Raw genomic sequence first — 57671 nt, 5'->3', positions numbered from 1 at the left:
AAACTCTTTCGGAGCCGTAAGATTGAAACATCTCCCGCCCGACCGCCGTGCTGGTAATCGTGCCTCCCATTGCGACAATCGTTACGTTCGGCACGGAACTCTCGGCGGAGCCGGATGCCGACTCTGAAAATGTGCTTGGAACGCTCGTAAAGAACAACACCCCGACAAGCAAACACAACGTAAACCACCTTTTAATTTTCATAGCTGCCTCCCTATCATTGTGTTAAATAAATTAACATAATAGTACAGTGTAAAATGAAAAATAGCAATATTTATGTCATATATTATTTCATGAGGATCTAAATTTAATATATCTTTCTGAAAAAAAGAAATTTATATAGTTATTTATGCTATATTATATAACATAAAATGTAACATTAAAGTGTTGCCCTGAATTGTCCGCCTTTAATCCGTCCTTTATCAATGCACAGTTGGACTTACCATAATACAAGTTACGAATCACCGAAGCAGCTCTTACCTCCTTAGCAAATTACCATCCGCCCATCGCTCCTGTCGCTTAACAAGTTGTTGTCTGCTGGAGAAATCCAATTATTGATGAATCCGGCTTCAGGGCATCGGGGCGATATTGGAAGACACTTTCCGAATTCTATTGGATAATTTCAACGAGAGTCCAAATTTGTAGCTGGCAAAACGCGGAAAATGCTCTAAACTATGAGCAGTGGCAGTAGACAAGCCATAGTTGCCGCTGAATCAGCGCGAGCTCTGAAAAAAGGTCGACATTGGCCCCGTATCTCTCTTTGAGAAATCCCCTGTTTGAATCTACCGCATGTTCGGAAGAGAATGAACGCGTTGGAGACCCGCGCGCATCCGCGAATCTTGGGAAATGCCACGATATCCGTAGAAATGCGCATACCTTGCGGGTTTTCAAGCTTGCTATAGTTAAATGGGTCGTTCAAAAAGCCGGCTTTTTGGAACTCGTACTTAAAGTGACCGGAGGTGCATGACAGATGAATTCGGGATTCAAGAATCCGTTGACGCAGATCGGTTTGAAGCAGCAGTTAATCCTGGTCTTTCTGGTACTGGTCGTCCCTCTGTTTATTTTGAATTCGTACGGAAATTATCGGGCGGATCAAATTTTGAAACGGAATGTCACCAACGCCTACATCGAGCTGAACAATCAGAATTTCCGGCTGATCAGCCGGGATATCGAATCGATCAACAAGGTGGCGTCGACGGTGTTTCAGCATCCGCTGGTTCAGCAGTTAAATCCGGCCGAGAACATTGCGGTGCCGGAGCGGGTGAAAAACTACGAGAAGCTGGAAAATCTGCTGAACAGTTATTCCGATGAGACCGGCCAGCATGAGCCGCTTTATTATTCGCTGTTCGTGTACGACCCGTCGAACTCGTATTCTTTTGCGCCATATTATCCGGAGTCCAAGAAAGCCGGGGTTTATTTTTTTCTTGAACGGGAGAAGCCGGAATGGTTTGATGAAGCCGTCGCCAAGAAAGGGAACGGCTATTTGCGCTTAATTGAGCATTTATCGCCCCCGGCCCAAGGGCAAAAAAATCAGCGGACCCTTGCCTACGTCCGGGCGATCAACAACATCGACAAGGGCGGAACGATCGGCGTGCTGGTCGTCTCGAACGTGGAGGGACGGATCGGGGAATCGCTGCAAACCGTATCGATTCCGGAAGGCGAGCTCTACTTCACCGATTGGAGCGATCGGATTTTGACGGCGGCGCTGCCGGGGTCAGCCGGAGGACTCGCCTTGCCGCCTTTGCCGCCCGAGGCGGGCCGGGTGCTTGATCTGCCGCCGGAAGCGGCGGTGGAGAACGCGATGATCGGGGCCAAGGATGTCATCACTCGTGATTTTATTTATGTCATCCATTATAACGCCGTGCTTCAGCAGAAGCTGGTCTACAAAGTTCCGCTGAAAGCCCTGCTTCAGCAGCAAAACGAAATCAAGCGGATTATTTTGCTGATCTCGATGGCCTATTTTGCGGTGGGGCTGATCATGATTCTGTACTTTTGGCGAGGGCTGATGACCCCGCTGCAGAAGCTGGTTTATTTTGTGCGCCGATATGAACCGGGCAAATCGGTGCCGGAAACGCCGAAATGGCGGAGGAACGACGAAATCAGCGTGCTCGTCTCCAGCATTTACGGGATGGCGCGCCGTTTGAACGGGCTGGTGCATTACAAATATCAGATGGATATCAAGCAAAAAGAGGCGCAACTGCAAATTTTATACCAGCAGATCAACCCGCATTTGCTGTACAACACGCTGGAAAGCATTTATTGGAAAAGTACGATGGAGGGAGGCACGTCGTCCGCGGAAATGATCAAGGAGCTGTCCAAGCTGATGAAAATCAGCTTAAGCCGCGGCCGGGAGCTGATTACGCTGGAGGAGGAGCTGCAGCACGCTTCCGCCTACATCAAGCTGCAGGAGCACCGGTACGAGTACGGCTTTCGGGTGACCTGGGACATTCCCGCGTCGCTAAATGGGTGCGCGATTCCGAAAATCACGCTCCAGCCGCTGATTGAGAACGCTATCATTCACGGCGTGAAAAATATGGGAGAAGACGGCGAGATCATCGTCCGGGCCAGCCAAAACGGTAACCGGGTGCACATTACCATCGCGGACAACGGCTACAAAGCGGTGGATTTCGCGGCCATCGACCGGTTGCTGAACGGGGAGAATCCCAGCCCGTCCGTCGGCTACGGCATCCGCAACATCCATCAGCGTATCCGGCTGCATTTCGGGGCCGATTACGGCCTGAGCTATGCGGCCCGTCCGGATGGCGGGACCGTTGTGACGATCACGCTGCCCATCGCGGAAATTTCCGGTGAATAACGAAAAGGGGGAATTCAGGCATGTACAACATCTTGGTCGTAGACGATGAACCGCTCATTTGCAAAGGATTGGCCGGGCTATTGACGTCTTCGGGTCTGGCGATCGGCCAAATCATCACCGCCCAGGGCGGTCATGAGGCGTTGGATTACGTCCGGATGGAGGATATCGACCTGATCGTGACGGACATCCGGATGGGCGAGATGGACGGGATCGAGCTGATGCATCAGGCGAAAATTCTCAAGCCGTGGGTGCAGACGATCATCATTTCGGCCCACGAGACGTTTCAGTACGCCCAGATGGCCATCCGGCTCGGGGCCAAGGATTATCTGGTCAAGCCGCTGAACAGCGAGCAGTTTCTCGATTCCGTGCGCAATGCGCTGCTGAAAATGGATAAGCCGGCGCCGCAGATGGAGGAATGGCTGTCACGCGAGCGGGAGCATTTCCGGATGGAGGAGCTGGGACCCGGGAAAACCGAAAAGCTGAACCGCCTATTGACGGAAGCGAACGAACCTGCCGCCGCAAACCCGGACGAGGAAACGGAAGACCTGCGGAAGTTGGGGCTTAGCGGGCCTTATTTTTCCGTGATCAAAATGAAGCTGGCGCTTCCCGGAGAAAAGAACCAGAATGAGCGGGACGTCCGGCTGTTTCAATATGCCGCGCTGAACATCGTCAAGGAGCTGCTGCACGGGGAATGGAATGCCCTGACGTTTTATACGCGGGACCTGGAGATTGCGGTCATCGTACAGTGGAGTGAAGTGGAATATGCCGAGCCCAGCGTCAACAAAATCAACCAGCTCGAAATGATCGGCCGCAGCCTGCATCATCACGTCCATAAATATCTCGGCGTTTTGTGCACCGTCGGGATCAGCCAAATTATGCAAGGCGCCGGTTTTCTTGGCCTGTTAAGCCGTCAGGCGGACAAGGCGATGCTGTGGAGCGGAGAGCACGGCGACTACCATGTGTTTTATTATGGCGATTTCAACTGGCACAATTATGCCCGGGACCCTTCCCGGGAGGAGCTCAACACGCAAAACAACCGGATCGTCGAAAGCGCCAAGGAGTATATCGAGCAAAACTACAGCCAAAAAGGGCTGACGATTCACGAGGTGGCCAAGAAAAACCACGTCAGTCCCAACTATTTAAGCTACCTGTTTAAGAAAAACACCGGGTACAACCTGTGGGAGTACGTCATCAAGCTGCGGATGGAAGAAAGCAAAGCGCTGATTCTGAACACCGATTTGCGCCGGTACGAGATCGCCGAGCGGGTGGGATACGAGTCCCCGGAGCATTTTAGTAAAATTTTCAAAAAATATTTTGGCGTCAGCCCCAGTGAACTGAAGAAGTAAGATCGGTTATAGTTCACATAGTTTTAGACATGTTCGCGGATGGCCCTCTTTTCTACAATAAGGATTAGACATTGCGAAGAAAAGAGGGAGACCGATGGGGGAAACGGCTTATTCGCCGGAAAGCGGAGAGCGGCGGAACGTGAAGCCTGCGCCGGCACCGGGGGTGCAAACCGCTCCGCGGCGGGGTTCGAATTGGAAAAAATACATGATGGGGTATTTGTTCCTCGTACCGGCGATCGCCATTTTTATTGTGTTTTTATGGGTTCCGATCGTTAAAGGGATGATTTATAGCTTTTACCATATCGATTTTGTCAACGGGAATACGTTCGTAGGTTTGGACAACTATATCAAGGTGCTGAACAATCCCGATGTGCTTCTTTCGATCCGGAATACGCTCTACTACATGCTGCTCTGTTTGGTGATCGGGTTCTGGGTGCCGATTGCGGCTTCCATCGCCATTTCGGAGCTGAAATTTTTCCAGGGATTCGCGCGGATTGCGGCCTATCTGCCTTATGTCGTGCCCGGCGTCGTGTTGTACGGGCTGTGGCGCTGGATGTACGACCCGGTGGGGCCGATCAACGCGCTGCTCGGTGTTTTCGGTGCCGATCCGATCGCGTTTGTCTCCGACCCGAAGTGGTCGATGGTTTCGCTGGTGTTCATGGAAACATGGCAGCAATTCGGCTCGGCCATGCTGATCTATTTGGCTGGGGTGCTGAGCATCCCGCGGGACTGGTACGAAGCGGCGGAAATCGACGGCGCCGGCGTCTGGAGCCGGATCAGATACATTACGCTGCCTTCGCTGCGGAATTTGATCGTGCTGATGCTGATCCTGCAGCTGATCGGAACCTCCCAGGCCTACCAGTCGCAACTGGCCATGCTGGACGGCGGGCCCAACAAAGCGACGCTCACCTATGCTCTCTTGACGGTGAAATACGCGTTCACCCAATTGGATTACGGGGCGGGGACGGCGCTCGGCGTGTTGATGTTCCTGGTGTTGGCCGTGCTGGGGATCGCGCAATTCAAGCTGAACAGGGAGGAGTACTAGCATGAAAGAAAGAGGGATTTTGTCGCCGTCCGATCTGCGGAAGCCGTTGAACAAAGCCGTCTATGGATTGATGGTGTTATGCATCGCCGTGATGGTCGTTACGATGCTGTATCCGATCGCCATGACGCTGTTTAACGGGCTCAAAAGCAACCCGGAGGTCAATTCGTTTCCGCCGCGGTTTTTCCCGCAGGAGTGGCATTGGGAAAATTACGCCAGAGGCTGGACGTTTATCGATTTGCCGACTTACCTAAAGAACACGCTGCTGATTTTCGCCGGGAATCTGCTTATGACCGTTTTGGTGCTGGGGTTGGCTGCGTTCAGTATTTCGCGGATCGGCGTGCCTTTTGGCCGGGGAATTTATTTTTTCATTCTGATGACGTTGTTCATCCCGGCTTCGAGCTACATGATTCCGAACTTCGTCAACCTGAAGGAGCTTGGATTGCTGAACTCTTACTGGGCTTTCTGGCTTCCGGCGGGAGCGAGCGCCTACTATTTTCTGCTGATCAAAAACTTCTTCGACGGTATCCACCCGGAAATTTTCGAGGCGGCCCGCATCGACGGGGCTTCGGAATGGACCGGCTTCATCCGGATCGCCGTGCCGCTGTCGGTGCCGATTTTCGCCACGCTGGCGATCTTTATTTTCTCCACCGCCTGGAACGACTGGTTTTGGCCGTCGCTCGTCATGCAGACCGAAGATAAATACACGCTGGCGACAGCCATATACAAGTATGTAGTAGGCGCGCGCAGCCTGGACACCAACGTCAAATTTACGATCCTGTTCATGGCGATGATTCCGCCGATCTTCATCTTCCTGTTCTTCCAAAAATTCATCATGCGCAGCGTTAGCTTGTCCGCGGTGAAAGGATAGCGTTTTCAATGATCGTAGGCCTGCACACGAAAGGAATACGATTGCACATCGAATGCCTCAGAGTTCTCTTTTAAGATGAAGATGTCATTCAAATGCAAGTGAACAACCTCTACAAACAATTTTGCGAAAAGGGGAGTTTCAATGCGAAAGTTTTCAGCAGTTTTGATGTGTCTCGTGCTGTTTGGCTCGTTGCTGGCGGCCTGCGGCGGAGGCGGAGGCAATAAAAATGCGGCGGGCGCCGGAAATGGCGAAGCCGCCGGCCCAAGCGGCAATAGCGGCAGCGATGCCGGGACCGCGGGGGAAGCGGGCGATATTACGCAGCGCAAGGTCACGCTGAAAATCCACTATCCACTGCCGGACGAAACGACGCTGCGCAAGCAGGAGGACGATAAAATCGCCCGCTTTCAGGCGAAATATCCCAACGTGACGATCATCAAGGACGATTGGGCGTATAATGTAAACGAAATTGGCGCAAAAATGGCCTCTAACGAAGCGCCGACGTTTTACAATACCTGGGCGACCGAAGCGCAGCTGCTCGTGGAACGCGGCTGGGTAGCCGATATCACGGAGCTTTGGAACAACTGGGAGTACAAAGACGAGATCAATCCCGTGCTGCAGAACCAGTTTATCGTCGACGGCAAGGTGTACGGCATCACGCAAAATGGCTACGTGACCTCGACGGTCATCAACAAAAAGCTGCTCGATGAAAAAGGCGTGGCGATACCGGCGCTCGACTGGACGTGGGATGACATGTACAACACGGCCAAAGGCGTGGCCGATCCGAAAAAAGGCATCTCCGGCATCGCCCCGATGGGGAAAGGCAACGAAGCGGGCTGGAACTGGACGAATTTCTTGTTTGAAGCCGGCGGCGACATCCAAACGAGCGAAGGCGGGAAGCTGACGGCGGTGTTCAACTCCGAAGCCGGGGTCAAAGCGCTGGACTTCTACAAAAAACTGCGCTGGGAAGCAAACGCGATTCCGCAGGACTGGGCGCTTGGCTGGGGCGATGCGATCAGTTCGTTTAAGCAAGGACGGACGGGGATGGTGATCGCCGGGGCGTTTGACGTGATCCAGGCGGCGCTGAACGAAGGCGGCATGAAGCCGGAGGATGTGATCGCTTATCCGATGCCGGCGGCGGAGAAGGGCGGCAAGCATTACGGAATTTTGGGCGGCAACTACCTCGTCATCAACCCGAACGCGACGAAAGACGAGCAGGAAATGGCCTTCCGCTATATTACGTTTGATTATTTCACGGACGATGCGTTGAAATCGGTGGAGGATACGATCAAAGCCCGCAAGGACGAAGGCAAATACTACATCCCGACGCCGCTCGAATATTTCAGCGACGATTCGGAATACGCCGCAAAAGTCAAAGCTATCTACGACAAATACGACAACGTGTACAAATACGATCCGCAGCTGTTCAGCCTGCTGGAAGGCAAGCCGGAAGCGCAATTCGGCACGCAGGACTACTATGCAACCATGTCCAACGTTGTGCAGGAATCGTTCTCGAAGAAGGACACCGACTCCAAACAGCAGCTTGATATCGCGGCCAAATACGTGCAGGAGAATTTCTTCGACAAAGCTCCGCAGCAGTAAGCGGGCGGGATTGACCTTGTAATAAAAAGCCGTCCCATCGGTCTTAGCTTGAAGGGACTGGCCCTTGTCTGTGAAGACAGGGGCGGTCCTGAAAGACCGGGGACGGCTTTTTTAATTTAGATGGCCCGCCAAAAGACGGTGCGGATGATGATGTTACTTCCACACGTCGGCGGCGATTTCCACGACGTGGCGCAGCTTGGCCCACTGCTGTTCCTCGGCGACCAGGTTGCCTTCCTCGGTGGAAGCAAAGCCGCACTGCGGGCTGAGGCACAACTGTTCGAGGCCCGCGTAGCGGGAGGCTTCGTCAATGCGGCGCTTGATCGTGTCCGGATTTTCGAGCTCGCCGAATTTGGAGGTGATCAGGCCCAGCACAACCTGTAAATCCGGTCTATTGACATAACGCAGCGGTTCGAATCCGCCGGAGCGTTCGTCGTCGAATTCCAGGAACAATCCGTCCAGGTTCAGGCCGCCGAAAATCGTTTCCGCCGCCGCGTCGTAACCGCCGGAGGACGTCCAGGTGGAGCGGAAATTGCCGCGGCAGATGTGCATGGTGATCGCCATGTCCGCCGGGCGGCCTGCGATCGCTTCGTTGACCATTTTGGCCGACAGCTCCAGCATTGCTTCCGGATCTTTGCCTTCCGCGCGCAGCTTGTCCCGGGACTCCTCGGTGAAGAAGGCGGCCCAAGAGGTATCGTCCAGTTGCAGGTAACGGCAGCCCGCGTCGTAGAAAGCGCGGATCGCTTTTTTGTAGGCCTCGGCCAGATCATGGAAAAAGACTTCTTTATCCTCGTAAAGCGGCGTTTCGATTTTACCCCGGTAATAGAGCATGTTAGGGCTCGGAATGGTCATTTTCGCCGTATGCGAACCGGCCAGGCCGTGCAGGAATTTGTAGTCTTCCAGCATCGGGTGGTTGCTGAAATCGACTTTGCCAGTCACTTTGATGCTGTGCGCTTTCGTTTGCACCCCGTGGAACTGAATGCCGTTTTCCGGTTCATAACCTTCCACGCCGTCGAGATTTTCGAGAAAATCAAAATGCCACCACGCCCGGCGGAATTCGCCGTCGGTGACGGCCTGCAGGCCGATTTCCTTCTGCTTGTCCACGATGCGCCGGATCTCTTCGTTTTCGATTTCCCGCAGCTGCTCGGCCGAAATGCTGCCGGCTGCGCGCTGCTCGCGGGCTGTTTTGATCGCTGTGGTCCGAAGCAGGCTGCCGACCTGATCGGCCCGAAACGGAGGAATGCTGCGTTTAAGGGATTTTGCTGCGGATTGATTCAAAGTACTCCCATCCTTTATCTAAGATTTCGCTGTTTTTTTGCCCGAAGGCCGTGTACAGTGCCCTTTATTAGTTTCTTGTTGAACTATTGAGAGGGCGGGTGAATGCATCAACTTATATAGTTTGTATTCTATTATACGGAAAAGCGCTGATGAAGAACAGCAGCAAAGCAGAAGAAAGTAACTGGCAAGGTCGCTGGCGTTGCATTAACTTTTGCTCAAGGTTTCTTTATAAGCGTTGGCTTTCGAATCGATACTGTCCGCTCGCCGGAAATCTAACGGTTGCAGCAGTGGTTATTTGCCGAAAAAAGGCCTTTTCTAAATTCTAACGGTTGCGAACGCCGTTATTAGCCTGGATCCGAGCAAAAATTACCGGTTTCAATGAAATAAGCTCCATGGCAACCGTTAGAATACTGATGTGTCCAGAAAATGTATTTTGCCAGATTTAAATGCAACGCTAGTGTGGCAAGGTTCGGAAGAGAACGGAATGAGACGGAAGGGGACGGAATGAGAGCCGGGAAACGGGAAGGGCAGAAACACTGGAGGGCCGATAAACCGGAAGTCTGACATTCCGTGAGAAGGAAAAGCTGTGGGACGAAAAACGGATTAGCAAAAAAACGCAGGGCCGGCGTGAACTTCTTATGCAGCAGAGTTTAGGCGGATTCTGCAGTTGTACAGATTGCGGAAGGCCCAGCGTCAGGCAGCGGAGGCTGTGTCGGTCCGCTCCTGCGTACGGGATTGACGGCCGAGCACATAGCCGACCAGAGAGGCCATCATCTGCTGGAACACCATGCCAAGCACGACCGGAACGGCAACCGGGGCCGGGAAATAGGTGACGGCCAACACCGCGCCGGCGCTGATGTTGCGCATGCCGCCGTTGAAGACGAGCGCAACCTTGTCGGCTTCGTTCAAGCGCATCGCCCCCGAAAAGCCAAAGCCCAGCAGGTAGCCGATCGTGGCAAGCAAAACGATAATGGCCGCAAGACCCAACAGCCGCAAGCTGAAATTCATCAAATAAGGGGCGACGACCGCGCCGTTGATCGCCACGACGATAGCCATGGCCAGCTTGGAAAACGGGTTCAGCCACGGGCTCCAAGCCGCGATGACCGCCCCTTTGCTCCACTGGTTCAGCAGCATGCCGAGCAGCGAGGGGACGACGATCATCCAGAACAGGCTGCCCATCATCGCGGCGGCGTCGAGATGGACGTTCGTGCCGACCAGCAGCGACAGGATGCCGGGAACGACGAAAGGCGCCAGAATCGTGTCGATCAGGATAATCGACAAGGTAAGGGCGATGTTGCCCTTGTAGATGCCGACCCATACGAAGCTGCTGACTCCGGTCGGAATGGCGGCGGCGAGAATAAATCCGGTAATCGTGTAAAAATCCCCGGGGAACGCGAGATGCCCCAAGCCCATGGCGATCAAAGGCATCGCCAAATGGAGGATGAACAGGCAGAGGATCAAGGGGAGGGGCTTTTTGAGCACATTCAAAAAGTCCCTGAAGCTCAGGCTGATGCTCCCGGCAAAGGTCATAAAAGCGAACAGCCACGGGGACAAGTACGTATAAGCGGCCAAGCTGCCGCCGCACAACACCCCGATCAAGATACTGGTCGGGGTAATCAAAGGCATCATCCGGTTCAGTTGTCGGTTTACGGTTTGCAGCATTTCCAGCAACATCCTTTATACTTCTGCTTCTTCTAGTATAGACCCGCCCTGAGAGAATCGTAAATGGGACAGCGCCCGTCATTTGTGACCGCCCGGTGAAAACCAAACCGAAAAAAGGAAACAAAAGGGCGCTCAACCTAGAAATCGGTGTTTGACAGCCGGCTATTGGATCGGCCAACCGTCGTCGTCACGTCGTCAACGGAACCGTCAAAATAGCGGCACTTTAGGTACCTATTATCCGAAACCTAACTTGTTCATCCCCTTTAGCGGCATTTTATGTACTTATTTTCCTGTGAACGGTCCAGAACGCCGGCATTTCCTTGCGACCGGGGAAAATAGCGACATAAATCGCCTCTATTTCTCTCGAATGAACGGATAGCGCTGGAATAGGGACATTTTTTGCCTCTATATTTTCCCCGGAGTTTCTTGGATAACCTGATTTTTATGCCTGATTGCGCTGCCAAGCGCCTTTTTTGGTTTTGAGCCACAAAAAGGCGCGGTTTTTACGCCGAAAGCGCGATTCTTTTACTTGCCGGCGATTTCCTTAAACGCCGCTTCGGCGGCTTCGAGCGTAAAATCGATGTCGCTTTCCGTATGCGCGGTCGTCAGGAACCAGGCTTCGAATTTCGACGGCGCGAGATTGACGCCGCGGTTTAGCATCGCCCGGAAAAAAGCGGCGAACGCTTCGCTGTCGGTGTCCTGGGCCTCGTCATAATTGGTGACGGGGTGATCGCAGAAGTGCGTCGAAAACGATCCGCGGATGCGGTTGATCGTCAGCGGCACCCCGTGCCGGCGGGCCGAGCCGGCCAGGCCGTCCGTCAGCTTCGCGGCGAGGCGGTCCATCTCTGCGTAGACGCCGGCCCCCTGCAGCACCTCCAGGCAGGCGATGCCCGCGGAGATGGAGGCCGGGTTGCCGGCCATCGTCCCGGCCTGATAGGCCGGACCGAGCGGCGCCACCTGCTCCATGATCTCCTTGCTGCCGCCGTACGCGCCGATCGGCAGGCCGCCGCCGATGATTTTGCCGAGCGCGGTCAGGTCCGGCCGGATCGCCTCGTGGTTCTCAAGCCCGGCGTAAGTTTGCGCCGAGCCGTAATGGAAGCGGAAGGCCGTAATGACCTCGTCGTAAATGACGAGGGCGCCGTACTGCCGCGCTAGCCGGCAGAGGTCTTCCAGGAAGCCGGGCTTCGGCATCACCATGCCGAAATTGCCGACGATCGGCTCGACCATGACCGCGGCAACGTCGTCGCCCCACCGGTCCAGCGCATCCTTCAGCGCCGCCGCATCGTTAAACGGCACGGTGATCACCTCGTGCGCGATGCTCGTCGGAATGCCGGCGCTGTCGGGAATGCCGAGCGTGGACGGGCCGGAGCCTGCCGCGACCAGCACGAGATCGGAATGGCCGTGGTAGCAGCCGGCGAATTTGATGATTTTGTTGCGCTTCGTATAGGCGCGGGCGACGCGGATCGTCGTCATGACGGCTTCCGTGCCGGAGTTGACGAAGCGGACCTTGTCCATCGAAGGGATCGCTTCTTTCAGCATTTTGGCAAGCCGGATTTCCAGCTCGGTAGGCGTGCCGTAAAGCGTCCCGTTCGCCGCCGCCTCCTGAATGGCCCGCGTCACATGCGGATGGGCGTGTCCGGTAATGATCGGCCCGTAGGCGGCCAAATAATCGACGTAGCGGTTGCCGTCCACGTCCCAAAAATACGCGCCTTCGGCTTTTTTCATAAAAACGGGCGCCCCGCCGCCCACCGCTTTAAAAGACCGGGAGGGGCTGTTGACGCCGCCGACGATATGTTTGAGCGCTTCCTCATATAGATGTTCGGATTGCGATCGGTTCATAAAGCAAAACTTCCTTTCGAAGATAATTTTTGGCTCTGAGGTGGCTGTCTATAGCTTTTCGTGCCTTGGTATCCCTGCATGCTGCTTTGCACAATTATCCCTCTTGTTCAGGGGGTAGAGGGTGGGGGCTGTTCTCGGCACTTTCATTTTTTTCGGTGTTTTGCCCCATTCCTCCTGTCAGGTCTGCTTCACTTCTCCCTAAACCTCCTTCTCACAAACCTGTCTGACGATCTCGAACTAACGATCTCGAACTAACGATCTCAAACATGTCTACTTCTCCCAAACCTATTTTCTTCTCTAAATTTATCTTCCTCTGAGCTTCCGGATCAAACGGGATAATCGTGCAAAGCGTCCGGACAGCGGATGTTGATCTGCCGCCCCCCCACCGGCCTTCCCTGTAAAGCGCTGATTATTAGGTTGAGCCTAATTTTGTTCAAAAAAATTTGAAAAACCCCGGAGCCGCGTCCCTGAAACAACTCAGTTTCGCAGAATCCGGGGGTTCCGGGAGGATCGCATCCGGCGGAGCCTTGATCCTCTGGCTCCCGCCGGATGTGTTTCGGCGCGTGATCCTCGGCTTAAGTTTAAGCTTAAGCCTAAGACGCCGGCTTTACCGCCGCCGTTCCGCCGCCGTCAGCGCTGCTCCCCGTTCTGTTTCCGGCGCTTGTATTGCCGCTATTTCCGGCGTTGCTTTTATCGCTGCCGCTATCGGAGCCGCCGCTGTCCTCCGTGGAATTTTGACTGCCGTCCTCCGGTTTGGATTCTTCCGCCTTGTTGAACACATCCTGAACGTACTGCTTCAGTTCGTCTTCGCTGCGAATGCCCAGTACGTCCGATCCGCCGACGGTTTCTTCCTTCAATAACTCCATCGGGGGAATCTGTTCGCTTGCTGCCAGCTGGCTGTCGTAGCCGACGGTGGCCAGCTTCCACATATCCTGCACTGACAGGTTCGTGTCGATATAAGGATTCACTTTCTCCAAAATCGAAGGCAGCATCATGATCGAAGTCGTCGACTTCAGCTTATCCGCGACGGCTTTCAGGAAGTTGCGCTGCCGCTCCGTCCGGGTATAGTCGGACATGGCGTCATGGCGGAAGCGCACGTATTGCAGCGCCGTTTTGCCGTCCAGATGCTGTTGGCCTTTTTTCAGATCGATGTCGTATTCATGGTTATCCGCTTTACTGGTGTAACGCATGTCTTTTTCCACGTAAAAATCGACGCCGCCGACCGCGTCCACCAGCTCGATAAAGCCTTGGAAATCGGTGTAAACATAATACTGGATCGGGATGCCGAGCAAATCGGACACCGCCTTCATCGCCGTATTGGGGCCGTGGGTGATCGCCGTATTAATCCGTTCCTTGCCGTAGTCCGGAATATTCGTATAGGTATCGCGCAAAATAGAGAAGAGATAGGCCTTTTTGGTGACAGGATCCAGGGAAGCGACCAGCATCGTGTCGGAGCGGGGGATCTCCCCTTTTTTCAGGCCGCGGGCATCCACGCCCATCAGCAGAATATTGACCCGTTCCGTTCCTTCCCATTTCGGAGGCTCCTCGGCTTTGGTTTCGGTAGGCTGAACATTATAGAAAGGGGAGTCTTCTCCTTCTTTCTTAAAATTGTCCACCTGATTATATATCGCGATAAAATAATAGGCCACGAATGCGGCGATTGCGACCACGACTCCGATCACCGACCAGAGGATCGCGCGTTTTGTGCGTTTCGTCATTATGTTCGTTCCTTTCAGAAAAAACGATAAGTTCGAATTTCATATATAGATATCCTAATAACATTACATTATAATTTTTTTTACAAATACAATCAATTTTAGGTTTAGGAGCTTTAAGGAGGATACGCATATGACGGAGCATCAACTGGAGGCGGGCAAGCCCGTTCCGGATTTCCGGCTTCCCGCGAGCGGGGGAGAAGAGGTATCGCTGAAGCAGTTTCGCGGACGCAAGGTCGTCCTTTATTTTTATCCAAAAGATTCCACGCCGGCCTGCACCCAGGAAGCCTGCGATTTTCGCGATCTCGGCGCGTTGTTTGCCGAATACGGTACGGCCGTGCTGGGGATCAGCGGGGATTCGGTTAAGTCGCACGACCGCTTTAGCCAAAAGCAGGGAATCACCTTTCCGCTGCTCGCGGACGAGGATCATGAAGTTTGCCGGCAGTACGGCGTTTGGCAGCTCAAAAAAATGTACGGCCGCGAATTCGAAGGTATCGTCCGTTCCACTTTTTTGATCGATGAAGAAGGGAAGCTGCTGAAGGCTTGGCGCGGCATCAGGGTCAAAGGCCATGCCGACGAGGTGCTGGAGGCCGTTAAAGAGGCGGCCGGTGGGCGGGGATGATGATAAACTTCTTGAATGGGAAAAACGCCGCTTGATTGGATTTTTCCAATCAAAACTGCCGCCCCGCCTAAGGCTCAGGTCACCTTCCCGATGGGGGACCATCAAAAAACCGCCATTTCCCCGGCGGTTTTTTCTTTTTGTAACGGACTCAGAAGCCTTTATTTACAGTAATTCTTTAAAAACTTGCCTTGTGGAGCCGAATAGCGGCATCTGCGTCCTTTAGAATGGGAAATACTCGGGAAATCCACTGGCGTTGCATTAACGCCCACACAAAATCTCTGGTACACCTTGCCCGCAATTCCATTTGAGATCACGCCAAAAATCTAACGGTTGTATTAGTGGCTATTTTGCCAAAAAAGACCCTTTCTAAATTTTAACGGTTGTGAGCGCGGTTATCTGCTCAAATCTGAGCCAAAATCGCCGGGTTTTAGCTAAATAAGCGCTATGGCAACCGTTAGAATTTGAAAACGGCGATATTGGAGCAAATAGCGGCTGTGGCAACCGTTAGAATGTGGTGGCGAGAAATTGTAGGTCGGATTTAATGCAACGCTAGTGGGCGGGAAAGGAGCAAAAAAGGTCATTACGGTTCATTACGGTCCGTTGCAAGTCTATTTCCGTTTCTAGCTTCATACAATCTACCAGAAAGCCAAACGATTCATATAATTTCATTTTACTTATAGCGGCGGAGGTAGAAAAAACGATGAACAAAAAATGGAAATCCGGTCTAATGGTCATTCGTACGGTATTGCTTTTAACGGCGCTGGTTTGGGTCGTTAGTGTCCCGCTTGGCGCCGAGCCGCAGGGGTGGCCGGAAATCGCGGCGCATGCGCTGGCCCAGCCGCCGGCAGATGCGTCGGCAACAAATAAGGGCACGGCAAAAGCGGGGGAACATACCGGGGAAAAAGAGACGGGGGCGCTGGGAGCGAATGCTGTGCCGCTTGCGGCGGCGGCCGAACAAGTCGCGGCGAACGAGGCGGCTCCCGAACGGCTGGAGGGAGGGGCAGCAACTGCTGCGTGGACTGTCATGGCGGCGGGGGGAACGGCAGCCGCAGCGGCATCGGAAACGCCGGCGCAGGCTGCAGCAAATGAGACGGCCAAGGCCAAACCGGCGGACGGTAAAGCGACTGTTAAAGCCGCTGATAAAGCCGCCAATAAGGCCAACGATAATACCGACGGCAAAGTGGTGTATCTTACCTTTGACGACGGGCCTAGTTCGCTTACGGATGAAGTGCTGGCTATTTTGAAAAAAGAGGACGTTCCGGGAACTTTCTTTGTGCTTGGCGAGCAGGCGAAACGCTACCCCGAGATGATCCGGCGGATCGAGGATGCCGGGCATAAGCTCGGCAACCATACCTATAACCATGAATACAAGGAGCTTTACGACAGCTTCGGCCATTTTTGGAAGCAGGTCAAAGCCACCGAAGAGGTGCTGCGCGGAATCACCGGTAAACGCACGCCGCTGGTGCGCGCTCCGGGCGGGACGTACGGCCATTTTGACGAAACGTATTTCAACCTCCTTGAGCTCGGGGGCTATAAGGTATTCGACTGGAACGTGGACAGCGGGGATTCCAAAAGGAAGGGAGTTCCGGCTTCTGAAATCATAGACAACGTCGTATCGGCGAACCGGCAAAACGAGGTCATTGTGCTCATGCACGATGGCGCGGGACATGGGGAATCCGTCAAGGCGCTGCCGAAAATCATTCAATATTATAAGAAGCAGGGGTACGAGTTTCGTGCGATTTCCCCCGATCAGCCGCCTGTGCAATTTCATCTTGATCCTTCCATGAAAAAGAAACATAGAACCATCCCGTCCGATGCCTGGGTGAAAGCCAATGTTGTGCCCAACGCCGCTTTGTTCGGTCCGGATTTGCCGTTAACGGTAGAAGCGGGAGGCGTGCAAACCCGGCTGGACAGCGGGGAGTACCGGCTGCAGGATGGGCAATATATTGTCCCGCTGCGGACAACGATGGAACGGCTTGGGGCCAAAGTCCATTGGGACGGGGACAACCAACGCGCCGTCGTCGTATGGGGGAATGCGAAAGCGACCTTCGATCCGAACACCGGAACGGCGACCTCGGAGCTTACAGGAAAACTCCAGGTCAAATATGACCTGATTTTCGAACGCAAAAACGAATCGTTATGGGTGCCGCTGCGGATTCTTATGGAAGCGGCGGGTCATCCGATCGCTTCGCTCACGTTGCGCGAGGATGAACGCCGGGTGACCGCACTGTAACCGGCACGGCTTGACCGGGACAGGACTGTTTTGCCCGTATCTCTCATTCACGTCTATTTCCGCTAGTTTCTGGGGAAACTGGTAGATAGATTGGCTGGAAGTTTTCCGCCTGCCTAGAAACGGAGGAGATACGATGAATCAGGAACAGGTACATGATCTGCTGCAGCGGCTGGTCAGCCGGGTGGATCGTGTCATTGTCGGAAAAAAAAGGGAAATCGAGCTGGCGGTTGTCGCCATGCTGTACGGAGGCCATATTTTGCTGGAGGATGTTCCCGGCGTCGGCAAAACGATGCTGGTGCGGACGCTGGCGGCTTGCCTCGGCGGGTCGTTTGGCCGCATCCAGTTCACGTCCGATTTGATGCCTTCCGATGTTACCGGAGTCACGGTTTATCATGCGCAAAGCGGACAGTTTGAATTTCGGCCCGGCCCGGTATTTTCCCATATCGTGCTGGCCGACGAAATCAACCGTGCGGCTCCAAGAACGCAGTCGGCTTTGCTGGAGGCGATGGAGGAGCGGAAGGTGACCGTGGACGGAGTCACCCGGGCTTTGCCGAAACCTTTTTTGCTGCTGGCCACGCAAAATCCGCTGGAATACGAGGGGACCTACCGCCTGCCTGAGGCACAGCTGGACCGCTTTTTGATGCGGCTGACTTTGGGGTACCCGAATCCGGAGCAGGAGCTTGAGATGCTTGGCCGGCTGCAGGAGCAGCATCCCCTCGCCGAGCTGAAGCCGGTGCTGCTGCCCGACGAAATCGCCGCGATGCAGCGGCAGGTGCGGGGCGTATTGGTGGATGATGTCGTCAAACGTTATATGGTCAGCCTGGCGGACGCGTCGCGCCGTCACCCGCAAGTTTCCCTCGGCATCAGCCCGCGCGGCACGCTGGCCTGGATGGGGGCTTCGCAGGCGATGGCTTATTTCAAGGGCCGCTCGTTTGTTACGCCCGATGATGTCAAAGCGGTTGCGGAAGCGGTGCTGGTTCACCGGATCGTGTTGAAAACCGAAGCCAAAATCGCCGGAATCAGCGGCGAAAGGGTGCTTAGGGAATTGCTCGCCAAAGTGGACGTGCCGATTTTTGCAAGGGTCTCAGGTGTGCCGTCATGAGAAGCGGGATTTGGAGATGGGCGGCGGCCCTGACGGCAACGGGGCTGCTCACGGCATGGTATTTATGGCGCGGAGGCGCGTCTTCTTTCTTTTTGGCGCTGCTGCCTTGGTTCGTAATGCTGCAAGGCGCGTTGGCATTATGGTGCGGTCCGAAGCGGATGAAAGTGGTGCGGTCCTGGGAGCCGGACCGTCCGGCGGACGGGGATGGGCTCGCCATGAAATTGACCGTGACTTGTCTAAGCGGATTGCCGCCGCTGTGGCTGCATGTGGAAGATGAGCTGGCAGCAGAAGTTTCGCTGGTACGTAACAGCGGCAGAGCAGGCAAATTGTATTTCTCCGGGTTTAGCAGGGTTTACAGCGGGACTTATCATATGGAAGAAATCAACCGGGGGATTTACGAAAACATTGCAGTAAGGCTGACGTGGGGCGATGCGCTCGGCTGGTTTAAGCGCAGCTTGCGGGTGGAAACGGAAGACATTTTGATCGTCCCCCCGCGGCCGTTAAGTTCCTATCCTTCGCAAACGCCCGAGGCGTACGGCGATCATGAAAGCGGCGGCGGCCCGTACCGCCAGCAGGCGGCAGCGCCGTCCGCGCCCGGCCGCCTGAGGCCGTACATGACCGGGGATCCGCTGCGCCGCATTCACTGGAAACATTCAGCGAAGACGGGAACGCTGCTGACTCGTATTCCGGAGGAGCAGGGGAACGTGCCGCGTTATTTGCTGCTGGGAACGGATGAAGCGGATTACGCCGTGCCGCGAGACCAGGTTGACGGTCAGCGGCGCTCCGCCGGCAAGGAACGGTCCGCTGCTGCACCGGCGGCCTGGGCCGCGGAGGCTGATCGTTTTGAGCTGGCGGTATCCGCCGCCGCGTCCTGGCTGCAGCGGGAAGCCCGGTACGGGAAACCGGGGGAACTGCTGCTTAGCCATGGCGGCATGGATGGTATCGCCGCGTTATCCGGGTATGAAGGACTAGCCCACGGTATGGAACTGCTGGCCGGGGTTGATCTCGGCAAAGGGATGTCCGCGGAGGCGGTGCTTGAGCGGGACTGGCCGGAGTTGTCCGCGCAGGGACGGTCTGTCACGGTCATTACCGGACAGCTCAGACCCGGTTTGACGGAAGCAGCTTTGCGGCTAGCGGAAGCGGGGGTCTCCGCCGAGCTGTGGTGCGCGTGCCCGCCGGCCGGGGCGGAGCTTGATGGCGCGCTCGCCTCCCGCCTGCGGCAACATGGCGTAGCCGTTTTTGGCCTGACGCCCCGGCATCTTGGACTCCCGCGAAAGGAGGGAGCGGAACATGCCAGCGCCTAGTTCAAAGGAAGAAGCGGCAGCCTTGGCCGTCGCCCCTGCGGAGGGAGGGATTTCGCGTCCGGAGGCATCTTTCGGAGCCGTCCCCAAAGACGATGCCCCGGCCTTCGGACTGCGGCTCGTTTTATCGGCGTTTTTGTTCGGACTGTTTGGGGAATGGCTGTATCCGCTGTACGCTTTTGTCGCCAATGACCAAGCGGACACGGTTACGCTTTTTTTCGTGCTGACGGGACTGCTGTTATGCGCCGGATGTTTGCGTTTGCCGTCTTTTTTATATGCCATGATCCCTTCGCTTCTGGTCGTCTGTTCTTTATTTTATCTCCATGGGCAGGCGGATGGATGGATCTGGTTTATCGACTTGGGAAAACAGTTTGGCGCCGATTTGGCCGAATTTATGCAAGCCGGACGGCTGAGCGGCGTCAGCATGGAATTCCGCACATTGCTGCTGCTGATCGGCTGGACGCTGCTGGTCGTGTCCGTGCAAATGCTGACGCTCGGCAGACAAAACATTCTGCTGTTCCTGGCGGTGACGCTGCTTTACTTGATCGTACTGGAGACAGCCGGGGGCGTCGAACTGTACTTGGGACTGATTCGAACCGCGGTGCTCGGCCTGATTTTGCAGGCATTGGTGTTCGGCAAGCGGGGGCCGGGTTGCGCCTTCGGCCGGGGAGGCCTGCTCGGCTCGGGGATTGTCTTGGTTTGCGTAGCCGGTGCCGCGCTGTTGAGCTCGCAGCTTCCGGTGCAGCCGATCCGCCCGGTATCCTGGCAGCAGATTGCCCGGAGTTTGTCCGAGTGGAGCGGCGCCGAGCTGACTGCAGCGCAGGAAACGGCGGCGGTCTTTAGCGTTTCCGGGTACAGCCGCAGCGACGCCGAGCTGGGGGCTCCTTTGCAGCTTCGGCACGATGTGTATTTCACGGCGCTGTCGCCGCGGAATACGTATTGGCGCGGGGAAAGCAAAAGCGTCTACACGGGACGGGGCTGGATTCAGCCTGCTGCGGGGGATGGCGCGAAAAGTGCGGAGACGCGGGAAACGAAGAACGCCGCGGCCTCCGCAGCGCCGGCCTTCGGGCCTGCCAATCCCGGCACCGCCCCGGTCGCGGAAGAAATCCGCCAGACGGTGATGTTTAAAGAACCGCTGACCGGGCGGGTAGCGCTTCTTTCCGGCGGCATTCCCGTACGTTCCGGATTTGTTTTTGGCGGCGAACAAACTCCCCGGGTTCAGGTGGAGCCCCGTTTCGACCGGCTCGCCGATGCACTGGTGATCGATTACGCTGCCGCGGCCGAGCAAATCTACGGCTACGAAGTGACCGCGCTGCTGCAAACGCACCCGGGCTCCGCCTTGCGAGACGATCACGGCCCCGACGAAGAGGGCATCGCCGACCGTTATCTGCAGCTTCCCGATTCCTTACCGGAACGGGTGCGGAATTTGGGAAAAGAGCTCGCAGCCGGAACAAGCAGCCGCTATGATGCGGCTTTGGCCGTGCAGAGCTATTTGAAGAAGAACTATGCCTACAACCTGGATACCCGGCGCCCGCCGGCGGACGCCGACTTTGTCGACCGTTTCTTGTTCGAGGACAAAATCGGCTACTGCGACCATTTTTCCAGCGCAATGGTGGTGCTGCTCCGCAGCGGCGGCGTTCCGGCGAGATGGGTGAAGGGCTTTGCGCCGGGCGAACCCGAAGCGGCAGGCCGCGCTGGCCAGGACGAGACGATGCGGCGGATTACCGTGACTTACGCGGACGCCCATGCCTGGGTCGAGGTTTATTTTCCGCAGGCCGGCTGGGTGCCTTTTGATCCGACGCCCGGATTCGGCGAGGCGCTTGCGGCAGGCGCAGGCAGCCCCGGCGGCGCGGCCGGCGGGAACACCGGCACGAGGCTCCTCGAATGGCTGAACCAGGCGGCGGCCAGCGTGCAAAAGCTGGCCGCCGAATGGACAGCGGCCGCTGCCGAAATCGCCGCCGGCTGGCGGGAAAAGCTGCAGCCTGTGCCGAATCTATTCGTTTGGACGGCCTCGCTGCTAGGCGCCGGCTTTGCGGTTTTAATCGCCCGGGAGATCGCTTGGCGTGGAAATCGGCTGCAGCTGTGGCTGTACCTGCGCCGGCCGCGCCGCAGCTTCCCGGGACGAAGCGAATTGCTGACGGCCGCCGACCGGGTGTGGCGGGAGCTTGGCCAGTGTTACGGGCCCAAACCGCCGGCGATGACGGCCAGGGAATATTTGTGGTCCGCTCTACAGGGCAGACCGGGCTTAACCGGCGCGGCAGAAGAGTTTGTGGCGATTTGGGAGAACCTCTATTACGGAGGGCGGCAGCCTGAGCGCAGGGAAAGCATGAAGTTTCTGAAGCATTGCCGGAATTTGGCCTTTCGGCGCCGCTGATTCCCAGCCCTGGCTTCCTTGACGACCTCTTTCGTCGTTTCGTATAATAGGTGTCATAATTTGAGGGAGGCTCGGTCATGAATAAGCCAAATGAAATGATTGTCGTCCTGGATTTCGGAGGGCAATACAACCAGCTGATTGCCAGACGGATCCGCGACTTGGGCGTTTACAGCGAACTACTGCCATTTAATACGCCGGTGGAGCGCCTTCGGGAGCTGGCGCCGAAAGGGATCGTGTTTTCCGGCGGACCGTCGAGCGTTTATGCCGAAAACGCGCCGCATATCGATCCGGCCGTGTACGATGTGGGCGTGCCGATCCTGGGCATCTGCTACGGCATGCAGCTGATGGCGCATCAGCTTGGCGGGAAAGTGGAACGTGCGGCAAAAAGAGAATACGGGAAAGCGGATGTCGATTTTGCCGAAAATTCGGTGCTGACCCGCGGGCTTCAGGCCAAGCAAACGGTGTGGATGAGCCATGGGGATCATGTGACGAAACTTCCCGAAGGTTTCGTGGTGGAAGCCTCCACGGAGCATGCGCCGATCGCCGGCTTTGCCAATGCCGAGCGCAAAATGTACGGCGTGCAGTTCCATCCGGAGGTCCGGCATTCGATCCACGGCAATGAAATGATCCGCAATTTCTTGTACGAAATCTGCGGCTGCGAAGGCAAATGGAGCATGGAGACATGGATCGAGGACGCGGTTCGCGACATCCGCGCCCAGGTCGGCGACAGCAAGGTGCTGTGCGCGTTAAGCGGCGGTGTCGATTCTTCGGTCGTGGCGATGCTGATCCACAAAGCGGTCGGCGATCAGCTGACCTGTATGTTCATCGACCACGGCCTGCTGCGCAAAGGCGAAGCCGAAAGCGTAATGGAGACGTTTGTCGGCAAGTTCGACATGAAGGTCGTCAAGATTGACGCGCGCGAGCGGTTTTTGTCCAAGCTGGCCGGTGTCGACGATCCGGAACAAAAGCGGAAAATCATCGGCAACGAGTTTATTTACGTGTTTGAAGAAGAGTCGCGCCGGTTTGACGATTTTAAATTTTTGGCGCAGGGCACGTTGTATACGGATATCGTAGAAAGCGGCACCGCCACGGCGCAGACGATCAAATCCCATCACAATGTGGGCGGTTTGCCGGAGGACATGAAATTCGAGCTCGTTGAACCGCTAAAGACGCTGTTCAAGGACGAGGTCCGCAAAGTCGGCGAAGAGTGCGGCTTGCCGAAGGAGATCGTGTGGAGACAGCCGTTCCCGGGCCCGGGCCTGGCGATTCGTGTCCTCGGCGAAGTCACGGAGGACAAGCTGAAAATCGTCCGCGATTCCGACTACATTTTGCGCGAGGAAATCGCCAAAGCGGGACTGGATCGCGAGATTTGGCAGTATTTTACCGCCCTGCCTAACATGAAAAGCGTAGGGGTTATGGGCGACGCCCGGACTTACTCCTACACCGTAGGGATTCGCGCGGTAACGTCCATCGACGGCATGACCGCCGACTGGGCCCGCATCCCGTGGGACGTGCTGGAGAAAATTTCGGTACGGATCGTAAATGAAGTCGATAACGTCAACCGGGTCGTGTACGACATTACGTCTAAGCCGCCGGCGACGATCGAGTGGGAATAGATAGCAAGAGCGTGAAGGTCTTTATTTATAAGGCTTTCACGCTCTGTTCTTGTCTATCAGCAACCATTTTGCAACCAATCTCAATTTAACCTTATTTTATTGCGTATTCCCGCCACACAAAGCTACCATCATCTTGTGTAACTTTTTCAAAACTTGAATACTCTTTTGCGATGATGTCGTACTTTAAGAGTGGTATGAATTTGCTTATTACCGTTGCACCATCAATATAAAAGTGACTTTGCCTATCCCAGTATACCGAATGAAAATCTTTGTCATTTGCTATCTCTGATGTATGAGTATGTCCAGCAATTATGTCTTTATAAAAAGTGCCGAATACAGGCGGATACTTCCATGTGAAGTATTCTTCTGATGTACCGACTTTCCAGTATTCCTCAGCTTCTTCGTCTATACCAGCATGTACGAAAATTTGATCTTCTGTCTCGTAATAAAGGGGAAGTTTTCTAAGCCAAGCAATAAGAGTCTTATGCTTCGATTTTATTAAATCTGTTACATATTTATATATCATGCACATTTTTGTGAGTTCATTCGAAACATTCTCGCATTTTTTTGAAATAGCATTATATTCGTCTTCCGAGATATATTTTATGATTTCAGAAAATTCACCATCTGGATAAAGACTATTTAAATCTTCTAAAAACATAACTTCGTGGTTGCCTAATAAAGGAATAACTTTTCCAGGGTACTTTTCGCAGAGCTGCTTAATAAAATAAAGTGTTTCACAACTTTTATCCCCTCTATCAATGTAATCTCCCAACAATATCAATTTGTTGTTCTTTGATTCTAAGTCAACATTCTTCAAAGTTTCTCGAAATATATCTAAATGACCATGTATATCACTGAGTGCATAAATATAAGCCAATTGAATTCCTCCGCATCATCGTTTCTTGTCCTGATGCAATGAATGTAACAGTTGCAGAGATACAATCTAAAATTGCGGCAACCCTCTAATTTTTGAGTTCGCTCTTATACTCGTAACTAGGCTGAATATCAGCAAGAAGCATTATTTCTCCTGAATTTTTTTGTTATCAATTTAAGTATGAAACAGCAATTCGCCAAGCGTAATCAGAGTTCATACGTGATAAATTTGTTTTATAAAATTCTCTTTTAATATTATCTATGTCTATTGTGGTAGGTAATTTTTCAATTGAATTTTTTGTATTAAATCACAAAATTTTTTGTTTAAAATTTTGTGATTTAATACAACTGCTAAAATATCATTACTATTCATGATTAGTTTTCCTCCTTTAATAGAAGAGCATTGTTCTCTTTAAGAATCGCGGCAAACAAAATTAGTTTTATTACAAAAGGCTTGAACATTTTTTTTGTTTTAAAAACATCCATGAAAATCCTTTGTAATTCTTCAATGTCCTGTAAAATTGCAGCTTCAATATTTAAAGCCGTCTGTAAACTATCCAAAGATTTATCATTATTTTCTGTAACATTGGGTATTGCGACTGAGTTAATTTGTATCCAGTCAATTTGTGGTAATTCATTTTTGATAGATTTAAATGCCATACCTATTAAATACCCATTCGTCACCTTTGCTTCGGGATCGGCAAATTTAATTCTCTTGTACTCTTGCATTGCTACTACGGTAGGTCTGCTTAATCGCATTTGGATTCTCACAAAATAATACCCTCGCTTTCTTTTAATATTTAACACAGGCTAAAGTTTACGGTAATCAAATGTCTTACTATTTGTAATATAACAAAAGGTAAGACAGTTGGCAACCTATTTTTTTTATCGCTAGGAAAGATTGTTAATGCTTTTGTTCATTTTACGTATTAACATATGTGAGTTCCTTCATTACAAATTGCGCAATTTGTAGAGCTGCCCGGTGGAGGCGAGGTGGAAGGAGGGCGTGGATGGAAATTATCCAGAGTAAAATGGAACGTTACCCAAATACAGAAGAATCACGTGCAGCGATCATGTCGAAAGAGGAATTCACACAGATATACAATACGTATTTCAAACGCGTTTACAAGTATATCTATTATCGCATTAATAACCACCATGCGGCGGAGGATATTTGCAGTCAGGTGTTTGAGACCGTTATATGCAAGTATTACAGCTTTTCACAGGAAAAATCCAATTTTGAGGTGTGGTTGTTTGCTATTGTAAGAAACGCTGTAACAGACTACTTCAGGGCTCAGAAGAAAAGAAACCACTCCTCGCTGGATTCTTTGCTGGAACTGATTTTTCCCAAGCCGTCTCCTGAAGAATTGGCGATTCGCGAGGATAATAATCAGGCGCTGTTCAAGGCTCTCGCTAAGCTGCGGGAGAAGGAGCGCAACATCATTGCAATGAAATACGGGGCTGGACTGAAAAATTCGGAAATTGCACAGATCATGGGTGTCAGTGAGTCCAACATTGGCGTTGTACTGTACAGAAGTCTAAAAAAACTGCATCTTTCCTTACAGGCGGGGGGATTCAAAATATGAACAAAAAAAATAATCTCACAGAATTCAGCAAGACCATAGAACTGCTTGAGAGTGCAGAACAGGGGAATGACACCTCCAAAGAAAGGATTTATAACCGCTTGATATACCGGCTGGATCATGGAGCTATTAACACCCAATCAAGGGAAAAGGACGGGATAACGATGAAAAAAAGCAGTTGGAGAACAGCGGCGGTGATTGGCGGTGCGGTAATTTGTTTGGGCGGGGCATTTTCTACAACCAGCTATGCACAGGAAATGTTCCAGTCCATCATGGCAAAGTTTAAGGTGGGGAATCTTGAAATAACGCAATACGATAAGGAAATTCCTCCTGCTTCTACGTCTTTCACTCCATCTGAAGGTGGAAAAAGCGGGCGAGACGGCGTCATTGAATTGCCGGCTGCGGCTAAACTGACGATAGACGAAGCCCGTGCAGCGCTTGGAATGAACTTTCCGGCCCCGGATTGGGTGGCAGACTATAAGTTTGTGAACAGTGTTCTTCAGGGCACCAGCATGGTCGAATTGCAATACAATTCAGGGGATAAAGCTGTCAACTTTCTGATTTCCAAGGGTGGAGAAAACGGAATCGGCACTACCAAAGATGTGAAAGTAGAGGACATTAACGGGACTACGGTCTATTTTGCCAATGGAATTGTGATTTGGGAAGAGGAAGGCTTTACAGTTGAACTGTATTCCCAAACCGATTTTGACAAGACCACACTCGGGAAAATCATCGGCAGCTTTAGCGTTGGCGCTCCGGTTGAGCCCTTAGAGGCTGACGTGGTGAATAAGAATGTGGAGAAGAGCAAAGGTGCAGTAGCTGCCTCGGCCCCGGCCGTAGATTAAGGCGCAAACTGAAGTGAAGCCAAAAAACGGAAAGACGATGCCAGCAATTTGGGCAGCGTCTTTCCGTTTTTCTTACGAACTAGGCCAATATGCCTTTGGCCCGGGCTTCCTTGATCCATGCCGGGAACTCGTTGAGGAGCCGGTCATACAGCTCTTCGTCGCTGATGCTCGAAATATCGTCCAGCGCAAAGAAATTAGCGTTATCGATATAGCGCCCGGGCATTTCGTCCAGTTTCTGCAGCACCCCGTAATTGGCCCGTCCCAAGCCGACAAATTGCCAAAACAAATTTTTGGTGGAACTTTCGGTAATAAGCCGGGAAATTTTATTTTTTTGGCCAACTCCGCCGTCGCTAAAGAAGATAATGTAAGTCGGTAAACTTACATTAGGCTCCTCCACCGTGTACTTGCGGATAATATCCTCCATCACCGGAGGCTCATTGTTCGTGCCGCCTTTGCTGCCTAAAGTATATGTACGGGCAATGTAATTTTCATAGTCTCTGGCCGTAACGCTCGGCGCCCGCAAATAATCTTTGGCGAAAAACCACACATCCAGCTCGCCGTTATCGTCAAACGCCGCGGCAATCGCCAGTATGCGTTCAAAGGCTTCCTGCACGATACCTTTGCGGTACAGGTGATACATGGAGCCCGACGCGTCAAAAACAACGGCCACGCGCGCCCTGATCGGTTCGACCTTCTTTTTCTCGAGAGTCAGCGTTACTTTTCGTTTGAGCAGATCGATTTTGGACAGATTCAGAGGTACGGGCGCGGGATTCGGGCTTGGAGCGGGGGCAGGAGCGGCCGGCGCCGGTGGCGCCGATGGTGCCGCGGCCGCGGCCGTTTCGGCTGCAGCGTTATCCTCCACCTCCACGCCAAACGACTCGGCGAGCGGCTTCAGTCCTCCGAAAAATCCTCGTCCGATGGCCCGGACTTTGAAGCCGCCCTGGTATTTGTAGAGTTCGATGAAAATAAGGGCCGTTTCTTGCGTAGCCTGGGTAATCTCATAAACAACTTGCTGGGAGCCGGCGCGAACAATGGCTTGGCATTTCTGCACCTGCGCGAAGGTTCCCGCCTCAAGGGTAGCGGTAAATACGCATTTTTCCACGGGAGCCTGACGAAGCTTGTGCGTATCGACCGCAAAAGAACTTTTCAAATTTTCGATCTGCTGCAAAACCGCACTCTGCTGCGGATCGGCAGTTTGATTATAGAAAACAAAATAGTCGTCCGAAGGCACCTTGCCGCTCTCGTTCACCATAAAACAGCTGACATCGAGCGCTGACGGAGCCGAAGCGCATTGAATGGTGATTTGCAGTTGATCCGATTCATGAAGGCCGGTGTTTTGTCCCGTATTTAGGCTAACGATAGGATTTTCCATTGTGATTTCGCCTCTTCCTCTACTGGTGATTATTAGTAGCTATATAGATTCTGAGGGAAATGTTTCCACAAGTCAATTGTACGGCCGGATCTGTCTTCAGGAAACGGCGATCGGGTCGCGGACGATTTTAACTTCGTAAAACGTAATTTTATTGTTCAAAATATAATCCGGCATGCTGTTTCGTCCGGAGTGGGATTCGCGGAAGGCGTCGCTTTGCGTCCACCGGTGGAAATCATCCTTCGTGTTCCAACGGGTGCTGACCGTTACTTCATCATATTCTTTCGTGTTTTCGGTCAGCATCACTTCCAAGCCGAGAAAACCTGACATCAATTCCACCTTGCCGGTTTTGTTGAAACGCTCGATGAGTTTGCCGGCTTCTCCCTTTTTAATTTGGCTTGTGTTCGTCACGATGATCATCTCGAGTTCTCCTCCTTATCGGAAATGGAATACAAAGGAATAACGACCAGTTCGTTTTCCTCAAATTTGACTCTGGCTTCAATCTCATAAACGCCCCGGAAAAAAGCTGCGGTCAGCATCTCCTGCGGGGCCCCCTCGGCCACAACCGCCCCCTGTTTCATAGCGACCAGGTAATCGCAATATCTGGCGGCCTGCTGCAAATCGTGCAGCACCATAACCATCGTAATCCCAAAGGTTTCGTTGATTTGCTTTAAATGTTCCAGGATCTCCAACTGACGGGCGATATCCAGGTAGGTGGTCGGCTCGTCAAGCAGGAGCATATCCGTTTTTTGGGCCAACGCCATGGCGATGCGTACCTTTTGCTGTTCACCTCCCGATAAAGTATGGAAAAGCTGATCCGCGTGCCCACTGGTACCCGTAACGGTCATTGCCCAGTCGATGATCCGCCGGTCCTCATCGTTCATGTGGTGCCGGAATAAGCGTTTGTAAGGATACCGGCCGTAAGCGACAAGCTCGCGCACGGTCAAGTTCGGAAGAAACGCGCCGCTTTGCGGAAGCATCGTTAATTTTCGCGCGAATTCGGCGGTCCCGTATTGAGGGATCGGTTTGCCATCCATCCGTATATCTCCAGCACGGATCCCGAGCAGGCGGGACAAAGCTTTCAGCAGCGTGGATTTGCCGGAACCGTTGGGACCGACAATCGCCGTCATCTTTCCTTTTGGAAATACGACGGAAACTTCGCGCAGCGAAAACATGCCGTGACTCGCGGAAATTTCCAGTGTCTCTAAGGCCGTCATTACATCATCCTCCGTTTTTTAAGCAGGTACAGGAAAAATGGTGCTCCCAATCCGGCAAGCAGCACGCCGACCGGCAGTTCGATCGGATCGAACCAGGAGCGGGCCGCGATATCGGCGAACAGGACCAGTGCCGCTCCCCAAAGGATCGATAACGGCAGCAGAAAGCGGTAATCCTCTCCGGCCAGCATGCGAACGGCATGCGGCACGACGAGACCAACGAAGCCGACCAGACCGGCGACGCTGACGGCCGCGCCGGCCAGGAGCGACGAAAGCGCAATGAGCGCAAACCGGTGCAATTCGACCCGTTGCCCCAGCAGACGGCTTGCGTCGTCGCCGAGCAGCAGCAAATTGGCCGGCTTGATCGCCAGGATGCTGAGCAAAAGGCCTGCGGCCGCGTAGGGCAGCATGAATAGCAAATGCGCCCAGCTTCGCCCGTTCAGCCCTCCCGCCAGCCAGGGGAGCACGGCCTGAACCCGGTCGCTGTACATCACCATCACCGCGTTCATGGCGGCGCCGAGCAGGGCGTTGACGGCAACCCCGGCCAGGACGATCTTGAACGGGGAGGTGCCGTTATCCCAGGACAGCAGATAAACAGCCAGGGAGGTTATTAGCGCTCCGGCAAACGCAATGAGCGGCAGCATATAGCTCCATTCGGGAAAAATCAGCATGCCGGCAATGGCCGCGATCCCGCCGCCCGACGTCACGCCGATAATGCCCGGGTCGGCCAGCGGATTTTTCATCACCCCCTGCAAAAGGCTCCCCGATGCCGCAAGGCATGCGCCGACCAGCATGGCAATCAACACGCGGGGAAGCCTGAGGTTCACGATAATCGTCTCGTATTGCGCCGTGCTTTCGGAGGTCAGCGCCTGCCAAACGGACGAGAGGGGAACCGGGACCGAGCCGTAAGACAAACCGTAAGCAATAAGCATCAGGAGGGCCGCCGGGGCAAGAATGAGCAGGACATATTTCCGTTTTGCTTGTTTCAGCCGGCCCATCAAGAGGTTCCGCCTTTCAGCAAACTGTGGAGCAACTCGACCGATTCGGTCACCCGGATACCTGGATTGGTGCCGAACAAATCTCCGGGAAGCACTTCAACCCGGTTATGCTTGACGGCGTCGATCCCGCTCCAAGCTTCGTTTTGCTGCAGTTCTTTAAGCAGCCCCTGCTTGACTTTGCCGGCATCGCCATGGGTCATGATAAAAATATATTGCGGGTTGGCTTGGGCAATCCGCTCAACGTTTAATTGGGCGTACTGCGGGAATTTATCGAGTCCGGGAAAATCCTCGGCGATGTTGGCGCCGCCCGCGTAAGCCAAAATATCCCCGCCGAGCGAGTTCGGCAGCGCGGCCATGTATGTGCCGGGAGCGCCGTAGACCAGGAGCGCTTTTGGCTTGTCTTTTTCCTCCACGGCGGCTTGGTAGGCGGCCAACTGCTCATCAAGGTCCGCGACCAGTTGCTCTGCCCGTTCGGTCTGCCGCAGCATTTGTCCGAACAGCCGAATCTGTTCTTTGATGTCGGCGATCGAGTTGGCTGTGGTCAGCACCATTTGCGAGCCCAGGTTCCCGATAACCGCAGCGTCCTGAGCGTTCAGCGCGGCGTTGCCAAGCACGGCATCGGGCGCCAGCATGGCGATTTTTTCAAAATCGATCTCATGCGTCGTCCCGATTTGCTCCGCATTTTTCAGAGAATCCGGCAAAGGCTCTGAAGTTCCGCCAGTTTCGCTGACCGTCGGCCGCCCCACGATCGTCCCGCCCAACGCATAGGCGATATTCAAATCCCCGCCGCTTAGGGCGACAATCTTTTGCGGCACCCGGTCGAATGTAATCTGTCTTCCCGCAAAATCCTCGATCACCACCGCGGCCCCGGCCGAGCTGGGTTCGCCCGAATCCGCAAGGGGATGGGACCCCGGTGCTTGACATCCGGATAAACTTAGCCAAATGGCGGCAAGCATAAACCAACGGCTTTTCACGTATACCTCCTAGAAACTGACATGTGAATTTTTCAAGACAAATGATAATGAATATCATTCTCACTGTCAATAAAATTTTAATAATTACTTTTGGAAAAAGACAGGATTTAGATTAAAAATTTTAATATTGACAAATTCGAAATGGTTGAGATAGCATTTGAGACAGCACACGGTTAGTTTTGTCGGTGTGGCTAATTGCAAGGGATTGGAGGGATTAAATGGGTAAGCGCATATGAGTTTGTTTGGTTGTCGTTCGTTGTCGGAGAGGCTGAAAATCGAAGTGAATAGGGCGGTTTTTTTTTGAACATCTATTGAGAATGATTATCATTATTAACTGAATTAATTATTGAATTAGGGAGGTTTTTCTCATGATAAAAGGGTTGGGTAAACGGTTCTCCGCATTGGTGCTTGCCGGTATTTTGTCACTGCTGGTTATCCCGGCGGCATTGGCTGCCGTCAACTTGGCAGACGGGACTTATTCGGTAAATTATACAGTACTTAAAGCGGACAGCGATACGGCATCGATGGCCGATACCTATTTCGCCAAACCCGCTACTGTTGTTGTGGAGAACGGAGAGGTTTATGCGCAGGTTCAATTGAACTCTAGCAGTTGGATTACAAAGCTTGAGGTGGAACAAGGAGGAACGTTTGTGGAAGCGCAAACCGTCAGCTCAAACAGCGCCGCCAACACAAGAGTCGTTCAATTCCCGCTCGAAGGATTAACGAGCCCGACGAATGCCAAAATTACCGTTTCCATTCCGGCGATCGGATATTCCGGCTATTATGACATTCGCTTGGCTTTTGACGAAAGTTCGGCTGCAGCCCAATAATTTGTGGAGTGTTGCAGCTTAAGAGGAGGAAGTCATGAAGCATCAAAGCACTATTTCGCCGCTTCGAGTTGCTGCGTTTCTTACCTGCGCGTTTTTGCTGGCAATTTTGCTGTTCACAAGCAGGGCTCAGGCCGCATCCGTCCTCCGGGACGGTACATACACGATCGATTACACGGTGTTGAAAGCGGAAAATGATTCGGTGTCGATGGCAAACGATTATTGGGAGAAGCCGGCAACGGTGCATGTCAAGGACGGGAAAATGCAGGTCGAAGTAACGCTGAACCACAGCGCATGGATTACGGAATATAAGGCGCCTTCAGGCAGCGGGTTTGCGGATGTGGAGGTCGTGAAAGAAGACCCGGCCGCGGACACACGGTTGGTGCGTTTTCCGGTGGCCGATTTAACCGTTCCGTTGGAATCAAAGATTCATGTGACGGTCGAATCCGTCGATTACGACCATGACTATACGATTCGCTTAAGCTTTGACGAAGACAGCCTGAAGGAAAGCGAAAGCGCGGCGAGTTCAAAAGCGGAAGCTTCCGTGGACAAAGGAAATTCTCCATCTCCAGGCTCGGCAGCTGCCGTCCCGGAGAAGCCCGCGAGCGAACGGACCGGCAAATCGGCGGCTTTGAACAACGCAGGTGACGAGACGGGGGATTCCGCGAGCGAAACGGGCTCGGGCGACCGGGAAATTCCGAATCCGAAAACAGGAGACAGGACTCCGGTTTTGGCGCTTATTTTGTTGTTTATCGTTTCGTCGGTATTTGTTTTCCGGCAGGTGTTAACAGCCGAGAGGAACAAAAAATAGTACGTTCGAAAATCAGTATGAGCAGGAGGCCAGAATTTGAACAAGTTGTTTAGTAAATCGGCGGCAGCCGTTTTTGCGATTGCAGTTTTATTGTTATCCTTATTCCCTCAAGCCCCGGCTCGTGCGGCGTCCGACCTGGCTGACGGAGTGTACAGCATCGATTACTCGATTTTGAAGGATGGTACGACCCAAGCCTCGGTCATGGAAACATATGTGGAGAAGCCAGGGACGCTGACCGTGGAGAACGGGGTGCAGTATATGTCGTTTACGCTCAAGCAAAGCAAGGAAATTACGAGCTTTCAGGTTGAGCAGGACGGCGCGTTGCAGGAAACCGTTACACTCAGTACTTATGAAGAGGGGAATACGCGGGACATCCAGTTTAAAGTCGACGATTTATCGGCGACGCTGAACGGTTATGTCACCATCGAATGGCCGGAATTCAACTATTTCAACTCCTATGATGTTGATCTGGCGTTTGACACGGACAGTATTACGCTTATTTCGGGCGGTGATCCGGATGACACCCCATCCACCGGCAACCCGGATGACGGTCCAACGGACGGCACTCCAGACAATCCAGGGGATGACGATCCGTCAACGGGTACCCCGCCGGATGACTCTGCACCGGATGACGCATTAGCGGACGGAAAGTATAGCATCGGCTATACGATCTTGAAGGACGGCACGGCGGAAACGTCGGTCATGGACGGGTATACGGTGAAGCCGGGGACGCTGACGGTGAAGGACGGCGTGCAGTATGTATCGTTTACGCTCAAGCAAAGCAAGGAAATTACGAGCTTTCAGGTTGAGCAGAACGGCGCGTTGCAGGAAACCGTTACGCTCAGTACTTATGAAGAGGGGAATACGCGGGACATCCAGTTTAAAGTGGATGATCTATCGGCGGCGTTAAACGGGTACGTTACCATTGCATGGCCGGAATTCAACTATTTCAACTCCTATGATGTCGACCTGAAGTTTGACACGGACAACATTACGCCGATCGATAATGGCGGAAATCCGGGCGGCAATCCGTCGACCGGGAATCCACCGGTTGTCAATCCACCGGTTGTTAATCCGCCAGTTGTCAATCCGCCGGAGGGTCCCATCGATCCAGACAATTTGGCAAACGGAAAATACACCATCATGTTCAAGTTTTTGAAATACGGAACGAGTAGTCCATCCGTGATGGACGGGTACGTGCAGCATCCCGCGATTTTGGAAGTAAGCGGAAGTAATTATTATATCTACATGACTTTTAAGCAAAGCGAAGAAATTACCGGTTTTAAAGTCGGGGACGAGGAAGTTAATACGGTCGGCACCGATGAAACGGCGAATACGCGGGTCGTGAAATTCAGAGTGGATAACCTGAAAGAAATCGCGGATGCCTGGGTTAAGATCGAATGGCCGGAGTACAATTACTTCAATTCGTATGATGTGCAGATTCAATTTTATCCGGATTCGATCGGCGAGCTTGACGCAGCTGACGACTTTACCCTTTTAAACGGGACCATGGTAACACCCGTTGCCAAACAAGATTTCGTGCTGAAGGACGGAAAATATTCTATCGGTTATACCATCCTGAAGAAAGGTACTCTGGAAACCGCAGAGATCGACGAATACGTCGTACATCCCGGTATGCTTGCGGTGCAGGACGGCAAGCAGATGGTCTCTTTTGAGATGAAGCAGAGCAAGGAAATCGTCAGCTTTAAAACGAAACAAAACGGAACTTTAACCGAGACTAAGACGTTAAGCGAGGATAAAGTGAACAATACGCGAGTTGTCGGGTTTGAAGCCGCGAATTTATCGAGCGCGCTCGATGCCTGGGTGAAAATCAAGCGGCCCGAAGGCTACTTTAGCGAGTATGATGTGCAAGTCAAGTTTGATGTGGACAGCATTGCTCCGCTATCCGCCGCAGGGAATGCCATTAAACCCGATAATACGGAGCATACCGAGGAAGCAACAGCAGCTGCACCGGTTGCCTCTCCGCAGTCCAGGAACTTTACGGACACGGAAGGCCATTGGGCCAAGGAAAATATCGCCCGGGCCGCTGGTTTAGGCATCGTTACGGGTTATGCGGACGGTTCTTTCCGCCCTGATATCAGTGCAAGCAGATCGGAATTGGCGGTAATGCTCAGCCGGGCGCTGCAGTTGGATAGCAGGGAACCCTCCTTGCCGTTTGCCGATAAGAACAGCCTTCCCGGGTGGAGCCAGGAAGGAATAGGCCGGGCCGTTAGCGCGGGGATCATTTCCGGTTATGAAGACGGAACGTTTCGCCCGCAAGCAAGAGTAACCCGTACGGAAACGACCGTCATGATCGTCCGCGCCTTAAATGGCGCCGAGGGCAACGCAGGCAAACCCGGCTTTAAAGACGTCAGCGAGATACCGGAATGGGCACTTCCGCAAGTCTCCGCTGCCGCCCGGCTAGGTTTGGTGCAAGGAGGACCGCAACAGTTGTTTGCGCCGAACGCTCAAATAACGCGCGCTGAAGCGGTTACTCTGATTCTTAACATGCTGGATACGCAAAATCAGAGCTGAGCATTACTCAGGTTTATATTACCGAAATCCTATTGAAAAAGCGATAGAGCTTGAAGAAACGCGGGGCAAGTTTGTCCTCTAGCTGGAAGGGTGCCGGACAACAGGTGTCCTTCCAGCCTTTTTTTGATGACGATACCTTAGCATTTACATAAGGCGAAAAGGAGCTGTGAGAAAACATGCGCACGGCCGTTGGCGTCATTTGCAGCCTGGCTTTACTGTGCCTGCTCTGGGGATGCTCATCCGGGCAAGCGACGGAGCAGACGAACCAAACGGGATCGGCCGAAACGGCTTCCGCCGAACCTAAGGCTGCCGACCACCGCATTGTCGCGACGACGGTTGCGATCACGGAAATTATGGACGCGCTTGGAGTGGAACTGATCGGGATTCCGACGAGTTCGAAGGAACTGCCCGAACGGTATGCAGGGGTCACAGAGGTTGGGAACCCAATGAATCCGAATATGGAGATCATTAAAGGACTTGCTCCAACGGAGGTGCTGTCGGTGACTACACTGCAATATGATCTGAAACCTGTATTCGCGAACGCCGGCATAGAAGCGAAGTTTATTGATTTAACCAGTTTGGAGCGGATGGAGCAGGCCATTCTTGATCTTGGCGAGCATTATGATCGCCAGAAAGCCGCCGGGGCGCTGGTTGCATCCGTGGACGATAAACTGAAGGAAATCCAAGCGGAAGTGGCGGATCGGCCTGCTCCGACGGTGCTGATTTTGCTTGGTGTTCCCGGCAGTTATTTGGTAGCCACCGAGCACTCTTACATCGGCGATCTGGTCGCTAGGCTCGGCGGAAAAAATATCGTTCAAGACGAAAAAATGGAGTATTTGGCCTCCAATACGGAGTATTTGCAGCAGGCCAATCCGGACATCATCTTGCGGGCGGCGCACGGGATGCCGGATGAAGTGGTGGAAATGTTCAATGAAGAATTTCAAACCAATACGGTTTGGAAACATTTCAGCGCTGTCCAAAACGGCAGAGTCTACGATCTGGAGGAAAGATTGTTCGGGACGACGGGCAACCTCGCCGCCGCCGAGGCGCTGGAGGAACTGAAGGCGATGATGTACCCATGAGCGATATAAAAGAGGTTGTACTAATAAGGAGAAAAATTTCCATCATGAACAAAATAACTTGGAGTTTCATAACCGTGACTGCGCTTCTGCTGGCTATGGCGGTATATTCTGCCGTTACAGGGAGTTTGCAGGCGGGGCCATGGGAACTCGTGCAGGGCCTGTTTACGGGAACGAACGAAAAGGTTGAGATTATCCGGGATCTGCGGCTGCCCCGGATCATTATCGCCGTTTTTTCGGGAGCGGCCCTGGCGGTCGCAGGCGTTCTGTTTCAGGCGGTGATGCGCAATCCGCTGGCGGATGCGGGCGTGATCGGCATTTCCTCGGGCGCGGGGTTTTCATCCCTCATTTTGGTGACATTATTGCCCCAGTGGTTTTTCTGGTCCCCGTTATTTGCTTTTTTGGGTGGCGTTGTCGCTTGCGCCCTTGTCTTTCTCCTTTCATGGAAGTCCGGGCTCAGCCCGATCCGGATCATTCTGGTCGGCGTTGCGGTGAATGCGATGTTCAGCGGCTTAAACGAAGCTTTTCTGACGATTTGCAGCTATCTGCAAACCGGGCTGAGCGCCGAAGCCGCTTCCTATACCGCTTATATTTCACTCAAAACCTGGGACGATGTCCGCATCATGCTGCTTTACGGAAGCTTGGGGCTTGTGGCCTCGCTGTGCCTCAGCACCTGGTGCAATCTTTTGTCGCTTCAAGATAAAACGGTGCACAATCTCGGCCTGAACGTCACAAACGCCCGTCTGATCATCTCGGCCGTCGCCGTATTCCTTGCCGCCGTGACAACGGCCGTGGCCGGAGTCATCGCCTTTGTGGGGCTGCTGATTCCCCATATTGCGCGCAGATTGGTCGGCTCCGATCACCGGGCGCTGATTCCGTTTTCCGCGCTTGCCGGAGCGCTGCTGATTTTGTCCGCCGATACGCTCGGAAGAACGCTGGTGCCGCCCAACGAATTGCCGTCCTCCATCATCATGTCGGTGATCGGCGGGCCTGTTTTAATACTTTTGTTGAGGAAGGGCGGGCGAGTCCGTGGAAATTAAAAAGGTCACTTTTTCGTACAATCGGATACACGACCACCTGCGCGGGATTAGCGAAAATATCGAACAAGGGAAAATCACGACGATCATCGGTCCGAACGGCTGCGGAAAGTCTACGCTGCTTGGCGTCATTTCCACCAATTATGTGCCGAACCGGGGAGAAATCGTGCTGGACGGAAAAAGGCTGAACAGCTACAGACCGAAGGAACTGGCGCGCAGGCTGGCGATTGTCCATCAGCATAACGAAGCGCCGGACGATCTGACGGTGGAGCGGCTGGTGCGATACGGCAGGCTGCCTTATCAAGGGCTGCTGAAATCGGATCGCGAGGCGGACGAGGCGGCTGTGAACTGGGCTTTATCATGCACGAATTTGGAAGATAAGCGGCAGTTCCTGATCGGGGAGCTTTCCGGCGGGGAGCGGCAACGGGTTTGGATTGCGCTGGCGCTGGCCCAGAAGTCGCCGTTTCTGTGCCTGGATGAGCCCACGACCTATCTGGACATTTATTACCAGATGGAAGTTCTGGAATTGATCCGGCAGCTTAATGTCCGGCACGGGTTAACGATTTTGATGGTCTTGCACGACATCAATCAGGCGATCCGGTACAGCGATAAAATCATCGTGATGAGAAACGGGGAAATCGTGGCCTCGGGGCCGCCGGAACGGGTGATTACCAAAGAAACCGTCCATGCGGTTTACGGAGTGGATGTTGCGTTGCGGAAAGATCCCGAAGCGGGATTATACATCGTTCCCGTCGGAATTTGAGGTGAAGGAGATTCGGAAAACAATTTTTTCGGTGTTATGCTGGAGCGTATTTCTGTATTCCGGATATGAGTTGGCGCATCTAACGCTCGACAGCGTCCACAGCAGCCGGCTGCGCGGCGAAACTCACCGGCAGTTTACGGAAGCCGGTCCCGGCATCGGCGGAGCGGGCAAAGCGGATGCGGCCGACGGATCGGACGCTGCCGCCGCCCCCCAGGATTCCCCGGAACCCGTCGTCCGCTCAAAGTTTCACGGCCTGCTGGAGCTTAATGCCGACACGGCCGGCTGGATCGAGATCACGGACACGAATATTTCGTATCCGGTGGTGCAGGGTGAGGACAACGACTACTACCTGACGCATGATTTTAAAGGAGAGCGTTCCAAAGCGGGCAGCATTTTTATGGATTTTCGCAATCAAATCGGAGAGACGTTCGACAAGAACATCGTGCTTTATGGCCACCGGATGAAAGACGGCACGATGTTCGCGGGTTTGCGCGCTTACTTAAAGCAGGATTTTTTTGACAAACACCGAGTTTTCCGGTTTGAAACGCTCTATGAGGAATATGAGGCGGAAGTGTTTGCGGTCTACCGGACAACGACGAGTTTCGATTATATCCGGACTTCTTTTGCGGATAATCGTGAATTTTTGAACTTTGTTGATGAAATCAAGGAACGTTCCATTTATAAAACGGACACCACTATCGGGGCAAATGACGTTATTTTGACTTTGTCCACCTGCGATTATCTGCTCGACGCGGAAGAAGGCAGGCTTGTGCTGCAAGGGAAACTGACCGCACGAAAGGGAGATTGATATGAAATATGTATTTGTCGGATTAGGCTTTTTATTTGTTGGCTTCGGGGTATTGGGCATTTTTTTGCCCGTACTGCCGACCACGCCTTTCCTGCTCATCGCGGCGTTCTTTTTTTCCAAAGGTTCGAAGAAGTTCAACGACTGGTTTCTGTCGAGCCGGCTGTATAAGAAATATTTGCGGGATTTCGCAGAATCCCGTTCCATGCCGCTAAGGACCAAGCTAAGTATCATGGCATTGGCCTCTTTGCTGCTTGCCATTGTCTTTATTTTTGCGCAAAATTTGCATGTCCGGTTGTTGATTGGGCTGGTGTGGATCATCAAAACGTATTACTTTCTTTTCCGCATCAAAACGGCTCCAAGGCCGCTTAGAGGAGGAGCTGCGAAGTGATCAACGGCAGATTGTTGGCTTTAGTCCGCAAATCAGACTATTATATCGGGTTGATCGTATTGATCAACTGGATCAGTCTGCTGTGCAGCGTTGCGGCTGTGGGAGCAATAGGTTATTTGCTGCAGCAGGCCTGGGAAAATACGCTGACCGGGTCGGCCTTAACCTGGGCCGCCTCCATCGTTCTCATCGCGATTGCGATTCGTTTTGCCTGCCATTATGGAGCGGCGATGCTGTCATACCGGGTTTCCGTCAACGCCAAAAAGGAATTGCGGTCGCGAATTTACCGGAAGCTGCTGAGGCTGGGTTCCACATATACCGAAAAAGCTTCCACGGCGGAGGTAATCCAACTGGCGGTGGAAGGGGTGGAGCAGTTGGAAACGTATTTCGGCAGATACCTCCCGCAATTATTTTACAGTTTATTGGCTCCGGTTACGTTGTTTGCGCTGCTGTCCTGGATCAGTCTTAAAGCCGCGGTGATTCTGCTGATCTGCGTTCCTCTTATCCCGCTTTCGATTATCGCCGTAGTTAAGATCGCCAAGAAGTTATTCAGCAAATATTGGAGAAGTTATTCCAATCTTGGCAACGCTTTTTTGGAAAACTTGCAGGGGCTTACCACGCTTAAAGTCTATGGGGCGGACAAAAGCAAACATGAGGAAATGAACGCGGCGGCGGAGCGCTTTCGCAGGATGACCATGAGCGTGCTGACGATGCAGCTGAATTCGGTTGCGGTCATGGATTTGATAGCCTATGGAGGCAGTGCCGCAGGCATCATCATTGCCGGTCTCGAGCTGGCCGCAGGTAATATACAGCCGGGAGCGGCTTGTCTCATCATCTTGCTGTCCGCCGAGTTTTTTCTCCCCATGAGACTGCTCGGGTCTTATTTCCATATTGCGATGAACGGCATGGCTGCCAGCGGCAAAATCTTCAAATTGCTGGATTTGCCGGAGGAAGAGCGGAAGAACGGGAACTTGCAAGGGGCGGATATACGGTTTCACAAGGTTGGCTTTTTGTACGGCGGGAACGAGCCTGCCCTTCAAGACATTACATTGGACATCCCGCAAGGCGGCTTTGCCGCTATCGTTGGAGAATCCGGCTCCGGCAAAAGCACCTTGGCTGCTTTGCTGCAAGGGGCCCGCAAGGGCTATGGCGGTTCCCTGACCATTGGAGGCACGGAGGTTCGTAAAGCCGGCGAGGAAAGTCTGATGCAGGCGGTGACTTTGGTCAGCTATAACAGCTATATTTTCAAAGGGAGTGTCGAAGACAATCTCAGGATGGGAGCTCCTGATGCCTCGGAAGGTGAGATGTTCGCTGCACTGCGCAGCGTGAAGCTGGATGAATTTATACTCCGGCAAGGGGGATTGTCCTGGAACCTGGAGGAGCAGGGTTCAAACCTTTCGGGGGGCCAGCGCCAACGTTTGGCGTTGGCCAAAGGGCTGCTGCATGACAGCTCTATATATGTCTTTGATGAAGCAACCTCCAATATCGATGCGGAGAGCGAAGAGATTATCATGGAGGTCATCCGCTCATTAGCGGGGAGCAAAACGGTGATTGTGATTTCCCACAGGCTCGCGAACGTAGTCGAAGCGGATCAAATCATAGTGGTTCATGCAGGTAAAATCGTGGAATGCGGCACCCACAAGCAACTTTTGGAGAAAAACGGACAATACGCCCGGCTGTTCAGCAGCCAGCATGCCATTGAAAACTTTGGAAGGAGGGAGAGTGTCTATGCATAGAGGCAGGGTTGCCATTGCGTTGAAGCTGCTGGCTCTGACGGGACCGCTTGTTCCTTTCTTGCTGCTTGCCATTATCCTGGGGGTTCTTGGTTTTCTGGCGGCTATCGGCATTGTCGTATTCGGCGGTTATGCAGTATTAAATGCGGCGGATATGGTGGACGTCCCCGGCATAAAAACGTGTTTTGCCGTTATCGCCGGATGCGCAGTATTAAGGGGAGCATTTCGTTATGGAGAGCAGTTATGCGGACATTATATTGCTTTTAAGCTCCTGGCCGTGATCCGGGATAAGGTTTTTGGAGCGTTGCGCAGACTTGCGCCCGCCAAGCTGGAAAGCCGGGATAAGGGAAACCTGATTTCTATCATTACAAGCGATATTGAGCTGCTTGAGGTTTTTTATGCTCATACCATAGCTCCCGTTGTCATTGCGGTAGTGATATCTTCGGTCATGATAGTATTTATTGCACAATATAGTTATGAGCTTGCGGCGATCGCCGCACTCGCTTACTTGACGGTAGGATTGCTCATTCCCGCCGCGGCTTCGTGGTTGGATAGGGGGCACGGAAAAGTTTACAAACGCCGGTTCGGTGAATTGAGCAGCTATTTTTTGGACAGCCTGAGAGGGATGAAAGAGAGCATTCAATATGGTTGCGGGGAAAAACGCCTCGATGTTGTAGATCGCATGTCGGATGAACTTGATGCCGAGTTCAAGGGGTTAAAGAGGCATGAAGGGGGGGTCAAAGCGGCAACGGACACGGCTGTGATCGGATTTTCGTTTTCCATTCTGCTGGCCGGTCTTAGTTTGCTTTCCGCCGGCCGAATCGGCATAGACGGAGTGGTCATTTCCACGATGGTTTTATTCAGTTCTTTTGGTCCTGTCGTAAGCCTCAGCAATTTGTCCAACAGTCTTTTACTGACCTTTGCCAGCGCCGGAAGAGTTCTGGATTTGCTGGATGAACCGGAGCAAACGGTCGAGGTTACGGAAGGGACGGATGTCTCCTTTGCCGGGGCCAGCTGCCGGGAGGTAACCTTTGGCTATGGAAAGGAACCTGTTGTGGAAGACGTCAATTTGACGGTCGCTCCCGGCCAAATCGTCGGCATCACCGGAAAAAGCGGATCCGGCAAATCGACCCTGTTGAAGCTGCTGATGCGTTTCTGGGACGTGGACGAGGGGCGGATTTGCATCTCTAATGAAGATATCCGAAAGTTAAATACGGAAAACCTGCGGAGCCTGCAAAGCTATGTCACCCAGGATACATTTTTGTTTAACGACACCATAGAGGCCAATATCAAGATAGGCAGGCCGGATGCGACAAGGGAGCAGGTAGCGGAGGCAGCCAAGAAGGCGTCCGTTTATGAGTTTATCCAATCGCTGCCCCAAGGCTTCGAAACGGCGGTTGGAGAATTGGGGGACAGGCTATCGGGCGGAGAGCGGCAAAGAATCGGGCTTGCCCGGGCTTTCCTCCATGATGCCCTGCTGGTGCTGCTGGATGAGCCCACCAGCAATTTGGACGCTTTGAATGAAGCCCTCATTTTGAAATCGTTGAAGGAGGAAAGTAAACATAGGACGATTGTGCTGGTCTCCCACCGAAGCTCCACCCTGAGAATTGCCGACGAGTTTTATCATATGGCGGACGGGAGGATTTCTTAAAACTATAGGTATAGATTTGGAGATATTCCGAACAATAATAGAAGATGGTGCATATATTATTCGTATTTCTATTGACAAGCCCTGCAGCTAGCCCTAAAATAGCGGAGTAGAGCGCGATATTAAATTGCGGATCTCTCATTGGGAAAAGCGACAACAACAGTTAAATCTTTTCGTATAATTCCGGGAATCGGCCCGGAAGTCTCTACGAGGTCACCGTAAATGATCTTGCTACGAAGAGAAGAAGCGGCGCAGGGCTTAAACGCGGAAGATCGGGTATTAAGTTTTTTCCGGAAGGCCTATGCGGTTCTCATGCTTCTTCTGGCTTACGGGACCCGGGGAACATTTATTGACCTCGGGCTTTTTGTCGTTTTCCGACTCATTTTAAGGGGGAGAATTTTTACATGGATCGGTTCTTTAAGCTTAAGGAACACGGCACGAATGTAAGAACGGAGATTATAGCGGGGATCACCACGTTCATGACGATGGCTTACATTTTGTTCGTGAACACGATCTTTTTGGGACCCGGCGGAGCGGGCATTCCGGTGGAAGGGGTATTTTTCGCCACCACGATTGGCGCCGGGCTGATCACGATTCTTATGGGATTGTTCGTCAACATTCCGATCGCGCTGGCACCGGGCATGGGGCTGAACGCTTACTTCATGACCGTGGTGCTTAGTTCGGGTGGAGCTATTACTTGGCAGGCGGCGCTCGGCGCGGTATTTATTTCCGGTATCATTTTTCTGATTCTGACGGTGACGAAGGTTCGCCAGCTGCTGCTGGTTGCCGTGCCGCAGAGCATTAAAGCGGCCATCACGGTCGGCATCGGCCTGTTTGTGGCCAGCCTTGGTTTGAAGATGAGCAACCTGATCGGCGCTAATCTGTCGGGGGTAACGGATACGTCCGCCACGGTTCCCGGCAGCAGCATCAACTTCACGCTGGGCGATTTCGTCCATAGCCCCGATGTTCAATTAACGTTGATCGGCTTGATCCTGATTGCCATTTTGATGTCGCTGCGGGTTAAAGGAGCGCTGTTGATCGGGATTATCGCCACCACCATTATCGGTATTCCGATGGGCGTTACTAACGTTTCCGGACTTTCCGGCGCCAGCTGGCTGCCCGCTTTTGACAATCTTGCGGTGGGCAAGCTCGATCTGGGTGCGGCTTTGCATCTGGGTCTGTTTGAAATTGTTTTTGTATTCACGTTCGTTGAATTGTTTGATACGTTCGGCACTTTGGTCGGTACGGCTACCCGCGCCGGCTTGATGAAAAACAAAGAAGAAGGCGAGAAAAAAATCGGCAAGGCGATGCTGGTGGATGCGGTTGGCGTCAGCGCGGGCGCATTTCTTGGCACCAGCACGATCACTTCCTATGTAGAGAGCACCGCTGGTGTGGCCGAAGGCGGACGCACCGGGCTCACTTCGGTAACGACGGGGATCTTGTTCCTCCTGGCGCTGTTCATCGCGCCGCTGGCCGGTGTTGTGCCGAGCGCGGCAACGGCTCCGGCGCTGATTATCGTCGGCGTGCTGATGATCGGCCAGGTCAAATCGATCGAATGGGATGACTTCCTGCATGCCTTCCCGGCGTTCTTGACGATCGTATTGATGCCTTTCACCGGAAGCATCGCCAACGGGATCGCCGCCGGTTTGGTCTCTTACGTCATTCTGGGGGGCTTCAACAACCTGTTCACCAAAAACAAAGTCAAAATTCATTGGCTGATGTGGGTGCTGGCCGTGCTCGTATTGGCCCGCTATATTTTCCTTGGCACCGAATAATTTAATGAAAACCGGATCGACCAACAAGGGTGTCCCTCTCCGTTAGGAGCAGGCGCCCTTGTTTTAGTTCTAACCGCCGCCGACTGGAACGATAAACCGCCTACCCTTCAAAATAACGACACTTTATGTACTTATTATCCGAGCCCCAACGTGTTCGTCTCCATTAGCGGCATTTTATGTACTTATTTTCCTATGAATGGTCCAGAACATGGGCATTTCTTTGCGACGGGGGAAAATAACGACATAAATTACCTCTATTTCTCCCAAATGAACGGATATCGCCGGAATAGCAACATTTTTTGCCCTTATTTTTCTGCTGGATTATCCCGGAGCAATACAAAAGAGCACCGCAGGCTTATCGGCGCGCTTCTTTAAGCTCCATTTCTAGGCTATTTGACATGGAAAGAAATGGGCCCCCACTCCTGAATATTTTTTTGTGAATCCGCTTTTTTTCATAAACTATGGATTGATTTCCAGCCGGAGTCGATTATAATAAATTTAAATAATTAAAATTCTAAACCAAAGGCAAACTATTCGAAAGGATAGGACGCAAAGTTTGGAGTCTAAAGCGTGCGCAAGCCGTGGTGGGAATTGCGGTGCAAGCTGCGCTATGATTGTCCGGCCGCCATGTAAGTATGGCGGTCTTTTTATTTTGAAGATTTTGATTGGAAAAAAATTACTTTTACAAAAGAAGGTGAACTAATGATTTCGATGGCAGGAAACGGCGCCCGGTCGATTCGAATCGGATTAGCCACAGCTCTGCTTGCGTTTTGGGCGGCCGGCTGCAGCGGGGCCAGTCCGCAGGCGGACAACGGGAATGGGGCCTCCCCCATGTCCGGGGCGCAGACCGCTTCATTGCAGCAGCAGCCGATTGCCCGTTATACGGGGGAACCGAGCAAAACATTGTCTTTTGTCTATACGGCCAAAAAGGAGCTTTCCCTAACGTTCGACGGTTTGGGCGATCGCGAGACGATCGAGCGTTTATTGGATGAACTGGACAAGCATCATATCAAAGCGACGTTTTTTGTCCCGGGCATGCGGGCGGCCGAAGAGCCGGATTTGGTCAAGGAACTAACCAGCCGCGGCCACGAGGTGGAGAACAATACGTTGACGCGCGCCGACTTGACGACCTTAAGCTATGAAGAAATCTATAAAGAAATCAACCGTACCAACGGCTTGATTGCCGACGCGACAGGCAAGCAGCCGCAGTTCGTCCGGACCCGGGGGGCCCGTATGAGCGAAGACGTTCGCCTGGTGGCGGCGCAAACCGGACTAAAAGCCGTCGTTTCCTACAACATCAATCCGAAGGACAGCGACATGCAAAGCGCCAAGGAAATCGGCGATTACATACGGAGGTACATTAGCCGCGGCGGCATTATCGCGCTAAATACGGACGTGAATCCCGAGGTGGTTTCCTCCATTTCCTATATTGCGGATGCGGCGAAAGAAGTAGGCTATAAGTTGGTGCCGCTCGCAAAGCTGGTGCGTGACGGCGGCGAGCGGAAGCCGCTGGAGCAAATCCCGGGATACGATGCCGCCCGGATCAATCCCGATTACGAGCAGGCGGACTATAATCTGATCTATAACGCCAGCGATATCGCCAAATGGAACCCGCACGGCAAGAAGGTCGTCGCCCTGACCTTTGACGATTGGGGCAGCGATTTGACCGTCACCCGTCTGTTGAAGATCCTAGAGGATCATGACGTCAAAGCGACCTTTTTTCTGCGGGCCAACGGCGTAGAGAACAATCCGAACCTGGCCAGAGCTATCGTCGAAGAGGGTCACCTTGTGGCGAATCATACCTACAGCCATCCCGTGATTACGCAAATCCCGCCCGACGAGCTGCAGGAAGAAGTGGTCAAGGCGCACCGCATCATCACCGAAGCGATTCAGCAGCAGCCGGCGATGCTGTTCAGGCCTCCGACCGGGGAGATCAACAAGGAGACGGCCAAGGTGATCGCGGCCACGGGGTATAAGACGCTCGCTTTGTACGATGTGACCACCCTGGATTGGAATTCCGACCATGACGCTCAGTACATTTTAAACGGGGTGCTGAAGCAGACGACTAACGGCAGCGTTATTTTGCTGCATATGCTTGACGGCCTCCATACGCTGGAAGCCTTGCCGAAGGTAATCGACCAGTTGAAGCAGCGGGGTTATTCCTTTGTGCTTCTGGACGAGCTGTACGGGATGAAATAAGGAACGAACGCTTGCTCGGCATCTTTGGATACTCATCGGGAAATGAATGGGGTTGAACTTATGGATTTGAATCAACTATATGAGAACATTGTAAAGCGGACGGCCAAACTGGCTGTCGTCGGACTAGGGTACGTAGGTTTGCCGCTAGCGGTCGCGTTTGCCCGCAAGGCTGACGTCATCGGGTTTGACGTGAGTCCCCGGAAAATCGCCGATTACCTTGCGGGGAAAGATCCGACCGGCGATGTCGGGGACGCGGCGATCAAGGCGAGCTCGATTGACTTTACCTCGGATGAGGCGAGGCTGGGGGAGGCTTCCTTTTACATCCTGGCCGTGCCTACGCCGGTTCAAAACGATAAAGTGCCCGACCTTACTTATGTCAAGAACGCCAGCGCGATGGTCGGGAAACATTTGCGCCCCGGTTCGGTCGTTGTCTACGAGTCGACGGTTTATCCCGGCGTCACCGAGGAAGTGTGCGTTCCGATCCTGGAGGCGGAGTCGGGGCTTACATGCGGGGTCGACTTTAAAGTCGGCTATTCCCCCGAACGAATCAATCCGGGCGATCAGGTTCACCGGCTCGAGAACATCGTGAAAATCGTTTCCGGCATGGATGAGCAGACGCTTGGTCTTGTGGCGCAGGTTTACGAGCTGGTGATCGAGGCGGGGGTTTACCGGGCCGAAAGTATCCGTGTGGCCGAGGCGGCCAAGGTGATCGAAAACGCCCAACGCGACATCAATATCGCTTTTATGAACGAACTATCCATGCTGTTTCACCGGATGGGAATCGACACGAAAGCGGTGCTGGCCGCGGCGGGAACCAAATGGAATTTTCTCAAATTCACCCCAGGGCTGGTCGGCGGCCATTGCATTGGCATCGATCCTTACTATTTAACTTATAAAGCGGAAGATGCGGGGTACCATTCGAAAATCATTTCCGCGGGGCGGCGCATCAACGACGGGATGGGCAAATATGTCGCCCGCAGCATCGTAAAGCTGCTGATGCGCCTGCGGAAAGATTTGTCGGATGTGAAAGTCGGTATCCTCGGCCTGGCCTACAAGGAGGATTGCCCCGATTTTCGCAACACGAAGGTCACGGATATTATCGCAGAGCTGAAGGAATATGATATCCAGCCGCTTGTCTGCGATCCGCTGGTGGACCCGCGGCTCGTGTATGAAGAGCATGGATTGGAGCTGGCGCAGCTGCCCGATTTGCGTGATTTGAACGTGGTGGTGCTGGCCGTCCCTCACAGGGAATTTCTAAACATGGCTCGTGAGGATTACGACCGGTTGTTCGGGGCGGACAAGAGCAAGGTGTTTTTCGATATTAAAGCCGTGTTCGATAAATCCGAATTCGAAGCTTCGGGTTATCATTACTGGAGCCTGTAAAGGGCCCATCTTAAAGGTTAAGGGGCAATGAACTTGAGGAAAAAGAACAAAGCACAACAAAAGCCGGTTGAAGTTCTCTCCACGCCCAAGGCGGATCGGCGGCTGCTTGCCCATGTCCCCGATCCGGAGAACATCCGCAAAGCGTCGGACCGCAGAGGCATGTTGCGCTCAAAGGACGATGGGCCCGGTGAATCCGCCGATCATGGCGACAATAAGATGCCCCGTCTGCTCAGCTTGCGCTATGAGGCTGATTTTCCCGTCTCGCTGCTGCCCGTGGGAGCCGATAAGAAAGGGAAAAAGGCGGACGCAAAGTCCCAAATAAGCGGCATGGCCGCGGACATTTCTTCAACGGGGATTCTGGTGGAACTGGAATCGGAGAGGGCCGAAACATGCCGTGAAGGCGATGTGTTCGAGCTGCGCTTTAACATTCCGCCGGGGACGATGCCGGAGGGTTTTGAGTCGAAGGTAAAAATAAAAGCATCGGTCGTTCGCAGGTTTACCCGTGACACGCCGGACGGGGAGAAGCCGATGGCGGCGCTTGCTTTTGAAAGCAACCTTTACAATTACTTTCAGAAACGGCGTTGGGGCTATTCCGTGTATACGGCCAGCGGCTTGCTGTTTGTCGCTATGACGATTATTTTGCTGATGCGCGCCGAAAGCATCATCTATTTCAAATACAACATTCTGCTTTATTTATACAGTCTAACGGCGGCCATATTTTTGCTGACGCGGTATTTTTTCGGGGCTTTGTACCGCAACGTGCCGGTCAATCCGGATTATACGCCGGGCGTGACGATCATTATCCCTTGTTTTAACGAAGAGCAATGGATTCAGCGCACCGTGCTCAGCTGCATCAATCAGGAGTATCCGATCGACAAGCTGGAAGTGATCGTTGTGGACGACCGTTCAACCGACGGATCGGTGGAGCGGATCAACGAGATCGTCGAGCGCCTGCATAAGGAAGCGGAGCGGTTTGACATTCGGAATCGCCTCAGACTGGTTGTCTTGCCGGAGAACGGAGGCAAGCGGGTCGCTTTGGTCAAAGGCGTGGAGATGGCCAAACATGATTTGGTCGTGTTCGTGGATTCGGACAGCTTTTTGGAGCCGGACGCCATCCTTCACCTCGTGCAGCCGTTTCAAGATCCGAAAATGGGCGGGGTGGCCGGCCGGACGGACGTGGAAAACAAATATACGAATTCGATTACCAAGCTGCAGACGGTTCGCTATTATATCGCGTTTCGCATCATGAAAGCGGCGGAATCCTGGTTCGACAGCGTTACCTGTCTATCCGGTCCGCTGTCATGTTATCGGAAAGAGCTGGTGCTCAAATACGCGGACGCCTGGTTGAATCAGAAATTTCTTGGCCAGCCGGCCACGTTCGGCGATGACCGCAGCATGACCAACTTCATACTTCGCTCCCATCGGACGGGGTACCAGGACAACGCGATTTGTTCCACTATCGTGCCGTCCAAGCTGGACGTCTTCCTGAAGCAGCAGATGCGCTGGAAGCGCTCCTGGCTGCGGGAGTCGCTGCGCGCCGGGACGTTCATCTGGCGTAAAGAACCGTTCATGGCGCTGTTTTTTTACATAGGCCTGATCGTTCCGATCGCCGCTCCGATCGTTGTGTTGTACAATCTCGTGTATGTGCCGCTCGTTTACGGCGTTTTTCCGGGCACATTTTTGATGGGACTTATATTGATGGCTTTATTGATGAGCTTTGCGCATCTGTTGTTCCGTAAAAGCAAACTTTGGATTTTCGGCTTGGTATTCTGTGTTTTTTACGAACTGGTGCTGCTTTGGCAAATGCCGGTCGCCTGGGTCACGTTCTGGAAATCCACCTGGGGTACGCGGGAAACGCCGCAGGATGTTGAGGCCAGAGCCAAAAAAGAAAGCCGCAAAGCGAACAAACGGAGAAGATCACTTTTTAAAAATCTTTTTAATGATTCCCACAAGGACAAGGGTTCATACAGTGAGGTTGACTGACTATGGGAAAAAACAAGCCGCGCAAGGCGCTTGATGTCGGACGCAAAGAGCGGAACAAAGCGGTCAAATCGGCCGTTCAATTTGTGGTGCTGGCTATGGTGCTGGTGCTGTTGGTGCATGCCGTGGCGGGAATCCACCGTTACCGGGAGCCGGACAAAGCGGCTTGGCAGCAAACGCGGGGATTTATCGCCTTGTCCTATTATGGAGTGGATCGAACCGGAACGCGCGGTCTGATCGCCAAAAGCCGTCTGGACGAGCAACTGCAAATTTTGCGGCAAAACGGGTATGTCACGGTTTCGCAGCAGGATATTCTTGATTTTTACGAGCACGGCAAGCCGCTGCCCCAAAGGGCAGTGTATCTAAGCTTTGAGGACGGACGCAGCGATTCCGCCTTGTTCGCCCAGCCCCTGCTGGAAAAATACAATTATAAAGCGACGATGCTTTCCTACGCCGACCGGCTGGACGTCGTGGACCCGAAATTTCTGGCGGGACCGGAGCTGCTTAAGCTGACGCGCAAAGGGTATTGGGAATTGGGGAGCAACGGTTACCGTTTGACCTATATCAATATTTTTGACAAGGACGGGCGGTACGTTGGAACGCAAACCGAGCAGCAGTTTAAGAATAAAGACGAGGCGCGTTACTATACGCACTATTTGATGGACTTCATCCGCGACGCCGATAAGGTGCCTTTGGAGAACCGCCGGGAAATGGAAGCGCGCATTAACCAAGACTACCGGCTTATGGAGCAGATTTATCGGGATAAGCTGGGTTTCGTTCCGAGCGTGTACATGATCATGCACGCCAATTCGCTGCACAACGGAATGAATCCTTTGGTGGAAAACGTGAATTCCGATAACATCGAACGGCTGTTTAAAATGCACTTTAACCGCGAAGGGCAAGCCTTTAATGACAGCGGCGGCGATTTGTACGATTTGACGCGGCTGCAGCCTTCCCCCGGCTGGTATCGCAACCATTTGTTGATGAGAATCGCGGGAGACACCGGGGAATCTTACGATTTCTTTGAAGGCGACAAGAAGCGGGCCGATCATTGGCAATTGCTTGGCGGGGCCGCTGAATTCAGGGGCAACCGCATCATCCTGACCTCTCCGGAAAGCGGTAAAGGCCTGCTTTATCTTAAAGGGAGCGATGGCTATCAAAATGTGAAGGTATCGCTGCAGATTGCGGGGAACATTATCGGCTCGCAATCGGTATATTTACGGTACGACCGCAAGGCCGATGCTTACGTAAAGGTTGTCGTGGAAGACAATCTGCTTCGCGTCGTGCAAAAAGAGCCCGGGCAAACGGAGGAAAAGACGTTGATTTCCCGGGACCTCGGCAGTTTAAAAGGCGTATCGGAGCAGACGGCGATTGGGCGCAAGCTGGAGGTGGCGGTCGCCGGCAGCGGGTTGACCCTGCAGGTCGACGGGGCGGCCGCCGCGCCGGAAATCCAAATCGCGTCTGCGCTTGCCGCAGGCGGTTTGGCTTTGGAAGCTTCGGCTAGCGAGGAGCATAGCCAAGACCCGGTGTACGACGGCGTGTTTGACGACGTGATTGTTTCCGAGGCGGGGCATAGCAGCACGGATGAGCCGCCGGGCAAAGTGCTGTTCTCGATCGGATACACCCCGCTGCAAAAAGTGATCAACGGCGTTAAGTGGATGTTTGACGCACTGGTTGATTGGGCGGTTGAAACCTTTTAAATGAAGAAACAAGCGGGCCTTTCTTATCGAAAGGCCCCCGTTTCTATGCGGTGACGACATCCGCTGTCCGCAGCCGGTGTATCGCCATGGCTGAAAATACGGAAATATAAACCGCGTTGATGAACACGAACAGTCCGTTTTCTGGCCCTGTTAGCCCATTTTGGTCCAATACGCCCATGCCGGTTGTCAACAAGCTAAACGGGAAGAAGAACCTCATGTTTAGGATATACAGACCGAGACCGAGCATGGAGCAGCATATGCTGATGCCGACGGGAAGGGCGAAGCTGCGTATCCTGAAGGAGAAGAAAAGCTGCATGGACGCGATCGAAATCGCGGCGATCCAGCCGCGCAAAGCCCATCCGGCCAGTTCCGCGGGCAGATCCGCAAGCGGCAGCGAGAGAAGGAGGCCCGCGAGTATATATAAGGCGGTAAACAAAGTTTGAACGCCAAAAATCAAAACCGCAACGGCGGACAGTTTGCCGAAGTAAATGCTGGCGGCGGAGACAGGGGCGGTATGCACTAGGTTCCAATTCCGGTTGACATGCTCCAGCCTGCACATATACGCGCAGCAAATGGCGATGAGAACGGGAAAGAAAAATTCGCCGTAAAACAGGCTGACTTGAGTCCACAAGCTATACCATGCTTGGTTTAGAATCTCCTGATTGGAATAGTAGTTGAAGCAACCGATGGACAAGCTGAGTACGGGCAACACGGTCATCGTTATCCAGATACGTCCACGGCGCAGTTTGAGCCATTCGGCGCCAATGCTTCGGATCATGGGAAACCTCCTTATATTTCTTGGCGGGATGCGTGAAGGCATCCGGCCGTATAGAATATCGCAATCATCAGCAGAGCGGCCACCCAGTTTCCGGCTTGCGCAGGCAACACGAAATAGCGGCTGGTTTCCGCCAAGGCGTTATAAGACATGCCGATAGGAGACATTTCCGTATAGTAGGACCAGACGAATAACTTGCGAATGGACGCGGGAAAGAAACTGGCCGTAACGCCTAAAAAGCCGCCGGCCATGCCGAGCGTCAGCGCAAAGGTCTGGTTTTTGAACGTGAGGGAAATCCATTGCTGCAGCGCGGTGACGGCAAGGTTTGTCAGGAGCGTGCCGGCCAGAAGGCGGACCAACAGCGCGAGCGGCAGCGGATCTGAGAAATTTTTAAGTACCCCGAAAGCCGATAAGGCGCCTATCTGGAAAGCGGCTCCGCAGAGCAGCAGCGTATTGGCGCAAATCCACTTGGCCAAGTAGATGCGGCTGCGGCTGACGTTGGTTGCCATCAGCATCTTCCACGTCGTTCCCTTATGTTCCATATCGCAGAGGCGGGAAACGACCACGGCCGAAATGATGGGAAGAAAAAGTCCGTTCAGCGTGGAAAGCATCAATAGGACGTATTCCCATCCGACGTTTTCGGGATGGCGGGCAAGCGTGTAGCTGGTGATCATGAAGATCCACAGTACTTCGGCGGCCAAAAAGATCGCAATCATCCATCCGATTTTTTTGCGGCGCAGCTTAAAAAACTCTAAAGTCAGTTCCTTCATTACAGACTGCGCTCCTTTCCCGTCAGCTCCAGAAAAATATCTTCCAGGCTTTTTTTTCGCTCCTCGATTCTGAACACGTCGAGTCCGCTGTCGACCAACAAGCGGTTGACCTGCGCGGTTAAAGTATCGTCAAGATGGTCGAACAGCAGGCGCGGACCCCTGGAAGAGGCTTGAAAGCCGTGTTTTAAGAGCAAGCGTTCCGCCGCTTGGTTGTCGGAAGTTTTTAAGGAGATGGAGACTTTCGTTTTGGCCTGGAGCTGCCCCATGGTCCCTTGGAACAGCAGTTGGCCGTTGCTGATAATTCCCACCGAGCTGGCGATTTGCTCGATTTCCGAAAGCAGGTGGCTGGATAACATTATGGTCATTCCATAACGCGCGGGCAGCGATTTGATCAGTTCCCTGATTTCCAAAATTCCCGCAGGATCGAGTCCATTGGTAGGCTCGTCGAGGATGAGCAGCCTTGGAAAGGCAAGCAGCGCCATGGCGATTCCCAGCCGCTGCTTCATGCCGAGCGAGTAATGGTCGACCCGCTTGTCTTTTTGTTTTTCCAGCCGGACGATACGCAAAACCTCGTATAAATTTTTGGCCGGCGCATCGTGCAGACGCTGCATGATTTTCAGGTTCTCCCAGCCCGTCAAATGACCGTAATAAGATGGCGATTCAATCAATGAGCCGATCTGTTTGAGGATGGACCTGCGATCTTTGGCCAGTTCGCGGCCGAAAACTCTCACCTCGCCTTCCGTCGGCTTGATCAGGCCAAGCAGCATTTTGAGAGAGGTTGATTTTCCCGCACCGTTCGGCCCGAGGAAACCGAAAATTTCCCCTTCCGGAACGGCAAGATTAACTTTGTTTACCCGATAGACCCCATTGTACATTTTGGACAAGTTATGCGTTGCGATCAGCGCCCGGGAATTCATTGTTCATTCAACTCCGTTTTTATGTTGTTTTCTTTTCACTTTATAGTCCGTACCTTTCGCGGGGCTTACGGCAACCTTACGACAACCTTAAATCGCGCGATTCCGGGGGGGGCGAAGCCCGTCTACCATGTATAATGAGAACGGGTGAGAATGCATGGAAAATTTAAAAGACAAAAAAATACTCATTGTGGACGATGAGCCGGAAATACGCGTGATGATCGAACGTTTTTTGCGCAAGGAAGGTTATTTTCGCATATACCGGGCGGAGAGCTGCGCTGCGGCGCTAGCCATATGCCGGACGGACAAGCCGGATATCGCCATCCTGGACGTGATGCTTCCTGATGGGGACGGCTTTGGTCTGTTAAGCGCAATCCGTACGTTTTCCGAGATGCCCGTATTGATGTTGTCCGCCCGGGGGGAAGACGAGGATCGGCTGCTGGGGCTGGGGCTCGGAGCGGACGATTATTTGGTTAAACCGTTTTTGCCGCGCGAGTTGCTTTTGCGTTTGCAGGCCATTTTGAAACGGACTTTTGCTTCCGCTGCGCCGGAACGTTTGCCCGCGTTTTGTCTGGGGGATATTGAGATTGATCTGGAAAGTGCTGCTGTAAGGCGCAATCAAGAGGAATTGCCGTTAACGGCCAAGGAGCGCATGCTTCTATTGAAGCTTTACGAGAACGAAGGCCGGATCGTCACGTCGGATGCCATTTGCCAGGCGGTATGGGGAGATGACAGCTTTAGTTACGAAAACACGCTGATGGTGCACATTCGCCGCATCCGGGAAAAAATTGAAGCCGATCCGTCGCGTCCGCGGCATCTGCTCACGGTCAGGGGATTGGGGTATAAGCTACAGGTGAAGGAGGCGCCGTAATGCAGGGAGTCATGACGATGCTTAGGCGGTTTATCGGCGCTACCATGCTGCTTTCCCTCTTGCTTATGGCCTTTAATCTGGTGCTGCTAAGCACGATCGTATTTAGCGAAAATAAACAGCGGAACCCGGAGTCGGTGGTTAAGGAAGTAGCGGAACAACTGGAGGTTCACCCGGATCGTTATCGGCTTGCCGCCCCGGCGGCGAAGCTGCTGGATGAACATGAAGCTTGGGCCATGCTGCTCGATTCAAAAGGGGAAGTCGTCTGGGAATACCGGTTGCCTAAACAGCTTCCGCGCACGTACAGCATCGTGGATGTAGCCAAGTTTTCGCGCCATTATCTGCTGGATTACCCGGTATTCGTCTGGGAGAAAGGCGCCGGGCTGCTTGTAGTGGGGTATCCGCAAAATACCTATGCAAAATACCAAGTCAGCTATTTCAAAGATTGGATTCAATCGCTGCCGCTCCGGCTTGTCCTTTTGCTGGTATGTAATCTGGTTTTGTTTATCGTGTTGTCGGTCTGCTTGGGCGCGTGGTGCATGCGAAGCATAAAGCCGCTGGTCAACGGGATCTACGGACTGACAAAGCAAGAGCCGATCCAGGTTAAAGCCAAAAGTATTTTCCGAGATTTGGCGGACAGTATCAATGCCGCATCCAGAATGCTGCGGGAACAGAACAGGGCGCTTAAAGCGAAGGATGAAGCGCGTTCCAATTGGATCGCCGGGATTTCGCACGATGTCCGTACCCCGTTGTCGATGATCCTGGGTTATGCCAGCGATTTGGAGGAGCACCCGGATTTGCCCTTGGAACAGCGGCAGCAAGCGGGAATCATTCGCCGGCAAGGCGAGAAGCTGCGTTCCCTGATCCATGACTTGAACCTGGTCTCCATGCTGGAATATGAAATGCAGCCTTTGAGCATCAAAGAGCTACGTGTGTCCGCGGTCGTCAGACAGGCAGCTTCCGACTTTCTCAATCAGGGGTTGGATACGGACAGGTATGCTATTGAGCTGCAATTGAATGACGAGAAAATAAAGGTGCGGGCGGATGAAAAGCTGCTGTTGCGCGCCGTATCGAATTTAGTACAAAATAGTATCATCCATAATCCGCAAGGCTGCCGGATCGTCTTACGTACGGCAAGTGATCCGGAACGCTCCAGGTGCCTCTTGATCGTATCGGATGATGGCCAAGGGACGGAGCGTTCCGAACTGCCGGACTTGCTGAAGCTGCCGTATTCGTCAACCCGCAAGCGTTCAAGGAAACACGGCCATGGGCTAGGCTTGCCGATGGTTGCGCGGATTGCAACGGCGCATGGCGGCAGACTTCTGCTTGCAAGCGATCTAAACGAAGGATTTCAGGCAACGCTAGAGCTTCCGTATTTCGTACTAGGGGGACAAGCGGACTGATTTTAATTAAAAGAAGAGGAGTCGCGCCTTTTGTTTAAGAGCCTGTTTATACGAAAATCGTCATTATTCATTGTGGCCGTCGCTATGATCGTCATTGTATGCGGGGGGATCTATTACATCTATATAAACAGAGCGGAAGGCCGGGTAAATGCCATTCAGGAGAACGTTGGCCGGCCCGCCGATTTGTCTGCTTGGATCGTAGATTGGCAGCAGGATTCCGGAGAGGAAGACTACGGCGTGTTAGGTTCCCGCTTATCAGAACTGCAGATGTTTGCGGCTTATTTCGATGCGTCGGGGCATCTTTATTTAGCGGATACGTTTCGGGATAGCTTGGCGAATGACGCCTCCCTTCGCCAAGCCGATGGCGGGCTGTTTTTGACGATCGTCAATGACCTGAGGAGCGAAGATGGCTCGGTCGTGCAAAAGGACTCCGATCTGACGAAACGTTTAACCCAAAGCGGGGAAGCCCGCCGGGAGCATATCCGGGAAATTTTGAACCTGGTCGATCAGCTTGATCTGGATGGCGTGGAAATTGATTACGAGAAAATCAAGGACGGCGATTGGAACGGTGTGGTCGCTTTTTACAACGAATTGTATCAGGAACTGCTTCAGAACGGACGTAAATTGCGGGTTGTACTGGAGCCGGGTGCGCCGCTAAAAAGGTTGAAGCTGCCGAAGGGGCCCGAATATGTGGTGATGGCTTACAATTTGTATGGCTCGCACAGCGGTCCCGGACCTAAAGCGGACAAAAAGTTCATTAAAGAGCTTGTCGGCAAAACGGAGTGTATCCCGGGAAACAAGCGTCTGGCCCTAGCTACGGGGGGATTTGCCTGGAATGAAAAAGGAGAGGTTGCGGCGGTCACCGAGAAGGAAGCCGACGGGCTTTCCGAATTGAGTAAAGACGGAGTGGAGCGCGACAAAGCCAGCGGAAGCCTTCATTTTAAATATACGGACGCTGACGGAGGCGAGACGACCGTTTGGTATGCTGACGGCGTAACTTTGCGCAGTT

At 53.1% G+C, this 57671-nt stretch carries 46 protein-coding genes and 2 riboswitches (2 of these 48 cut by a window edge); of the genes, 31 read left to right on the top strand and 15 right to left on the bottom strand.

The window, feature by feature from the left end; all coding sequences use genetic code 11:
* Nucleotides 1-202, bottom strand: the start of a protein-coding gene (locus tag DYE26_RS18410; RefSeq protein ID WP_051985706.1) for an asparaginase. Its footprint begins 932 nt before the window's first position; 202 of the gene's 1134 nt are visible here — the first part of the coding sequence; its start codon is at nucleotides 200-202; the stop codon falls past the left edge of the window.
* A 766-nt stretch (nucleotides 203-968) separates the two neighbouring features.
* Between DYE26_RS18410 and DYE26_RS18405 the strand changes: the two genes are divergently transcribed.
* The 5 genes from DYE26_RS18405 (at nucleotide 969) to DYE26_RS18385 (ending at nucleotide 7671) form a co-directional block, all read left to right on the top strand.
* On the top strand, nucleotides 969-2813 hold the full coding sequence (locus DYE26_RS18405) for a sensor histidine kinase (RefSeq protein ID WP_036626141.1): 1845 nt from the start codon (nucleotides 969-971) through the stop codon (nucleotides 2811-2813).
* A 20-nt stretch (nucleotides 2814-2833) separates the two neighbouring features.
* Nucleotides 2834-4159, top strand: a complete 1326-nt coding sequence (locus tag DYE26_RS18400; protein WP_036626138.1) for a response regulator transcription factor — start codon at nucleotides 2834-2836, stop codon at nucleotides 4157-4159.
* Nucleotides 4160-4364: 205 nt separating this feature from the next.
* On the top strand, nucleotides 4365-5204 hold the full coding sequence (locus DYE26_RS18395; protein WP_227872941.1) for a carbohydrate ABC transporter permease: 840 nt from the start codon (nucleotides 4365-4367) through the stop codon (nucleotides 5202-5204).
* A 1-nt stretch (nucleotide 5205) separates the two neighbouring features.
* On the top strand, nucleotides 5206-6072 hold the full coding sequence (locus DYE26_RS18390; protein ID WP_036626133.1) for a carbohydrate ABC transporter permease: 867 nt from the start codon (nucleotides 5206-5208) through the stop codon (nucleotides 6070-6072).
* 141 nt (nucleotides 6073-6213) lie between these two features.
* Nucleotides 6214-7671: an ABC transporter substrate-binding protein gene (locus DYE26_RS18385; RefSeq protein ID WP_036626131.1), complete on the top strand. Its 1458-nt coding sequence runs from the start codon at nucleotides 6214-6216 to the stop codon at nucleotides 7669-7671.
* Between the two features lie 153 nt (nucleotides 7672-7824).
* Here the strand turns inward: DYE26_RS18385 and DYE26_RS18380 are convergent, their stop codons facing one another.
* From DYE26_RS18380 to DYE26_RS18365, 4 genes are all read right to left on the bottom strand, one after another.
* Nucleotides 7825-8946, bottom strand: coding sequence for a 5-methyltetrahydropteroyltriglutamate--homocysteine S-methyltransferase (locus DYE26_RS18380; protein ID WP_036626128.1), 1122 nt, complete (start codon nucleotides 8944-8946; stop codon nucleotides 7825-7827).
* Between the two features lie 693 nt (nucleotides 8947-9639).
* The gene (locus tag DYE26_RS18375; protein WP_036628812.1) at nucleotides 9640-10608 is read right to left on the bottom strand and encodes a bile acid:sodium symporter family protein; all 969 of its coding nucleotides are present in this window, start codon (nucleotides 10606-10608) and stop codon (nucleotides 9640-9642) included.
* Between the two features lie 525 nt (nucleotides 10609-11133).
* Nucleotides 11134-12447, bottom strand: a complete 1314-nt coding sequence (locus DYE26_RS18370; protein ID WP_036626126.1) for a glutamate-1-semialdehyde 2,1-aminomutase — start codon at nucleotides 12445-12447, stop codon at nucleotides 11134-11136.
* Between the two features lie 593 nt (nucleotides 12448-13040).
* Nucleotides 13041-14165 carry an LCP family protein gene (locus DYE26_RS18365; RefSeq protein ID WP_036626123.1) on the bottom strand — a complete coding sequence of 375 codons (1125 nt, stop codon included), beginning with the start codon at nucleotides 14163-14165 and terminating at the stop codon, nucleotides 13041-13043.
* 130 nt (nucleotides 14166-14295) lie between these two features.
* Here DYE26_RS18365 and bcp point away from each other — a divergent pair, with 130 nt between their 5' ends.
* From bcp to guaA, 6 genes are all read left to right on the top strand, one after another.
* Nucleotides 14296-14784 (top strand): thioredoxin-dependent thiol peroxidase, encoded by a 489-nt coding sequence (gene bcp / locus DYE26_RS18360; protein ID WP_036626120.1) that lies wholly within the window; start codon nucleotides 14296-14298, stop codon nucleotides 14782-14784.
* Between the two features lie 700 nt (nucleotides 14785-15484).
* Nucleotides 15485-17017 (top strand): polysaccharide deacetylase family protein, encoded by a 1533-nt coding sequence (locus DYE26_RS18355; protein WP_227872937.1) that lies wholly within the window; start codon nucleotides 15485-15487, stop codon nucleotides 17015-17017.
* Between the two features lie 133 nt (nucleotides 17018-17150).
* Complete coding sequence (locus DYE26_RS18350) at nucleotides 17151-18119, top strand: AAA family ATPase (RefSeq protein ID WP_036626118.1); 969 nt, start codon at nucleotides 17151-17153, stop codon at nucleotides 18117-18119.
* Complete coding sequence (locus DYE26_RS18345) at nucleotides 18116-19423, top strand: DUF58 domain-containing protein (RefSeq protein WP_036626116.1); 1308 nt, start codon at nucleotides 18116-18118, stop codon at nucleotides 19421-19423. Before DYE26_RS18350 ends, DYE26_RS18345 begins: the two co-directional genes overlap by 4 nt.
* Nucleotides 19410-21794, top strand: a complete 2385-nt coding sequence (locus DYE26_RS18340) for a DUF4129 domain-containing transglutaminase family protein (RefSeq protein ID WP_051985705.1) — start codon at nucleotides 19410-19412, stop codon at nucleotides 21792-21794. The genes DYE26_RS18345 and DYE26_RS18340 overlap by 14 nt, the downstream gene beginning before the upstream one ends.
* A gap of 77 nt (nucleotides 21795-21871) precedes the next feature.
* Nucleotides 21872-23410: a glutamine-hydrolyzing GMP synthase gene (gene guaA, locus DYE26_RS18335; protein WP_036626113.1), complete on the top strand. Its 1539-nt coding sequence runs from the start codon at nucleotides 21872-21874 to the stop codon at nucleotides 23408-23410.
* A gap of 91 nt (nucleotides 23411-23501) precedes the next feature.
* Here guaA and DYE26_RS18330 read toward each other — a convergent pair whose 3' ends face one another.
* Nucleotides 23502-24290, bottom strand: coding sequence for a metallophosphoesterase (locus tag DYE26_RS18330; RefSeq protein WP_051985704.1), 789 nt, complete (start codon nucleotides 24288-24290; stop codon nucleotides 23502-23504).
* 371 nt (nucleotides 24291-24661) lie between these two features.
* Nucleotides 24662-25057: a hypothetical protein gene (locus DYE26_RS18325; RefSeq protein ID WP_124333250.1), complete on the bottom strand. Its 396-nt coding sequence runs from the start codon at nucleotides 25055-25057 to the stop codon at nucleotides 24662-24664.
* Nucleotides 25058-25296: 239 nt separating this feature from the next.
* Here DYE26_RS18325 and DYE26_RS18320 point away from each other — a divergent pair, with 239 nt between their 5' ends.
* Both DYE26_RS18320 and DYE26_RS18315 read left to right on the top strand, forming a co-directional pair.
* A complete protein-coding gene (locus DYE26_RS18320) occupies nucleotides 25297-25872 on the top strand; it encodes a sigma-70 family RNA polymerase sigma factor (RefSeq protein ID WP_036626109.1) in 576 nt (191 codons plus the stop codon).
* Nucleotides 25869-26714: a hypothetical protein gene (locus DYE26_RS18315; protein ID WP_036626107.1), complete on the top strand. Its 846-nt coding sequence runs from the start codon at nucleotides 25869-25871 to the stop codon at nucleotides 26712-26714. The genes DYE26_RS18320 and DYE26_RS18315 overlap by 4 nt, the downstream gene beginning before the upstream one ends.
* 79 nt (nucleotides 26715-26793) lie before the next feature.
* On the opposite strand, the gene DYE26_RS18310 is transcribed toward DYE26_RS18315, so the two are convergent.
* The 5 genes from DYE26_RS18310 to DYE26_RS18290 all read right to left on the bottom strand — a co-directional run bounded on the left by DYE26_RS18310 (nucleotide 26794) and on the right by DYE26_RS18290 (nucleotide 31251).
* Nucleotides 26794-28086, bottom strand: coding sequence for a vWA domain-containing protein (locus tag DYE26_RS18310; RefSeq protein WP_036626101.1), 1293 nt, complete (start codon nucleotides 28084-28086; stop codon nucleotides 26794-26796).
* Between the two features lie 96 nt (nucleotides 28087-28182).
* Nucleotides 28183-28503, bottom strand: coding sequence for a heme oxygenase (isdG, locus tag DYE26_RS18305; RefSeq protein ID WP_036626099.1), 321 nt, complete (start codon nucleotides 28501-28503; stop codon nucleotides 28183-28185).
* On the bottom strand, nucleotides 28500-29300 hold the full coding sequence (locus tag DYE26_RS18300) for an ABC transporter ATP-binding protein (protein ID WP_036626097.1): 801 nt from the start codon (nucleotides 29298-29300) through the stop codon (nucleotides 28500-28502). Before DYE26_RS18300 ends, isdG begins: the two co-directional genes overlap by 4 nt.
* The gene (locus DYE26_RS18295; protein ID WP_036626095.1) at nucleotides 29300-30295 is read right to left on the bottom strand and encodes a FecCD family ABC transporter permease; all 996 of its coding nucleotides are present in this window, start codon (nucleotides 30293-30295) and stop codon (nucleotides 29300-29302) included. Before DYE26_RS18295 ends, DYE26_RS18300 begins: the two co-directional genes overlap by 1 nt.
* Nucleotides 30295-31251 carry an ABC transporter substrate-binding protein gene (locus DYE26_RS18290; protein ID WP_164815263.1) on the bottom strand — a complete coding sequence of 319 codons (957 nt, stop codon included), beginning with the start codon at nucleotides 31249-31251 and terminating at the stop codon, nucleotides 30295-30297. Before DYE26_RS18290 ends, DYE26_RS18295 begins: the two co-directional genes overlap by 1 nt.
* 386 nt (nucleotides 31252-31637) lie before the next feature.
* Here DYE26_RS18290 and DYE26_RS18285 point away from each other — a divergent pair, with 386 nt between their 5' ends.
* From DYE26_RS18285 to DYE26_RS18215, 15 genes are all read left to right on the top strand, one after another.
* Complete coding sequence (locus DYE26_RS18285; RefSeq protein ID WP_051985703.1) at nucleotides 31638-32099, top strand: NEAT domain-containing protein; 462 nt, start codon at nucleotides 31638-31640, stop codon at nucleotides 32097-32099.
* Between the two features lie 34 nt (nucleotides 32100-32133).
* A complete protein-coding gene (gene isdC, locus DYE26_RS18280) occupies nucleotides 32134-32907 on the top strand; it encodes a heme uptake protein IsdC (RefSeq protein ID WP_036626090.1) in 774 nt (257 codons plus the stop codon).
* A 36-nt stretch (nucleotides 32908-32943) separates the two neighbouring features.
* Nucleotides 32944-35442 (top strand): NEAT domain-containing protein, encoded by a 2499-nt coding sequence (locus DYE26_RS18275; RefSeq protein ID WP_036626088.1) that lies wholly within the window; start codon nucleotides 32944-32946, stop codon nucleotides 35440-35442.
* A gap of 176 nt (nucleotides 35443-35618) precedes the next feature.
* Nucleotides 35619-36524: a heme ABC transporter substrate-binding protein IsdE gene (gene isdE / locus DYE26_RS18270; protein WP_036626086.1), complete on the top strand. Its 906-nt coding sequence runs from the start codon at nucleotides 35619-35621 to the stop codon at nucleotides 36522-36524.
* A 44-nt stretch (nucleotides 36525-36568) separates the two neighbouring features.
* Nucleotides 36569-37561 (top strand): FecCD family ABC transporter permease, encoded by a 993-nt coding sequence (locus DYE26_RS18265; protein WP_036626083.1) that lies wholly within the window; start codon nucleotides 36569-36571, stop codon nucleotides 37559-37561.
* A complete protein-coding gene (locus tag DYE26_RS18260) occupies nucleotides 37551-38321 on the top strand; it encodes an ABC transporter ATP-binding protein (RefSeq protein ID WP_036626081.1) in 771 nt (256 codons plus the stop codon). The genes DYE26_RS18265 and DYE26_RS18260 overlap by 11 nt, the downstream gene beginning before the upstream one ends.
* Complete coding sequence (gene srtB, locus DYE26_RS18255; protein ID WP_196427550.1) at nucleotides 38266-39129, top strand: class B sortase; 864 nt, start codon at nucleotides 38266-38268, stop codon at nucleotides 39127-39129. The genes DYE26_RS18260 and srtB overlap by 56 nt, the downstream gene beginning before the upstream one ends.
* 1 nt (nucleotide 39130) lies before the next feature.
* Entirely contained in the window at nucleotides 39131-39517 is a 387-nt protein-coding gene (locus DYE26_RS34270) for a YbaN family protein (RefSeq protein ID WP_036626075.1), read from the top strand.
* Nucleotides 39514-41250 carry an ABC transporter ATP-binding protein/permease gene (locus DYE26_RS18245; protein WP_036626073.1) on the top strand — a complete coding sequence of 579 codons (1737 nt, stop codon included), beginning with the start codon at nucleotides 39514-39516 and terminating at the stop codon, nucleotides 41248-41250. The genes DYE26_RS34270 and DYE26_RS18245 overlap by 4 nt, the downstream gene beginning before the upstream one ends.
* Entirely contained in the window at nucleotides 41243-42898 is a 1656-nt protein-coding gene (cydC, locus tag DYE26_RS18240; RefSeq protein ID WP_036626070.1) for a thiol reductant ABC exporter subunit CydC, read from the top strand. Before DYE26_RS18245 ends, cydC begins: the two co-directional genes overlap by 8 nt.
* Nucleotides 42899-43048: 150 nt before the next feature.
* A riboswitch (purine riboswitch) is annotated at nucleotides 43049-43149 on the top strand.
* A gap of 150 nt (nucleotides 43150-43299) precedes the next feature.
* On the top strand, nucleotides 43300-44670 hold the full coding sequence (locus DYE26_RS18235) for an NCS2 family permease (RefSeq protein ID WP_036626068.1): 1371 nt from the start codon (nucleotides 43300-43302) through the stop codon (nucleotides 44668-44670).
* Between the two features lie 514 nt (nucleotides 44671-45184).
* Nucleotides 45185-45300, top strand: a riboswitch (cyclic di-GMP riboswitch).
* Nucleotides 45301-45372: 72 nt separating this feature from the next.
* Nucleotides 45373-46869, top strand: a complete 1497-nt coding sequence (locus DYE26_RS18230) for a polysaccharide deacetylase family protein (RefSeq protein WP_036626066.1) — start codon at nucleotides 45373-45375, stop codon at nucleotides 46867-46869.
* 60 nt (nucleotides 46870-46929) lie between these two features.
* Entirely contained in the window at nucleotides 46930-48252 is a 1323-nt protein-coding gene (locus tag DYE26_RS18225) for a nucleotide sugar dehydrogenase (protein ID WP_036626063.1), read from the top strand.
* A 27-nt stretch (nucleotides 48253-48279) separates the two neighbouring features.
* Nucleotides 48280-50235 carry a glycosyltransferase family 2 protein gene (locus DYE26_RS18220; protein WP_051985702.1) on the top strand — a complete coding sequence of 652 codons (1956 nt, stop codon included), beginning with the start codon at nucleotides 48280-48282 and terminating at the stop codon, nucleotides 50233-50235.
* A gap of 2 nt (nucleotides 50236-50237) precedes the next feature.
* Nucleotides 50238-51932, top strand: a complete 1695-nt coding sequence (locus tag DYE26_RS18215; protein WP_036626061.1) for a polysaccharide deacetylase family protein — start codon at nucleotides 50238-50240, stop codon at nucleotides 51930-51932.
* 43 nt (nucleotides 51933-51975) lie between these two features.
* On the opposite strand, the gene DYE26_RS18210 is transcribed toward DYE26_RS18215, so the two are convergent.
* Genes DYE26_RS18210 through DYE26_RS18200 form a run of 3 tightly spaced genes read right to left on the bottom strand, consistent with a single transcriptional unit; the run spans nucleotide 51976 to nucleotide 54394 of the window.
* Nucleotides 51976-52710 (bottom strand): ABC transporter permease, encoded by a 735-nt coding sequence (locus DYE26_RS18210; RefSeq protein WP_036626060.1) that lies wholly within the window; start codon nucleotides 52708-52710, stop codon nucleotides 51976-51978.
* Nucleotides 52711-52721: 11 nt separating this feature from the next.
* A complete protein-coding gene (locus DYE26_RS18205; RefSeq protein WP_036626058.1) occupies nucleotides 52722-53477 on the bottom strand; it encodes an ABC transporter permease in 756 nt (251 codons plus the stop codon).
* Nucleotides 53477-54394: an ABC transporter ATP-binding protein gene (locus DYE26_RS18200; protein WP_036626057.1), complete on the bottom strand. Its 918-nt coding sequence runs from the start codon at nucleotides 54392-54394 to the stop codon at nucleotides 53477-53479. Before DYE26_RS18200 ends, DYE26_RS18205 begins: the two co-directional genes overlap by 1 nt.
* A 154-nt stretch (nucleotides 54395-54548) precedes the next feature.
* Here DYE26_RS18200 and DYE26_RS18195 point away from each other — a divergent pair, with 154 nt between their 5' ends.
* The 3 genes in view from DYE26_RS18195 to DYE26_RS18185 are tightly spaced (at most 30 nt apart) and all read left to right on the top strand, a layout consistent with a single transcriptional unit that may run on beyond the window.
* On the top strand, nucleotides 54549-55262 hold the full coding sequence (locus tag DYE26_RS18195) for a response regulator transcription factor (protein WP_036626056.1): 714 nt from the start codon (nucleotides 54549-54551) through the stop codon (nucleotides 55260-55262).
* Nucleotides 55262-56662 (top strand): sensor histidine kinase, encoded by a 1401-nt coding sequence (locus DYE26_RS18190; protein WP_036626054.1) that lies wholly within the window; start codon nucleotides 55262-55264, stop codon nucleotides 56660-56662. The genes DYE26_RS18195 and DYE26_RS18190 overlap by 1 nt, the downstream gene beginning before the upstream one ends.
* Nucleotides 56663-56692: 30 nt before the next feature.
* A protein-coding gene (locus DYE26_RS18185; RefSeq protein WP_240534191.1) for a glycoside hydrolase family 18 protein crosses the window boundary here: on the top strand, nucleotides 56693-57671 show its 5' portion. Its footprint extends 101 nt past the window's final position; the window shows 979 of its 1080 coding nt (coding positions 1-979); its start codon is at nucleotides 56693-56695; the stop codon falls past the right edge of the window.

The organism is Paenibacillus macerans, from assembly GCF_900454495.1.
GTDB classification, from domain to species: Bacteria; Bacillota; Bacilli; order Paenibacillales; family Paenibacillaceae; genus Fontibacillus; species Fontibacillus macerans.
Note: the sequence above shows the minus strand (reverse complement) of the source record. Positions and strands in the feature narration are given on the sequence as shown.

Coding starts and splice junctions, on each gene's coding strand:
- DYE26_RS18195 (WP_036626056.1), top strand. CDS start 54,549: ATGGAAAATTTAAAAGACAAAAAAATACTCATTGTGGACGATGAGCCG.
- bcp (WP_036626120.1), top strand. CDS start 14,296: ATGACGGAGCATCAACTGGAGGCGGGCAAGCCCGTTCCGGATTTCCGG.
- DYE26_RS18405 (WP_036626141.1), top strand. CDS start 969: ATGAATTCGGGATTCAAGAATCCGTTGACGCAGATCGGTTTGAAGCAG.
- DYE26_RS18190 (WP_036626054.1), top strand. CDS start 55,262: ATGCAGGGAGTCATGACGATGCTTAGGCGGTTTATCGGCGCTACCATG.
- DYE26_RS18340 (WP_051985705.1), top strand. CDS start 19,410: ATGCCAGCGCCTAGTTCAAAGGAAGAAGCGGCAGCCTTGGCCGTCGCC.
- DYE26_RS18235 (WP_036626068.1), top strand. CDS start 43,300: ATGGATCGGTTCTTTAAGCTTAAGGAACACGGCACGAATGTAAGAACG.
- DYE26_RS18285 (WP_051985703.1), top strand. CDS start 31,638: ATGATAAAAGGGTTGGGTAAACGGTTCTCCGCATTGGTGCTTGCCGGT.
- DYE26_RS34270 (WP_036626075.1), top strand. CDS start 39,131: ATGAAATATGTATTTGTCGGATTAGGCTTTTTATTTGTTGGCTTCGGG.
- guaA (WP_036626113.1), top strand. CDS start 21,872: ATGAATAAGCCAAATGAAATGATTGTCGTCCTGGATTTCGGAGGGCAA.
- DYE26_RS18385 (WP_036626131.1), top strand. CDS start 6,214: ATGCGAAAGTTTTCAGCAGTTTTGATGTGTCTCGTGCTGTTTGGCTCG.
- DYE26_RS18350 (WP_036626118.1), top strand. CDS start 17,151: ATGAATCAGGAACAGGTACATGATCTGCTGCAGCGGCTGGTCAGCCGG.
- DYE26_RS18345 (WP_036626116.1), top strand. CDS start 18,116: ATGAGAAGCGGGATTTGGAGATGGGCGGCGGCCCTGACGGCAACGGGG.
- isdE (WP_036626086.1), top strand. CDS start 35,619: ATGCGCACGGCCGTTGGCGTCATTTGCAGCCTGGCTTTACTGTGCCTG.
- DYE26_RS18295 (WP_036626095.1), bottom strand. CDS start 30,295: ATGGGCCGGCTGAAACAAGCAAAACGGAAATATGTCCTGCTCATTCTT.
- DYE26_RS18200 (WP_036626057.1), bottom strand. CDS start 54,394: ATGAATTCCCGGGCGCTGATCGCAACGCATAACTTGTCCAAAATGTAC.
- DYE26_RS18390 (WP_036626133.1), top strand. CDS start 5,206: ATGAAAGAAAGAGGGATTTTGTCGCCGTCCGATCTGCGGAAGCCGTTG.
- DYE26_RS18230 (WP_036626066.1), top strand. CDS start 45,373: ATGATTTCGATGGCAGGAAACGGCGCCCGGTCGATTCGAATCGGATTA.
- DYE26_RS18215 (WP_036626061.1), top strand. CDS start 50,238: ATGGGAAAAAACAAGCCGCGCAAGGCGCTTGATGTCGGACGCAAAGAG.
- cydC (WP_036626070.1), top strand. CDS start 41,243: ATGCATAGAGGCAGGGTTGCCATTGCGTTGAAGCTGCTGGCTCTGACG.
- isdC (WP_036626090.1), top strand. CDS start 32,134: ATGAAGCATCAAAGCACTATTTCGCCGCTTCGAGTTGCTGCGTTTCTT.
- DYE26_RS18400 (WP_036626138.1), top strand. CDS start 2,834: ATGTACAACATCTTGGTCGTAGACGATGAACCGCTCATTTGCAAAGGA.
- DYE26_RS18375 (WP_036628812.1), bottom strand. CDS start 10,608: ATGCTGCAAACCGTAAACCGACAACTGAACCGGATGATGCCTTTGATT.
- DYE26_RS18315 (WP_036626107.1), top strand. CDS start 25,869: ATGAACAAAAAAAATAATCTCACAGAATTCAGCAAGACCATAGAACTG.
- DYE26_RS18355 (WP_227872937.1), top strand. CDS start 15,485: ATGAACAAAAAATGGAAATCCGGTCTAATGGTCATTCGTACGGTATTG.
- DYE26_RS18265 (WP_036626083.1), top strand. CDS start 36,569: ATGAACAAAATAACTTGGAGTTTCATAACCGTGACTGCGCTTCTGCTG.
- isdG (WP_036626099.1), bottom strand. CDS start 28,503: ATGATCATCGTGACGAACACAAGCCAAATTAAAAAGGGAGAAGCCGGC.
- DYE26_RS18320 (WP_036626109.1), top strand. CDS start 25,297: ATGGAAATTATCCAGAGTAAAATGGAACGTTACCCAAATACAGAAGAA.
- DYE26_RS18210 (WP_036626060.1), bottom strand. CDS start 52,710: ATGATCCGAAGCATTGGCGCCGAATGGCTCAAACTGCGCCGTGGACGT.
- DYE26_RS18290 (WP_164815263.1), bottom strand. CDS start 31,251: ATGCTTGCCGCCATTTGGCTAAGTTTATCCGGATGTCAAGCACCGGGG.
- DYE26_RS18220 (WP_051985702.1), top strand. CDS start 48,280: ATGAACTTGAGGAAAAAGAACAAAGCACAACAAAAGCCGGTTGAAGTT.
- DYE26_RS18205 (WP_036626058.1), bottom strand. CDS start 53,477: ATGAAGGAACTGACTTTAGAGTTTTTTAAGCTGCGCCGCAAAAAAATC.
- DYE26_RS18365 (WP_036626123.1), bottom strand. CDS start 14,165: ATGACGAAACGCACAAAACGCGCGATCCTCTGGTCGGTGATCGGAGTC.
- DYE26_RS18300 (WP_036626097.1), bottom strand. CDS start 29,300: ATGACGGCCTTAGAGACACTGGAAATTTCCGCGAGTCACGGCATGTTT.
- DYE26_RS18370 (WP_036626126.1), bottom strand. CDS start 12,447: ATGAACCGATCGCAATCCGAACATCTATATGAGGAAGCGCTCAAACAT.
- DYE26_RS18310 (WP_036626101.1), bottom strand. CDS start 28,086: ATGGAAAATCCTATCGTTAGCCTAAATACGGGACAAAACACCGGCCTT.
- DYE26_RS18225 (WP_036626063.1), top strand. CDS start 46,930: ATGGATTTGAATCAACTATATGAGAACATTGTAAAGCGGACGGCCAAA.
- DYE26_RS18395 (WP_227872941.1), top strand. CDS start 4,365: ATGATGGGGTATTTGTTCCTCGTACCGGCGATCGCCATTTTTATTGTG.